Annotated in this window: 48 protein-coding genes and 3 tRNA genes (1 of these 51 running past the window's edge); 17 read left to right on the forward strand and 34 right to left on the reverse strand. The window is 66.8% G+C overall.

Translation table 11 applies throughout. From position 1 onward, the window contains the following. From V3596_RS18755 to V3596_RS18770, 4 genes are all read right to left on the reverse strand, one after another. On the reverse strand, positions 1-549 hold a 549-nt coding region (locus V3596_RS18755), incomplete at its 3' end, for a GTP-binding protein (protein ID WP_334279348.1). A 50-nt stretch (positions 550-599) separates the two neighbouring features. Continuing rightward, positions 600-674, reverse strand: a tRNA-Thr gene (locus tag V3596_RS18760). 108 nt (positions 675-782) lie between these two features. Beyond that, positions 783-856, reverse strand: a tRNA-Gly gene (locus V3596_RS18765). A 60-nt stretch (positions 857-916) separates the two neighbouring features. After that, positions 917-1002 (reverse strand) — tRNA-Tyr (locus tag V3596_RS18770). A 496-nt stretch (positions 1003-1498) separates the two neighbouring features. Here V3596_RS18770 and V3596_RS18775 point away from each other — a divergent pair. After that, positions 1499-4138, forward strand: a complete 2640-nt coding sequence (locus V3596_RS18775; protein WP_334279349.1) for a TonB-dependent receptor — start codon at positions 1499-1501, stop codon at positions 4136-4138. Between the two features lie 62 nt (positions 4139-4200). Here V3596_RS18775 and V3596_RS18780 read toward each other — a convergent pair whose 3' ends face one another. The 15 genes from V3596_RS18780 to trpE form a co-directional block, all read right to left on the reverse strand. Beyond that, a complete protein-coding gene (locus V3596_RS18780; RefSeq protein ID WP_334279350.1) occupies positions 4201-4911 on the reverse strand; it encodes a DUF6445 family protein in 711 nt (236 codons plus the stop codon). A gap of 39 nt (positions 4912-4950) precedes the next feature. Next, complete coding sequence (locus V3596_RS18785) at positions 4951-6012, reverse strand: acyltransferase family protein (protein ID WP_334279351.1); 1062 nt, start codon at positions 6010-6012, stop codon at positions 4951-4953. A gap of 23 nt (positions 6013-6035) precedes the next feature. After that, complete coding sequence (locus tag V3596_RS18790) at positions 6036-6926, reverse strand: glycoside hydrolase family 16 protein (protein ID WP_334279352.1); 891 nt, start codon at positions 6924-6926, stop codon at positions 6036-6038. Continuing rightward, positions 6923-8218: an MFS transporter gene (locus V3596_RS18795; protein WP_334279353.1), complete on the reverse strand. Its 1296-nt coding sequence runs from the start codon at positions 8216-8218 to the stop codon at positions 6923-6925. Before V3596_RS18795 ends, V3596_RS18790 begins: the two co-directional genes overlap by 4 nt. Positions 8219-8268: 50 nt before the next feature. Then, positions 8269-9762: a beta-N-acetylhexosaminidase gene (nagZ, locus tag V3596_RS18800; RefSeq protein WP_334279354.1), complete on the reverse strand. Its 1494-nt coding sequence runs from the start codon at positions 9760-9762 to the stop codon at positions 8269-8271. Positions 9763-9770: 8 nt separating this feature from the next. Then, positions 9771-10781: an SIS domain-containing protein gene (locus V3596_RS18805; RefSeq protein WP_334279355.1), complete on the reverse strand. Its 1011-nt coding sequence runs from the start codon at positions 10779-10781 to the stop codon at positions 9771-9773. Beyond that, positions 10774-11907 (reverse strand): N-acetylglucosamine-6-phosphate deacetylase, encoded by a 1134-nt coding sequence (nagA, locus tag V3596_RS18810; RefSeq protein ID WP_334279356.1) that lies wholly within the window; start codon positions 11905-11907, stop codon positions 10774-10776. The genes V3596_RS18805 and nagA overlap by 8 nt, the downstream gene beginning before the upstream one ends. Then, positions 11904-12650, reverse strand: coding sequence for a GntR family transcriptional regulator (locus tag V3596_RS18815; protein ID WP_334279357.1), 747 nt, complete (start codon positions 12648-12650; stop codon positions 11904-11906). The genes nagA and V3596_RS18815 overlap by 4 nt, the downstream gene beginning before the upstream one ends. Next, positions 12647-13579, reverse strand: coding sequence for a glucosamine kinase nucleotide-binding domain-containing protein (locus V3596_RS18820; protein WP_334279358.1), 933 nt, complete (start codon positions 13577-13579; stop codon positions 12647-12649). Before V3596_RS18820 ends, V3596_RS18815 begins: the two co-directional genes overlap by 4 nt. A 177-nt stretch (positions 13580-13756) precedes the next feature. Continuing rightward, positions 13757-14458, reverse strand: coding sequence for a uracil-DNA glycosylase (locus tag V3596_RS18825; protein ID WP_334279359.1), 702 nt, complete (start codon positions 14456-14458; stop codon positions 13757-13759). Next, entirely contained in the window at positions 14455-15246 is a 792-nt protein-coding gene (gene trpC / locus V3596_RS18830) for an indole-3-glycerol phosphate synthase TrpC (protein ID WP_334279360.1), read from the reverse strand. The genes V3596_RS18825 and trpC overlap by 4 nt, the downstream gene beginning before the upstream one ends. 5 nt (positions 15247-15251) lie before the next feature. After that, complete coding sequence (gene trpD, locus V3596_RS18835) at positions 15252-16286, reverse strand: anthranilate phosphoribosyltransferase (RefSeq protein WP_334279361.1); 1035 nt, start codon at positions 16284-16286, stop codon at positions 15252-15254. Between the two features lie 9 nt (positions 16287-16295). Continuing rightward, positions 16296-17330, reverse strand: a complete 1035-nt coding sequence (ltaE, locus tag V3596_RS18840; RefSeq protein WP_334279362.1) for a low-specificity L-threonine aldolase — start codon at positions 17328-17330, stop codon at positions 16296-16298. A gap of 3 nt (positions 17331-17333) precedes the next feature. Beyond that, positions 17334-17918, reverse strand: a complete 585-nt coding sequence (locus V3596_RS18845; RefSeq protein WP_334279363.1) for an anthranilate synthase component II — start codon at positions 17916-17918, stop codon at positions 17334-17336. Position 17919: 1 nt separating this feature from the next. Continuing rightward, positions 17920-19404 carry an anthranilate synthase component I gene (gene trpE / locus V3596_RS18850; RefSeq protein ID WP_334279364.1) on the reverse strand — a complete coding sequence of 495 codons (1485 nt, stop codon included), beginning with the start codon at positions 19402-19404 and terminating at the stop codon, positions 17920-17922. Between the two features lie 347 nt (positions 19405-19751). Here trpE and V3596_RS18855 point away from each other — a divergent pair, with 347 nt between their 5' ends. After that, positions 19752-20357 carry a chalcone isomerase family protein gene (locus tag V3596_RS18855; RefSeq protein WP_334279365.1) on the forward strand — a complete coding sequence of 202 codons (606 nt, stop codon included), beginning with the start codon at positions 19752-19754 and terminating at the stop codon, positions 20355-20357. A gap of 4 nt (positions 20358-20361) precedes the next feature. Here the strand turns inward: V3596_RS18855 and gph are convergent, their stop codons facing one another. From gph to V3596_RS18890, 7 genes are all read right to left on the reverse strand, one after another. Beyond that, the gene (gene gph / locus V3596_RS18860; RefSeq protein WP_334279366.1) at positions 20362-21030 is read right to left on the reverse strand and encodes a phosphoglycolate phosphatase; all 669 of its coding nucleotides are present in this window, start codon (positions 21028-21030) and stop codon (positions 20362-20364) included. Beyond that, positions 21030-22022 carry an ABC transporter ATP-binding protein gene (locus V3596_RS18865; protein ID WP_334279730.1) on the reverse strand — a complete coding sequence of 331 codons (993 nt, stop codon included), beginning with the start codon at positions 22020-22022 and terminating at the stop codon, positions 21030-21032. Before V3596_RS18865 ends, gph begins: the two co-directional genes overlap by 1 nt. 14 nt (positions 22023-22036) lie before the next feature. Continuing rightward, complete coding sequence (locus V3596_RS18870) at positions 22037-22882, reverse strand: carbohydrate ABC transporter permease (protein WP_334279367.1); 846 nt, start codon at positions 22880-22882, stop codon at positions 22037-22039. Next, entirely contained in the window at positions 22879-23739 is an 861-nt protein-coding gene (locus V3596_RS18875) for a carbohydrate ABC transporter permease (protein WP_334279368.1), read from the reverse strand. The genes V3596_RS18870 and V3596_RS18875 overlap by 4 nt, the downstream gene beginning before the upstream one ends. 10 nt (positions 23740-23749) lie before the next feature. After that, complete coding sequence (locus V3596_RS18880; protein WP_334279369.1) at positions 23750-24997, reverse strand: ABC transporter substrate-binding protein; 1248 nt, start codon at positions 24995-24997, stop codon at positions 23750-23752. Positions 24998-25066: 69 nt separating this feature from the next. Then, positions 25067-26503 carry a sensor histidine kinase gene (locus V3596_RS18885; RefSeq protein ID WP_334279370.1) on the reverse strand — a complete coding sequence of 479 codons (1437 nt, stop codon included), beginning with the start codon at positions 26501-26503 and terminating at the stop codon, positions 25067-25069. Further along, positions 26500-27177, reverse strand: a complete 678-nt coding sequence (locus V3596_RS18890; protein WP_334279371.1) for a response regulator transcription factor — start codon at positions 27175-27177, stop codon at positions 26500-26502. Before V3596_RS18890 ends, V3596_RS18885 begins: the two co-directional genes overlap by 4 nt. A gap of 95 nt (positions 27178-27272) precedes the next feature. Between V3596_RS18890 and V3596_RS18895 the strand changes: the two genes are divergently transcribed. Beyond that, a complete protein-coding gene (locus V3596_RS18895) occupies positions 27273-29738 on the forward strand; it encodes a glycoside hydrolase family 3 protein (protein ID WP_334279372.1) in 2466 nt (821 codons plus the stop codon). Between the two features lie 15 nt (positions 29739-29753). Here V3596_RS18895 and V3596_RS18900 read toward each other — a convergent pair whose 3' ends face one another. Both V3596_RS18900 and V3596_RS18905 read right to left on the reverse strand, forming a co-directional pair. Continuing rightward, positions 29754-30173, reverse strand: a complete 420-nt coding sequence (locus tag V3596_RS18900) for a group I truncated hemoglobin (RefSeq protein ID WP_334279373.1) — start codon at positions 30171-30173, stop codon at positions 29754-29756. A 17-nt stretch (positions 30174-30190) separates the two neighbouring features. After that, positions 30191-31081 carry a DUF3034 family protein gene (locus tag V3596_RS18905; RefSeq protein WP_334279374.1) on the reverse strand — a complete coding sequence of 297 codons (891 nt, stop codon included), beginning with the start codon at positions 31079-31081 and terminating at the stop codon, positions 30191-30193. 78 nt (positions 31082-31159) lie between these two features. On the opposite strand from V3596_RS18905, the gene V3596_RS18910 reads away from it, so the two are divergent. From V3596_RS18910 to V3596_RS18930, 5 genes are all read left to right on the forward strand, one after another. After that, positions 31160-32242: a carbohydrate kinase family protein gene (locus V3596_RS18910; RefSeq protein ID WP_334279375.1), complete on the forward strand. Its 1083-nt coding sequence runs from the start codon at positions 31160-31162 to the stop codon at positions 32240-32242. Positions 32243-32247: 5 nt separating this feature from the next. Beyond that, complete coding sequence (locus V3596_RS18915; protein ID WP_334279376.1) at positions 32248-33174, forward strand: pseudouridine-5'-phosphate glycosidase; 927 nt, start codon at positions 32248-32250, stop codon at positions 33172-33174. A 126-nt stretch (positions 33175-33300) separates the two neighbouring features. Beyond that, the gene (locus V3596_RS18920; RefSeq protein WP_334279377.1) at positions 33301-34539 is read left to right on the forward strand and encodes an efflux RND transporter periplasmic adaptor subunit; all 1239 of its coding nucleotides are present in this window, start codon (positions 33301-33303) and stop codon (positions 34537-34539) included. Continuing rightward, positions 34536-37676 (forward strand): efflux RND transporter permease subunit, encoded by a 3141-nt coding sequence (locus V3596_RS18925; protein ID WP_334279379.1) that lies wholly within the window; start codon positions 34536-34538, stop codon positions 37674-37676. Before V3596_RS18920 ends, V3596_RS18925 begins: the two co-directional genes overlap by 4 nt. Before the next feature lie 152 nt (positions 37677-37828). After that, positions 37829-39301 carry an amino acid permease gene (locus tag V3596_RS18930; RefSeq protein ID WP_334279380.1) on the forward strand — a complete coding sequence of 491 codons (1473 nt, stop codon included), beginning with the start codon at positions 37829-37831 and terminating at the stop codon, positions 39299-39301. Positions 39302-39369: 68 nt separating this feature from the next. On the opposite strand, the gene rpe is transcribed toward V3596_RS18930, so the two are convergent. The 3 genes from rpe to V3596_RS18945 are packed head-to-tail and all read right to left on the reverse strand — an operon-like array spanning position 39370 to position 41470. Beyond that, entirely contained in the window at positions 39370-40047 is a 678-nt protein-coding gene (rpe, locus tag V3596_RS18935) for a ribulose-phosphate 3-epimerase (protein ID WP_334279381.1), read from the reverse strand. Positions 40048-40079: 32 nt separating this feature from the next. Beyond that, a complete protein-coding gene (locus tag V3596_RS18940) occupies positions 40080-40697 on the reverse strand; it encodes a DNA-3-methyladenine glycosylase I (protein ID WP_334279382.1) in 618 nt (205 codons plus the stop codon). Beyond that, positions 40694-41470: a substrate-binding periplasmic protein gene (locus V3596_RS18945; RefSeq protein ID WP_334279384.1), complete on the reverse strand. Its 777-nt coding sequence runs from the start codon at positions 41468-41470 to the stop codon at positions 40694-40696. Before V3596_RS18945 ends, V3596_RS18940 begins: the two co-directional genes overlap by 4 nt. A gap of 37 nt (positions 41471-41507) precedes the next feature. Between V3596_RS18945 and apaG the strand changes: the two genes are divergently transcribed. The 3 genes from apaG to mltA all read left to right on the forward strand — a co-directional run bounded on the left by apaG (position 41508) and on the right by mltA (position 45119). Next, a complete protein-coding gene (gene apaG, locus V3596_RS18950) occupies positions 41508-41882 on the forward strand; it encodes a Co2+/Mg2+ efflux protein ApaG (protein ID WP_334279385.1) in 375 nt (124 codons plus the stop codon). 8 nt (positions 41883-41890) lie between these two features. Continuing rightward, complete coding sequence (locus tag V3596_RS18955) at positions 41891-43882, forward strand: site-specific recombinase (protein WP_334279386.1); 1992 nt, start codon at positions 41891-41893, stop codon at positions 43880-43882. 115 nt (positions 43883-43997) lie between these two features. After that, positions 43998-45119, forward strand: a complete 1122-nt coding sequence (gene mltA, locus V3596_RS18960; protein ID WP_334279387.1) for a murein transglycosylase A — start codon at positions 43998-44000, stop codon at positions 45117-45119. Between the two features lie 12 nt (positions 45120-45131). Here mltA and V3596_RS18965 read toward each other — a convergent pair whose 3' ends face one another. After that, the gene (locus tag V3596_RS18965; protein WP_334279388.1) at positions 45132-45410 is read right to left on the reverse strand and encodes a DUF427 domain-containing protein; all 279 of its coding nucleotides are present in this window, start codon (positions 45408-45410) and stop codon (positions 45132-45134) included. 35 nt (positions 45411-45445) lie between these two features. On the opposite strand from V3596_RS18965, the gene V3596_RS18970 reads away from it, so the two are divergent. Next, entirely contained in the window at positions 45446-45685 is a 240-nt protein-coding gene (locus tag V3596_RS18970; protein WP_334279389.1) for a hypothetical protein, read from the forward strand. Positions 45686-45882: 197 nt separating this feature from the next. Continuing rightward, on the forward strand, positions 45883-46536 hold the full coding sequence (locus V3596_RS18975) for a hemerythrin domain-containing protein (RefSeq protein WP_334279390.1): 654 nt from the start codon (positions 45883-45885) through the stop codon (positions 46534-46536). A gap of 4 nt (positions 46537-46540) precedes the next feature. On the opposite strand, the gene V3596_RS18980 is transcribed toward V3596_RS18975, so the two are convergent. Both V3596_RS18980 and V3596_RS18985 read right to left on the reverse strand, forming a co-directional pair. Then, positions 46541-47878: a GAF domain-containing protein gene (locus V3596_RS18980; RefSeq protein ID WP_334279391.1), complete on the reverse strand. Its 1338-nt coding sequence runs from the start codon at positions 47876-47878 to the stop codon at positions 46541-46543. Then, a complete protein-coding gene (locus V3596_RS18985) occupies positions 47878-48348 on the reverse strand; it encodes a hypothetical protein (RefSeq protein WP_334279392.1) in 471 nt (156 codons plus the stop codon). The genes V3596_RS18980 and V3596_RS18985 overlap by 1 nt, the downstream gene beginning before the upstream one ends. Positions 48349-48458: 110 nt before the next feature. On the opposite strand from V3596_RS18985, the gene V3596_RS18990 reads away from it, so the two are divergent. The 4 genes in view from V3596_RS18990 to V3596_RS19005 are tightly spaced (at most 45 nt apart) and all read left to right on the forward strand, a layout consistent with a single transcriptional unit that may run on beyond the window. Continuing rightward, the gene (locus V3596_RS18990; RefSeq protein ID WP_334279393.1) at positions 48459-49115 is read left to right on the forward strand and encodes a hypothetical protein; all 657 of its coding nucleotides are present in this window, start codon (positions 48459-48461) and stop codon (positions 49113-49115) included. 45 nt (positions 49116-49160) lie between these two features. After that, positions 49161-54947, forward strand: a complete 5787-nt coding sequence (locus V3596_RS18995) for an alpha-2-macroglobulin family protein (RefSeq protein ID WP_334279394.1) — start codon at positions 49161-49163, stop codon at positions 54945-54947. Next, positions 54944-57073 (forward strand): penicillin-binding protein 1C, encoded by a 2130-nt coding sequence (pbpC, locus tag V3596_RS19000; RefSeq protein ID WP_334279395.1) that lies wholly within the window; start codon positions 54944-54946, stop codon positions 57071-57073. Before V3596_RS18995 ends, pbpC begins: the two co-directional genes overlap by 4 nt. Next, positions 57070-57671, forward strand: partial view of a haloacid dehalogenase type II gene (locus V3596_RS19005; protein WP_334279396.1) — the 5' portion only. It continues 115 nt past the right edge of the window; only the first 602 of its 717 coding nucleotides appear in the window; it begins with the start codon at positions 57070-57072; its stop codon lies off the right edge, out of view. Before pbpC ends, V3596_RS19005 begins: the two co-directional genes overlap by 4 nt.

The following is a 57671-nucleotide window of genomic DNA, read 5'->3' on the forward strand; positions in this document are numbered from 1 at the left end:
CGTGTCGCCTTCCAGCGCCAGCTTGGCCGAACCCTTGATGATCGGGGTGTCGTCGCCCGGGAAGTCGTACTTGGACAGCAGCTCGCGCACTTCCATTTCGACCAGCTCCAGCAGCTCGGCGTCGTCCACCATGTCGCACTTGTTCAGGAACACGATGATGTACTTCACGCCCACTTGGCGAGCCAGCAGGATGTGCTCGCGCGTCTGGGGCATCGGGCCGTCAGCGGCCGAGCACACCAGGATCGCGCCGTCCATCTGTGCCGCGCCCGTGATCATGTTCTTCACATAGTCAGCGTGGCCCGGGCAGTCAACGTGAGCGTAGTGGCGGTTGGCCGTTTCGTACTCGACGTGCGCGGTGTTGATCGTGATACCACGGGCCTTTTCTTCAGGAGCCGCGTCGATCTGGTCGTAGGCCTTGGCCTCGCCGCCGAACTTCTTCGACAGCACCGTGGCGATTGCAGCCGTCAGCGTGGTCTTGCCGTGGTCAACGTGACCGATCGTGCCCACATTGACGTGCGGCTTGGTCCGTTCGAATTTACCTTTTGCCATCTTGCGCTCCTGGCGATCAGATCAAAAACAACAAGGGGGAAGAAAAGAGGTGGTGCCCATGACGCGGATCGAACGCGTGACCTCTCCCTTACCAAGGGAGTGCTCTACCACTGAGCCACATGGGCATCGACACAGGTTTGACGGCCACCCTCTTGGTGACCGACCGGCAAACCGGTGCCGACGACTTCTCTTTTTGACGACTTCTTCTACTGCCGCAGAACCTGCCCCATCGCTGGAGCGGGAAACGGGAATCGAACCCGTGTCATTAGCTTGGAAGGCTAAGGTTCTACCATTGAACTACTCCCGCCCGGGAGCAACACCTGCCGCCAAGATCGCACCCTTTCGGGCCGGTTCGAGACGTTCGCTTTGGTGGAGGAGGCTGGATTCGAACCAGCGTACGCGTTAGCGGGCAGATTTACAGTCTGCTGCCTTTAACCACTCGGCCACCCCTCCGAAGCGAGCCCACGACTATAGCACAGCATTTTTGGTCAGCAAAGCAATTTCACCCCAAGGCCAGCAAGACGACCTCCGCGCTCGGACAGCCCACAAGCAGAGATCGCCGGCCAGCACAGGTTCGGTCGCACGAGCACCCTCCCGGAGCGCGGGCCAGCAATACCACCATCACCCGGCATGCAGCAGACCAAAGAAGAACCGGCCATACCAATCTACTACCAAGCACAGGAACCCAGGCTGCGCAAGTCGCGCACCTCCATTTTCAGGGGGATCCTGCCGCCATCTCGCGTCGGGAAAGCAACGCGCAAGGGAAAACGCGAACTCAAAAGTGGTAGCAAAGTGGCACTACTGAACAGTATAGTGGCATGGCATTGGTTGCACTTACACGTCCCCTGGAGGCGCCAGCCCCATGCCACTTGCCTAACTGGTATGCGTTGGTTCCACGTTTCAACAGGCCGAGATTGATCCCTACAGGCCATTTCGAGGAGCAGTTCATATGAAGGTCAAGAAGACCCCAGTCGCCGCAGCGGTGTCCATCACCCTGCTTGCTGCCGCGTTTGCAGCACATGCTCAGCAAGCTGAGCCGGCGAAGAAAGAAGCCGCCCAGCTGGAGCAAGTGGTTGTCACGGGTATCCGTGCATCGCTGCAGACGGCTGCCAACATCAAGAAGAACGCCAACGCCGTGGTGGACGCCGTGTCTGCCGAAGACATCGGCAAGCTGCCGGACTCGGACGTGGGCCAATCGCTGGGCCGCATCCCGGGCATCTCGGTGGGCCGCGCGTTCGGTCAAGGCGCGACGGTGTCGATCCGCGGCTCTGACCCGCAGATGACCTACACGACCCTGAACGGCCAGACCGTCGCTTCGACCGGCTGGTATGACCAGCTGGACATCGACCGCTCGTTCAACTACTCGCTGCTGCCCTCCGAACTGATCGGCGGCATGAAGGTCTACAAGTCCTCGCAAGCCGACCTGACCGAAGGCGGCATCGGCGGCACCGTGATCGTCAACACCCGCAAGCCGCTGGAAATGCCTGCCAACACCGGCTTCGCCAGCATCAAGTACGGCAAGGGCACGATCAGCGACGCCGAGAAGGAAATCTCGGGCCTGTACAGCTTCAAGAATGATGCACGCACCTTCGGCGCCCTGATCGCCGTGGGCCATTCGGACGGCTCCTACATCCGCCGTGGCATCGAGGCCGACAGCCGCTGGTCGTCGGACATCGCTCCGACCGCCTTCGTGCAAGACCGCAAGCGCGATGCCATCAACCTGTCGCTGCAAGCCAAGCCGGTGCAAGGCCTGGAGATGGGCCTGAACATCCTGAAGCTCAAGCTGGCGGCCGACAACTCCAACAGCAGCGACTACATCTTCCACGATGCCAACTGCGACAAGCGCAACACAGCCGTCAAGTCGCCCTGGAATCCCGATGGCATGTGCCTGCACAGCACCACCACGGCCGCCAAGCCGCTGATGAACCAGTTCTTCCAGAACTGGGCTCGTGCTGCTGAAATGACTTCGGACAGCGTGACCTTCGACGGCCACTACCAGACCGAAGGCGCCAAGTTTGACGTCGTCGTCGGCAACACCAAGGCCGACGGCGGCACATCGCTGACGACCAACTACGCCTACGGCTGGTGGGACAAGCCGGCCAAGTGGCAAGGCACGATCGACGCCACCGGCAAGCAGATCGTTCTGAGCCCGACCTCGAACCAGTCCTTCAGCGCCGCCAACCTGCCTGCGACCAGCTCGCCGGAAACCTGGGCAACCTCGCGCGGCCCCAACAAGGACCAGGAAAAGTTCGGCCAACTCGATGCCACCTTCGACCTGGCATGGGGTGCCCTGACCTCGTTCAAGACCGGCGTCCGCCTGGCTGACCACACCTTCGAGAAGCGCTCCTACCGTCCGGTCTGGAACGCCACGATCGCCCCGGTCAACACCGCCAGCCTCTATGAAGGCCAGGTCGGCGTCGCCAGCTGGGAGATCCCGCGTCCGAACATCGGTGCCATGCTGGCCAACACCAGCAAGAACATCTCGGGCTGGATCGAAGACCGCTCGGCCTTCAGCGAGCTGAACGAAAAGAACAAGGCCATTTACGGCATGTTCGAATTCGAAGCCGAGAAGATTCGCGGCAACTTCGGCCTGCGCTACATCTCGACCGATGTGAAGAACACCGGCTTCGCGTTTGACGGCACGCCGCTGGCTGCGGGCGACTACGCCGGCAACGAGAACTGGGGCCGTGGTTTTGCAGTCAAGAAGTCCAGCTACAACGATGTGCTGCCCAGCCTGAACATCGCCTTCGACCTGCGCAGCGACCTGATCCTGCGTGCCGCTGCCTCGCAAGCCATCACCCGCCCGAACTTCGTCAACATGTTTGGCGTGTCGGTGTCGGGCTACAACGATGACCGCGTCGGCAACGAAACCTGGACGCTGGGCAATGTCGGCCTGAAGCCGATGAAGTCGAGCCAGATCGACCTGAGCCTGGAGTACTACTACGGCAAGGGCAACCTGATCTCGGCCACCTACTTCAACAAGGACATCTCGAACTTCATCACCGCCAATGTGCTGACCAACCAGAAGGTCGGCCTGGTCGATCCGAAGTCCAAGGTCGACAACTGGACGGTGCAGAGCTTCGTGAATGCCGGCGGTGGCCGCCTGCAAGGTCTGGAACTGCAGATCAACCATGCCTTGGGCAACGGCTTCGGCGTGTCGGCGAACTACACCTTCACCGAAGGCACCGCACCGGCCAGCAGCTATGCCGACAACCTGGGCATCTTCACCCAGTCGTCCAAGCACAACATCAATGCCGTGGGTTACTACGAAGACCAGAACTACTCCGCTCGCCTGGCCTACAACTGGCGTTCGAAGTACATGATCCGCGAGAACTCGTACTGGTACGGCAACCGCATGCATGACGGCTACGGCACGCTGGACGCGAGCTTCGGCTGGAACATCACCAAGAACCTCAAGCTGAGCCTGGACGTGACGAACCTGTTGAAGAAGGACGACATCCAGTACGGCGCGATGGACGCGAGCCTGCCGGCCGACGTGCTGCACAAGGACCCGCTGAAGGCAGGCTTCCCGGCCTGGTCCTTCTCTGGCGAGCGCACCTACAAGATTGGCCTCAGCGCCAAGTTCTGATCGAGGTCCATTCGATCACTTTCAAAGCCCGGCAGCCGCCGGGCTTTTTTTTGCTCGTGGCCTCAGAAGTCGTAGAAGGTGTTGACCGTCAGGCGACCCCGGCGCGGATCGCTCGTGATGCTGCGCTGCGGATTGATGCAGGCCGTGTGCAGCAGGCTGCCGCGGTAGATCACCAGGCGATTGAAACGCGCGGGCATCATGCCCAGGAACTCGAAGTGCTCGTCGCCCTCATCGAAGTAGCGCGGCTTGGGTGGGCTGGCGTTGAGCTCGGCATAGTAGGTGTCGAGATAGCGCTCGCTGGTGTCCGCCGTGATCTGCTGCAGGCAAGTGGTCTTGTGGCGATAGAAGCCGGTGCCCCCGTGGTTCTCATCGCAGAGAAAGAGCAGCACTGCCATGTGATGCGCCGTACTGGCATCGAAGTGAGGCGTGCGCTGCAAAGGTCCGAGCGCCTCCGGCCTCATCGTGGTGAGCGAGAAAGTGCAATCGCTCTTGCGCATCTTCAGCGACTCATCGACCTGGAAATTGAGCCGTATCAGCGGCTCCATCAGCGCGGTGAGATTGGCTGAGTAGTCTGCGGGCACGCGCGCCCGAATGCCGGGGTAGCCCTTGCCTTCGTTCATGCCCGGGCAAGGCTGGAACTCGCTCTTGCAGGCAGCCTCGAGAAGCGCCTGCGGGTCTTGCAGAAAGTCGTCGATGAAGACCACCTGATGCTCACCCACCTGCACCGACTGGATGTTGGGCGGCATGCGGATCTGGAAGGCATTGAGGCTCATGGTCGCAACTGTAGCGGGCGTCATGTCGCCAGACCTTGGTCAGACCTTGATGTAGATGCGGCGCTTGTCCAGCCCGCGCACGATCACCGCCCAGGCGGCTACGAACACCAGTGCAAAGGCGACTGACTGGCCGTAGGGGCCAACGAGTGGTGCGAGCCAACCGAAGCCCTTGGCATAGATGGGTGTCATCCAGCCGAAGCCTTCAAGCAGCACGGCGCACATCCATGCACCGGCATAAGCGGCAATGGCGTTCAGGCCGAAAGCGCGGCCCCAAGGATGCCCGCCCTTCTGGTCAACCCAGACATGGACCGCGGCCAGTGCAAGCGCGGCCAGGCCACCGGTCCAGAGCACAAAGGAGGATGTCCACAACTGCTTGTTCATCGGCAACGATGCCGACCAGGCAAGTCCCAGGGCGGCAGCCAGCACGCCGGCGCCCAGCAGGTTCACGGTCTGCCCGCGCCGCAGCAGATGGCCGCAAAGCAGGCCGAACACGCAGGTGGCCAGCGCACCGAGCGTGGAGAGCAGCCCTTCCGGATCGAAGGCCACGCCGCTCGCTGCATCCCACTCATAGGCGAAGCGGCCGAGCACGGCAGTGTCGATGCGTTGCGCAAGGCCGCCCAACTTCTCGAGGGTCGCGTCGCCATGCAGCAAGGCGCCATAACCAGCGAGCAGCACCGTGAACAAGGCCCATTGCATGCGCGGGCGCAGGTAGATCGTCACCAGCCCCGCGAAGGCAAAGCAGATGCCGATTCGCTGCAGCACGCCCATCACGCGGAACTCGGGCTTGTTCATCAGCCACCACGCCAGCGCATGCAGCGTGAGGCCGAGGCCGATGATGCGCACGCTGCGAACGAGCACCGCCGTGCGCAGCGGCGCCGTTGCAGCACCGGAGTCAATGCGAGGGCCAAGACTCAGTGCCGAAGAGACGCCAACGATGAACAGGAAGAACGGGAAGATCAGGTCGGTTGGCGTGAAGCCGTGCCAGGCGGCATGCTCCAGCGGCCAGTACACATGGCCCCAGTCGCCCGGGTTGTTGACCAGCAGCATGGCAGCCACGCTCAGGCCGCGCAGGGCATCGACCGAATCGAGACGACGGCTCATCAGGCGCCTTCAGAAGTCAGGGATCAGAAATCGCAGCGGCTCTCGAGCCCGCTGGCCGGCACGGTGTCTTCACGCGACACGCCGCGGCGGCGGTAGTCCTGCACCGCAGCGTCAACTTCGGCCGGACTCAGAAGGGCATTGCGCGCATGGAAAACCCAATCCACCTCCTGCTGCCAGCGGCGCGGCTCTTCGCTCCTGGCCAGCAGGCCGCCGGGCGAGAACCAGAGGTTGAAGCTGATCGCCAGCGGCACAACGGGGTAGTTGCGGCCGCCATGACGTGCCAGCTCGCGGCCATCGAGGAACCAGCGCACCTTGCCCTCGCCCACCTGCATCTGCAGCGTGTGCCAGCCGTTCAGCGAACCGAATTCCTCATGCTGCTGATTGTGGGCATCCCAGGGGTCGATGCGCACCGTCTGCCAGCTGATGCCGTAGAGCCGCGTCTTCTCGCTGCCCCAGCCGCCATTGGCCAGATACTCCCAGTCCAGCTCGCTGAACTGCGGGTCGTAGTCGTGGCGCAGCGGTGCCACGGCATAGAAGGTCTGGATGACAGGGTCGCCGTCGATGCCGCTGAACGGCTGGTCGTTGAAGCGAATGCGCGCGGCGTAGGTGCCTTCAAGGTACTTGCGCTGATGGCAGATCTGCGCCTGCTCGGTGCCCGCTCCAGTGCCATCGGTGCGGCCGCTCAGGCGCAGGAGGCGATTGCCCTTTTGCGCCGGGTCGTCCACCAGGCTCAGGCCAGCAGCCTTCCAGCTTGCGCCTTCGACGCCGGGATGGCCGGCCTTGCTGCGTGCGGTCCAGCCGTGGCTGAACAGCGCGACGACATCGGCTTGCGAAAAATCGTCGAACAAGCGTTCGGGCGCAGCTGCATGTGCGCCCGTCGATGCGAGCAGCAGCACCAGCAATAGGGACCTCATGCGCTGGCCGTTGCTTCGCTCTGCTTCGCAGCCTCCGAGCCCTCGCGACCCGGGATGCGCACGAAGAACATCAGGATGAAGGCCGGCACACCACAGGCAATCGTCCAGAGGAAGAACTGCTGGTAGCCCAGCGCCAGCTGAATGTCGCCGCTGATGGTCTTGGACAGGATGAAGCCCAGCTGCATCACGCCCGAACCCAGCGCGTAATGGGCAGTCTGGAACTTGCCCGGCGCCACGGCCTGCATGATGTAGAGAATCATCCCGACGAAGCCGAAGCCGTAGCCGAACATCTCGACGCTCACCGCAGCGCCGATATGGAACGAGTCCGTCGGCAGCGTCACGCTCAAGTAGTAGAAGACCGCGTTGGGCACCGCCATCGCAATAATCAGGATGGGCATCGCTCGCTTCAGGCTCAGCCACGAGGTGAAGTAGCCACCCAGGATGCTGCCAACCAGGAAGGCTGCCGTGCCGGCCGTGCCGTAGATGGCACCCACCTGCTCGGTGGTCAGGCCGAGCCCGCCTTTGTCGCGAGCCTCGATCAAGAACAGCGGCCCGATCGTCTGCACCTGGCCTTCGGCAAAACGGAACAGCACGATGAAGAGAATGGCCAGCCAGATGCCTGGCTTCTTGAGGAAGTCGACGATCACTTCCTTGAGCGTCTTCACGATGCTGGCCGCGCTCAGCGAGGCATGCTCGGTGTTCAACGCACCCGGCAAGGCCCAGGCGTTGTAGCTCGCCAGCAGCGCCAGCACGACGGCCAGCAGGGAGAAGATCGTCGACCAGGCGTTGAACACGCCGATGGACTTCTCCAGATGCCCGGCCAGCACCAGCAGGCCACCCAGCGTGAGGAACTTCGAGGCGTTGAAGAATGCGCCCTGCCAGCCGGCGTAGGCTGCCTGCGACTTCGCATCGAGCGAGGCCATGTAGAGGCCGTCGCAGGCGATGTCATGCGTGGCTGAGGCGTACGCCAGCAGGAACAGCACCGCAATTGCTGCCTGGAAATACATCGGCAACTGCAGCGCACCGGCCATCAAGGCCAGGCCGGCCGCGCCGGTGAACTGCATCGCCACGACGATCAGCTTCTTGCTGCGCGCCAGCTCCAGGAAGGGGCTCCACAAGGGCTTGATCGCCCAGGCCAGGCCCAGGAGGCCGGTCCAGCGGGCGATCTGGTCGTTGGCCACACCCATGTTCTTGAACATCAGGCCCGCGATCAACATCACGACGAAGAACTGCATGCCCTGCACGAAGTACAGGCTCGGCACCCAGGTGATGGGCGAACGTTGCTGGCTCATGGTTCTTCTCCTCGTCTGTCTTGTTGTCGTGATCGTCGGGAAGGCTCTGTCTAGTTCAGCGTCACCGGCGGCTTGGCCGTCGCCTGCAGCTCGCCGCGCAACCAGCGCTTCAGCGCATCGAGAGCGCCATCGGCATAACCCCAGCTGACCACCGCCGGCGCGGCGATGTCCAGCACCTGGAACGGATTCCAGAGCGCCAGATGCAGGTCCGGGCGGGCCGAGCCGGCACTGGCCTGGTAGCGGCCGCGCTGGTTGGACACCAGCACGTTGACGCGGCCATCGGCCGGAATGTCAGCGGCGGAAATCGCGCGCAGATTGGGCAGATGCTTGAACTCCACATCGGCGAACCAGCCTTCGAACAGCGCAGCCACCTGAGCGACCGAAGCCCCCGCTTCGGACACGCCGTCGCTCGCGACGCTGGCCTGGCAGATCACGCGCAGCGGCGCGGCGCGGTCCGGCGCCATGGCGCCACGCAGTGCCGTCAGGCCGCGGGCCCAGATATCGCGCATCAGCCGGTCGTCTTCGGCGCGCTCGCTGGCCGCGTAGTCTCGGTGGCTCAGCGGGTACTGCGTAGCCAGGCGATCCAGGCGGGCCACCGATTGCGCCAGGCGCTCGGCCGTCAGGTCGCCCGCCGCCAGCGCCGCGCCGATGGCGTCAATCGCTTCCGCCTGCTCGGCCAGCGAGCCCTGCGCCAGTGGCATGTCGGCGCCGGCTTGCAGCGCCAGCACGGAAGCGCGGGCATAGCCGTAGCGCTCGAACACGGCCTTCATCATCAAGGCATCGGTGATCACCACGCCGTCGAAGCCCATGCTCTCGCGAAGGATGCCGGTCAGGATGCGCTTGGACAAGGTGGCCGGATGCTCGCCATCGAGCTGCGGATAGACGATGTGGGCCGTCATGACTGCAGGTGCGGCCTCGGGGCCCGATGCCAGTGCACGGAAAGGCTTGAGCTCCAGGGCCTCCAGCGCAGCGAGAGACTTGTCCACCGTGGGCAACGCGTGATGCGAGTCCACATGGGTGTCGCCATGCCCCGGGAAATGCTTGACGCAGCAGGCCACGCCTTCGCGCAGCGAGCCGCGCATCCAGGCGCGAGCCAGGCGAGTCACCCCTTCAGCGTCTTCGCCAAAGCTGCGCTCGCCGATCACCGGATTGGCCGGATTGTTGTTGATGTCAAGCACCGGCGCGAAGTTCCAGTTGATGCCGAGAAAGCGCAGGCCTCGGGCCACGGCGGCACCGGTGGCCTCGGCCAGGGCTTCATCGCCAATCGCGCCCAGCGCCATGGCGGCCGGCGCCTGCGGCAGGCTGGTGGCGCGGATCACCGAACCGCCCTCCTGGTCGATGCCGATCAGGGCCTTGTCGCCCATCACCGCGCGAAGGTCGGCGGTCAGTTGGCGGATCTCGTCTTCGGTGCCGAGGTTCTTGCGGAACAGGCAGATCGCGCGGATCTTGCGATCACGCAGGAAGGCTGCAGTGTCGGCGTCGAGCGATTTGCCCGGGATATCGACCATGACCAACTGGCCAGGATGAACAGGGAACTGGCTCATCGACAACCTCAGTGTGTCTTCGTGACTTTGGCCAGATGGCGCGGCTGATCCGGGTTCAGGCCACGTGCCCGCGCCAGCGCCTCGACCATGGGATAGAAGCTCTGCACCGCGGCAATCGGGTCCAGGTCTTCATTGCCGGTGCAGCTCAGAGGCAGCTCGGCGCCAGGCGTGCCGGCGGGTGCGGCCAGCAGCACGCGGGCACCACGGCCACGCATTTCTTCGGCAAGGGCCAAGAGGCCAGCTTGCGCCGGGCCGCGCGGTGCGAACACCAGGAGCGGATAGCCTTCCTCGACCAAGGCCATCGGACCATGCTTCACTTCGGCGCCCGAGAAGGCTTCGGCCTGGATGCCGCAGGTTTCCTTGAACTTCAGGGCCGCTTCCAGCGCGATGGGCAGCGAAGTGCCACGGCCGATCACGAACAGGCGATCAGCGTCCTTCAGCGCATCGACAGCCACGCTCCAGTCCTGACGCGCCGCTTCTTCCAGCGCCGCAGGCAGTTGCTGCAGCGCGGCCGACAGGTCTTCATCACCTTGCCAGGCAGCCACCACGCGCGCGCCGGCAACCAGCTGGGCGATGTAGCTCTTGGTGGCAGCCACGCTCTGCTCCGGACCGGCATGCAGGCCGAACACATGCTCGCTGGCCTCGGCCAACGGCGAACCTGCCGCATTGACGAATGCCACCGTGCGCGCACCGCCTTCGCGGAAGAACTTCTGCGGTGCAACCAGGTCGGGGCTCTGGCCCGACTGCGAGAACGCGAAGGACACCAGACCCTTGCACTCGATCTTGCTCTGGTAGAGCGTCACCAGCGACATTGGCAGCGAGGTGACCAGGCGGCCGAGACGCGCCATCATGAGGTAAGCCATGTAGTGGGCAGCGTGGTCAGAACTGCCGCGAGCCACCGTCAGGAGCGAGCCGGGCGGCAGCTCGCGCAGCGACTCACCGAGGGCTGCGTAGGCATTCTGGTCAGCGGCCAGCTGGCGCGCCACGGCGGCAGGTGCGCTCAGGCACTCTTCAAGCATTCGCGTAGTCAATTTCTTCTCCTTCAACGACCACGCGCTGCATCTGCAATTCACGGTCCATCACCACCAGATCCGCCCAGGCGCCCACGACCAGTTGGCCGCGGTCATCCAGACCCATGTATTCCGCCGCGTTCGCCGACACGCGGCGCGAAGCGTCTTCAATTTCCAGGCCCAACTGGAACACGAGATTGCGCAGCGCCTGGTCCATCGTCAGCGTGCTGCCGGCCAAGGTGCCGTCGGGCAGGCGAACGCCGCCCATGCACTTGGTGACCGTGTGGCGGCCGAGCCTGTACTCGCCATCAGGCATGCCCGCGGCCGCCGTCGAGTCGGTGACGCAGAACATGCAGGGGATGGAGCGCATCGCCACGCGGATCGCACCCGGATGCACATGCAGCAGGTCCGGAATGATCTCGGCATAGCGCGCATGCGCCAACGCCGCGCCGACCATGCCGGGCTCGCGGTGATGCAGGCCGCTCATCGCGTTGAACAGGTGCGTGAAGCCGCGTGCGCCCTTGTGCAAGGCGGCCACGCCGTCTTCATAGGTGCCGGCCGTGTGGCCGATCTGCACGCGAAAGCCCGCCTCGACCAGCTTGGGGATCAGCTCCACCATGCCGGGCAGTTCGGGCGCCAGCGTGATCAGCTTGATCGGTGCCAGCTCGTTCAGTGCGCGCACTTCGGTGAGGCTGGCGTCCTTGGCGAAGTCGGGCTGTGCGCCCAGCTTGCCGGGATTGATGTACGGGCCTTCCAGGTGCACGCCGAGCACGCGCGCGCCTTGCGGGTCGCGCGCCTTGCACAGGGGCCCGAGCGCCGTGAGCGCATTGCGGATGTCTTCCAGCGGCGCGGTCATCGTGGTGGCCAGCATCGAGGTCGTGCCGTGGCGCACATGGCGACGCGACATCTCGCGTGCCGCGTCGCCGCCCTCCATCGTGTCGCGGCCACCGCCGCCATGCACATGGATGTCGATGAAGCCGGGCAGCACGATGGGCAGGCTGCTGGCGCGCACCTCGGCCTCGCTCACTGCTTGGCCAGCGATGCGGCTGATACGGCCGTCCTGCTGCTCCAGGGTGCCGCGCACAAAGCCTTGCGGCGTCAGGATGTGACCATCAATCGCCTGCATCACGCTCATCCTTCGCGCCTCATTTCTGCGACGAAGTCGTAGTAGTCACTGCGGCAGTAGCTGTGCGTCAGCTCCACCGCCTGGCCACCATCGAGATAGCCCACGCGGGTGATGAAGAGCACGGCCTGGCCCACCGGCACCTGCAGGAGGCCCGCCAGCTTGGGGTCGGCATTGATGGCGCGAATGTGCTGCAAGGCACGCACCGGTGCGCCGCCATGCTTGGAGAGATACGTGTAGAGCGAGGCGTCGACCTTCTGCGGATCGGGCAAGACGGAGGCCGGCAGCACGCTGACCTCGTAGGCCATCACCACTTCATCGGCAAGGCGCAGGCGCTCCAGTCGCGCGACGCGCTCGCCGGTGGTCAGGCCGAGCGACAGTTGTTCGTCCGGCGCGGCCAGCGAGAAGCCGCGAGTCAGCCAGCGCGAGCTGGGCTTGAAGCCGCGCTGATGCAGTTCTTCCGAGAAGCTGGTCAGGCGCGACAGCGGCTGCTCCAGCTTCGGCGCGATGTAGTTGCCCGAGCCGCGCTTGCGCACGATCAGCCCCTGCTCCACCAGGCGGTCAATCGCCTTGCGGGCGGTGACGCGCGACAGGTCCAGCGATTCCGACAGGACGCGCTCGGAAGGCAGGGCTTCGTCGGCGTGGTACTGGCCTTCGCGGATTGCCTGCGCCAACTTGTGCGCCAGCTGCATGTAAAGCGGGGAAGCCGCCTGCGGATCCGGTTTGAACTGGAAGGGCAGTTTGTTGTTGCTCATGGACGACCCATTTCGGAAATAGCGCGACGAATCATCAGCAAGGCACCGGCCGCCGAGTCGCCCTGAGGCGGCACGCAGCGCTGGCGCAAGGAAGGCGAGAACAGCGGCCCCAGGCGCAAGGCAATGCTGCCGCACAGCGCCATAGGCAGGTCGCCGGAGGGGTCCAGCGCGGCGGCAAGCTTTTCGAGCTCAGCCACTGCTTCGTTGACAAAGGTCTGCGCGGCGGGGTCGGTGTCGGCATGCTCGAACACAAGCGGCGCCAGGCCGGCATAGCCGTGCTGGCCAGCGCTGGCGCACCAGGCCAGCAGGGTTTCGCGGTCACGGCCGCATTTGGCCCAGATGGCGCGCGCCAGCGGCCCGCTCTCGGCGCGCCCATCGAGAGCCTGGTGGGCGTGGCGCATGGCCTTCTGGCCCAGCCAGGCACCGCTGCCCTCGTCGCCGATCACCCAGCCCCAACCACCGATGCACACACGGCTGCCATCGCGGCGCACGGCCTCGCCGACCGAGCCGGTGCCCGAAGCAATGACCGCGCCGGGCTGACCTGCGTGAGCACCGAGCACGGTGGTGTAGCCATCGTTGTCGAGCTTGACGTGGGCATAGCCCGGCTGCGTCGCGATGAACTCGGCCACAGCATCGGTCAAGCCCGCGCCAGAGAGGCCCAGGCCGATGGCGCATTCAGATAGATCAAGGCTGGCAATGCCCGCCTGCTGGCAGGCCTGCTGCAGTGCCAGCTGGATATGAACCCAGGCTTGTTCAACGCCCTGACCCAGGGCCGAAGGGCCGCTGTCGCCCTGACCGAGCAGGCGGCCATCGATACCAGTCAGGCGCAGTCGCGTACCGGTGCCACCGCCGTCAACGCCGACAAGGAAGCGCACTGCAGAGACAGCTTGTGCCGCTGCGCTGGACCGGGTGTGGGTGGCGGACGTCATGGTGATACCAGTCTAATACCAAACGCTTTCGAGCGTCAATTGGTATTCCACTGGTTTTGACCCTGAGAAAAGCCGCTGGTCAGAGTGACAAAAGCGGGCCCCAGGTCGACCGGCATGCGCTGCACCATACCAGTTTAGAACCAAGCCGCCGATTGGTGGCAGCCCTAGGGCCACACCCTAGTCGCTCAGCGCCCAGTCAAGGGATTGGCCCTGGCCGGCCAGCCATTGGGCAGCCTGCGAGAAGTGAGCGCAGCCAATGAAGGGCTGGGGCGGCCGGGTGGCCGACAGGGGCGAGGGATGATTGGCCTGCAGCAGCAGATGCTGCGGCCCGGCCGCCTGGATCAGCGCCGCCTTGGCCTGGGCATGAGCGCCCCAGAGCATGAAGACCTTGGGCGCGGCGTCCCTTGCGGCGGCCTCGATCAGCGCATCAGTGAGCGCCTCCCAGCCGCGCTTGGCATGGCTGGCCGGTGCGCCATCCTCCACCGTCAGGCAGGTGTTGAGCAGCAGCACACCGCGCTGCGCCCAGGCCCCGAGATGAGGCGTCATGGGGGGCTGCTGACCCAGGTCGCGCTGCAGCTCCTTGAAGATGTTGCGCAGGCTGGGCGGGACCTTGTTGCCGGATGGCACCGAGAACGCCAGGCCCTCAGCCTGTCCGGGGCCGTGGTACGGGTCCTGGCCCAGGATGACGACGCGGACCCGCTCCAGCGGCGTCAGTCGCAGCGCGCGCAAGGGATCGGGCGGATAGATGACAGCGCCCGCTGTCTCACGTTGGGACAGGTGATTCAGCAGGCCCTGACCGGCCGGGCTTTCGCGCCAGGCCTCCAGCACCGGCCGCCAGCCGGCGTCGACCTGCCAGTCGAGCGGCAACTGCAGCTTCACGAGAAAAACAGCTCGGCCAGCGCCTGGCCCGGCACCGGCGCGCGCATGAAGGCCTCGCCGACCAGGAAGGCATTCACCTGCGCGGCGCGCATGGTCTGCACATCGGCCGGGCCGAGGATGCCGGACTCGGTCACCAGCAGGCGATCCGCCGGCACGTTCTTCAGGAGGCCCAGCGTCGTATCCAGCGTCACTTCAAACGTGCGCAGATTGCGGTTGTTGATGCCAACCAGCGGCGTCTTCAGCTTCAAGGCGCGGTCCAGCTCGCGGCCGTCGTGCACCTCGACCAGCACGTCCAGGTTGAGGCTCATGGCGCAGGCCTCGAGGTCGGCCATCAGGGCGTCTTCGAGGCTGGCGGCGATCAGGAGGATGCAGTCCGCACCCATCGCGCGGGCCTCGAAGACCTGGTACTCGTCGACCATGAAGTCCTTGCGCAGCACCGGCAGCTCGCAGGCCGCGCGCGCAGCCTGCAGAAAGGCCACCGAGCCCTGGAAGAAGGGCTCGTCAGTCAAGACGCTCAAACAGGCCGCGCCATGGGATGCATAGCTCTCGGCAATCTCGGCCGGACGGAAGTCTTCGCGGATCACGCCCTTGCTGGGGCTGGCCTTCTTGATCTCGGCGATCACGCCGCTCTTGCCACTAGCGATCTTGGCGCGCAGCGCCTTCTCGAAACCGCGCAGATCGCGTCGGCCTTCGGCCTCCTCGCGAACACTGGCCAGCGAGCGGCGGCGCCTGGCAGCCGCCACTTCCTCATGCTTGACCGCATTGATCTTGTTCAGGATGTCGGACATGGGTATCAGGCCTTCGCAAGAGCCTGCGTCGCGGCGACGAACTTGTCCAGCTTGGCACGCGCCGCGCCGCTGGCAATCGCCTCGCGCGCCTTGGCTATGCCGGCGGCAATTGAATCGACCACATTGGCTGCATACAGCGTCGCACCGGCGTTGAGCAGCACGATGTCGCGCGCCGCGCCGTCTTCATTGGAAAGCGCACCCAGCAGCATCACGCGCGACTCTTCCGGGCCGGCCACCTTGAGGCTTCGGTTGCTGACCATGGAGAGGCCGAAGTCTTCCGGATGGATCTCGTACTCGCGCACCTCGCCATCCTTCAGCTCGCCCACCAGCGTGGCAGCGCCGAGCGAGATCTCGTCCATGCCGTCCTTGCCGTAGACCACCACCGCATGCTCGGCGCCCAGGCGCTGCATCACGCGCACCTGGATGCCGACGAGGTCGGGGTGGAACACGCCCATCAGGATGTTGGGCGCGCCGGCCGGGTTGGTCAGCGGTCCGAGGATGTTGAAGATGGTGCGAACGCCCAGCTCCTTGCGCACCGGGGCGATGTTCTTCATCGCCGGGTGGTGGTTGGGCGCAAACATGAAACCGATGCCGGTTTCGGCCACGCTCTGCGCCACCTGTTCGGGCTTGAGCATGATGTTGGCGCCGAGCGCTTCCAGCACGTCGGCGCTGCCGGTCTTGCTGGAAACGCTGCGGTTGCCGTGCTTGGCGACTTGCGCGCCCGCAGCGGCAGCCACGAACATCGAGCAGGTCGAGATATTGAAGGTGTGGGCGCCATCACCGCCCGTGCCCACCACGTCGACCAGATGCTTGCTCGGCGGCACCGGCACCTTGTTGGACAGCTCGCGCATCACCTGCGCAGCGGCGGTGATCTCGCCGATGGTTTCCTTCTTGACGCGCAGGCCGATCAGGAGGGCCGAGGCGATCACCGGCGACATCTCGCCGGCCATGATGCGGCGCATCAGCGAGAGCATCTCATCGTGGAAGATCTCGCGGTGCTCGATGACGCGGGTCAGGGCTTCGTTGTCTGAAATGGGCATCGCAAATCCTCAAAGGCCAAAGTATTCGCGCATCGCGGCGACGGCACGGTCGACGCCAGCAGCGTCAACATCGAGATGAGTCACAAAGCGCAGGCGGTACAGGCCGGTGGCCAGCACGCCGCGCGATTTCAGGAAGGGGACGACGCCCGCGGCCTTTTCCTTGTCCGGGCCGGACACGTCGACAAACACGATGTTCGTCTGCGGCTGTTCCACGGTCACGCCGGGCAGGCCTTGCAGGCCGGCGGCCAGGCGCTGAGCCAAGGCATGGTCTTCGGCAAGGCGGGCCACATGGTGGTCCAGCGCGTAGTGCGCCGCCGCGGCCAGCAGACCCGCCTGGCGCATGCCGCCACCGCACATCTTGCGCCAGCGGTGCGCCTGCTTGATCAGCTCGCGGCTGCCGCAAAGCACCGAGCCGACCGGCGCGCCCAGACCCTTGGAGAAGCAGACCGAGACGCTGTCGAAATGCCGGCAGATCTCGCGGGCCGCTTCGTACGGGTCGCCACCTGCAGCCACCGCGGCATTGAATAGCCGCGCACCGTCGAGGTGGCGCGACAAGCCCTTGCTCAGCGCGAGATGCGAAGCGTCTGAGAGATACGCCAGCGGCAGCACCTTGCCGCCAATCGTGTTCTCCAGCGTCAGCAAGCGAGTGCGCGCGAAGTGCGCGTCGTCCGGCTTGATCTGCGCCTCGATCTCGCTCAGGGGCAGGGAGCCATCGGCCGCATGCGCAATCGGCTGCGGCTGGATCGAACCCAGCACCGCTGCACCGCCGCCTTCCCAGCGGTAGGTGTGGGCGTACTGGCCGACCAGGTATTCATCGCCGCGCTGGCAATGGCTCAAAAGCGCGCAGAGATTGCTCTGCGTGCCGGTGGGCATGAAGAGCCCGGCCTCGAAGCCCAGGCGCTCGGCCGTGGCGGCCTGCAAGGCATTGACGCTGGGGTCGTCGCCAAACACATCGTCGCCCAGCGGCGCCGCCTGCATGGCCGCACGCATCGCAGCGGTCGGCTGCGTGACGGTGTCGCTGCGAAGATCAATGACGGTGCTCATGACTCACAGCGCCAGTTGCAGAAAGTTCTTCAGCATCGCGTGCCCATGCTCGGACAGGATGGACTCGGGATGAAACTGCACGCCCTCCAGCGGCGTGGCCGTGCCGGCCAATTCGCGGTGGCGCACACCCATGATCTCGCCGTCTTCGCTGCGCGCGCTGATCTCCAGCACCGCCGGCATCGTGGCTTCCTCGATCACCAGCGAGTGGTAGCGGATCACGCTGAAATCCTTGGGCAAGCCCTTGAACACGCCCTTCTGGTCGGTCGTGATGGTGCTGGCCTTGCCGTGCATCTGCGTCTGCGCGCGGATGATCCTGCCACCCAGCGCCGCGCCGATGCTCTGATGGCCCAGGCAGACACCCAGGATGGGCAGCTTGCCCGTGAAGGCCTGGATGGCTTCCACACAAACGCCCGCTTCGGCCGGAGAGCAGGGGCCGGGCGAGAAGACCAGGTGATCAGGCTTCAGGGCGCCGATTTCCTCGACCGTGATCTGGTCATTGCGCACCACCTTCACGTCGGCCCCGAGTTCGCCGAAGTACTGCACCAGGTTGAAGGTGAAGCTGTCGTAGTTGTCGATCATCAACAGCATGTCAGAACCCCTCTTCCACAAGTTCAGCGGCACGGAGCAAAGCGCGCGCCTTGGCTTCCGTCTCTTTCCATTCCAGTTCAGGCACCGAGTCGGCCACGATGCCCGCTGCCGCCTGCACGTACAGCGTCTGATCCTGGATCACGCCGGTGCGGATCGCAATCGCCAGGTCCATGTCGCCGGCAAAGCTCAGGTAGCCGCAGGCGCCGCCGTAGATGCCGCGCTTGACCGGCTCCAGCTCGTCGATGATCTGCATCGCCCGAATCTTGGGCGCGCCGCTCAAGGTGCCGGCCGGGAAGGCGGCGCGGAACACATCCATATTCGTCAGGCCCTGCTTCAGCGTGCCTTCGACGTTGGAAACGATGTGCATCACATGCGAGTAGCGCTCCACCGCAAAGGCATCGCTCAGCTTCACCGAACCGGTTTCGGCAATGCGGCCCACGTCGTTGCGGGCCAGGTCGATCAGCATCAGGTGCTCGGCGCGCTCCTTGGGGTCGGCCTTCAGCTCGGCTTCCATGGCCACGTCCTTCTCGGCCGTGCCGCCACGGGGTCGCGTGCCGGCCAGCGGGCGGATCGTGACCTGCGTGCCGGCCGCTGTCTTCTCCTGGCGCACCAGGATCTCGGGCGAAGCGCCCACGATCTGGAAGTCGCCCATGTCGTAGAAGTACATGTAGGGGCTGGGGTTCAAGGACCGCAGCGCGCGGTACAGGCTCAGCGGTGAGCCGGTGTAGCGCTTGCGCAGGCGCTGGCCGAAGACGATCTGCATGCAGTCGCCGGCGGCGATGTAGTCCTTGGCCTTGAGCACGCCGGCCTCGAAATCAGCACGCGCGAACTCGCGCTCCACCGGATGTGCCTCGCTGCGCGTGACCCGCGGCGCGCTGACGCTGTAGGCCAGCTTGTCGCGCAATTCGGTCAGGCGCTTCTTGCCCTTGTGGAAGGCCTCGGGCTGGCCGGGGTCGGCGTAGACGATCAGGTAGAGGCGGCCGCTCAGGTTGTCGATGACCGCCAGCTCCTCGCACTGCAGGAGCATCACGTCCGGCGTATTGAGGCCGCCGGACTTTTCGGTCTTCGCGAGCTTGGGTTCGACGTAGCGCACCGCGTCGTAGCCGAAGTAGCCGGCCAGGCCGCCGCAGAAGCGCGGCAGGCCAGGGCGCAGCGCCACCTTGAAGCGCTTCTGGTAGGCCTCGATGAACTCGAGCGGGTTGCCCTCATTCGTCTCGATCAGACGGCCGTCCTGCAGCACCTCGGTGCGAAAGCCGCTGCTCTTGAGCACCGTGCGCGCGGGCAGGCCGATGAAGGAATAGCGGCCGAAGCGCTCGCCGCCCACCACCGATTCCAGCAGGAAGCTGTGCTTGCCCTGGCCGGCGCCGGCGCAGAGCTTCAGGTAAAGCGAGAGGGGGGTTTCCAGGTCAGCGAAGGCCTCGCTGATCAGGGGGATGCGGTTGTAGCCTTCCGCGGCCAGGCTCTGGAATTCAAGTTCTGTGATCACGTCAACACACCTTCGGTACAGGCGTGCCATCAGGCGGGCACGCGTCCGTTACACGGTCGCTGCGCTGGCCGGATCAGTCAAGAAAAGGGGCCCTTTGCGGGCAAGCGGCAAGCAGCAGCGGCTTCAAGAGAAGTCGGTTGGGCAACGCCAGGGCCAGGCTCCCCGGTCGTTCGACCCCTTGATGTGCTTGCGCGTGATGAACATGCGGCCGAGTGTACCGGCTAAATCATCCAGCGAACGAGCGTGAATTCAGGCGCGGACAAGCGCCATGGCCTTGGCACATACTCCAGGCTCAGTACCAAGCCTGCCGTTCGAGCGGGTCCACAACAACGGAGTGGGACATCAAGATGCATCGTCGTTCCCTGATCACGCTGGCGCTGGCCGCCTGCGCTCTCTCCCTGCCGCTGGCCGCCCAGGCCGATACGGTTGAAGTGGCCGGCGTCAAGTACGACACCGCGGCCGACGTGGGCGGCAAGAAGCTGGTGCTCAATGGCGCCGGCATCCGCTACAGGGTGGTGATCAAGGTCTACACGGCCGGTCTCTATCTTGCCGAAAAGACCACCGACCCGGACACCTTGCTGCACATGGCCGGCCCCAAGCGCCTGCACATCGTGGCGCTGCGCGACATCGACGGCAACGACCTCGGCAAGCTCTTCACCAAGGGCATGGAAGCCAATGCGCCGCGCGAGGAATTCGTCAAGTCCATCAACGGCGTCTTGAAGATCGCTGAACTCTTTGCGGCGAAGAAGGAGTTGTCCAAGGGCGAAAGCTTCTCGGTCGACTATGTTCCCGGCGTCGGCTCTCAAGTGCTGATCAACGGCAAGGTGGCGGGCGACCCGATCAAGGAACCCGAGTTCTTCACCGCCCTGATGCGCATCTGGCTGGGCAAGTCGCCCGCGGACGATTCGCTCAAGGAAGCGCTGCTCGGCGTCGAGCGCAAGCGCCGCCGCTGAGGCCTCAGGCCAGCAGCTCCTCCAGAGAATCGATGAAGCGGTCGGCATCGACCGCCTCGATCGGCTCACCATGGTTGTAGCCATAGCGCACCAGCACGACAGGACAGCCGGCCGCACGCGCGGCCTTCGCGTCATTGCTGGAGTCGCCAATCATCCAGCTGGCCGCCGGCGGCGTGCCCAGCGCCTCGCAGGTCTTCAGCAACGGCATCGGGTCGGGCTTCTTGCGCTCGAAATCATCGCCGCCAAAGACCTGATCAAAGAATCCATCCAGCCCCTTGCGGCGCAGTAACTCGCGGGCAAAGCGCGCCGGCTTGTTGGTCAGGCAGGCCATCGGCAAGCCTTTCGCGCGCAAGCCCTGAAGGCCGGCCAACACACCCGGAAAGACATCCGAGTGCTCGCCATTGGCGGCCTCGTAGTGACGCTGGTAGCGGGCCCAGGCGTCCTCATACAAGGCCGCATCGGCGCCCACCTCGGCCAGTGTGCTGCGGATCAGGTGCTCGCTGCCCTGGCCGACCGTCCGCTCGACAAACTCGCGTGTGACACCGCGCTGGCCCAGCTCGGCCAGCACCTGGTTCAGCACGAAGACGAAGTCGCCGAGGGTGTCGACCAGGGTGCCATCCAGGTCGATCAGGAAGGCTTGCGGCGATGGAAGGTCGTTCAAGGAAAGAGTCATCAGGCCACTCGCATTCCGCTTGCAGCCTCGAAGCGATGCGCCCGTTCCGGCGCCCACCTGATGCCGACGGCATCGCCCACCTGATGCGGTGTCCGGCCGGCCACGCGCGCGGTCAAGGTGCCCAGCGGCGTCTCCAGCTTCAGATAGGTCTCCGGCCCGGTCGGCTCCAGCATCAGGACCTTGCCATTCAAGCCATCACCCGGCGCACCCAGCTCCACATGCTCGGGCCGCAAGCCGATCTGCAGGCCGGGCTGCTCCGCCATCGCGAAGAAGTTCATCGCCGGTGAGCCGACGAACTCGGCGACGAAGCGGTTTGCCGGGCGCTCGTAGATGGCCTCGGGGGTGCCGAATTGCTGGACCTGGCCGTCCTTCATCACGGCGATGCGATCGCCCAAGGTCATCGCCTCGACCTGGTCGTGGGTCACGTAGACGGTGGTGGTGCGGGTGCGCTGATGCAGGAGCTTGATCTCGGCACGCATCTCGACGCGCAGCTTGGCGTCGAGGTTGGACAGCGGCTCGTCGAACAGGAAGAGCTTGGGGTTGCGCGCCAGGGCCCGGCCCATGGCCACGCGCTGGCGCTGGCCGCCGCTGAGCTGGGCCGGGCGGCGGTCCAGCAGATGCTCGATCTGCAGCATCGCGGCCACGCGCTTCACGGCGGCCTCGCGCTCGGCCTTCGGCACCTTGCGCATCTCCAGCGCGAAGGCAATGTTCTGCGCCACATTCATGTTCGGATAGAGCGCATAGCTCTGGAACACCATGGCGATGTCGCGGTCCTTGCTGGCCACGTCGGTCACGTCGCGCTCGCCAATCTCGATGCGGCCACTCGTCGGCTGCTCCAGGCCGGCGATCATGTTGAGCAGCGTGCTCTTGCCACAGCCCGAGGGGCCCACGAGGATGAGGAACTCGCCGGCCTCGATCTCGATGTCGATCCCCTTGAGGATCTCGGTCTCGCCAAAGGTCTTGCGGATCTCTTTGATTGCCAGCGCGCCCATCGTCTTGAACCTCATCAACCTTTCACGGCGCCGGCAGTGAGCCCGCGCACGAAGTACTTGCCCGCCAGCACGTAGACGATCAGGGTGGGCAACGCGGCGATCAGCGCGGCGGCCATGTCGACGTTGTATTCCTTGACCGAGCTGGAGGTGTTGGCCAGGTTGTTCAGCCCCACGGTGATGGGCTTGCTGTCGGCACCGGAGAACACCACGCCATAGAGAAAATCGTTCCAGATATTGGTGAACTGCCAGATCAGGGTGACGACCAGGATGGGCGTGGACAGCGGCAGCACGATGCGCCAGAAGATCTGCCAGAAGCCGGCGCCATCGAGCTTGGCCGCACGCACCAGTTCATCGGGCAGGCCGGCGTAGTAGTTGCGGAAGAACAGCGTGGTGCCCGGCAGGCCGGCAATCACATGCACCAGGATCAAGCCGCCGATGGAACTGGCCATGCCCAGCCAGCCCAGCACCTGGCTCATTGGCAGCAGCACCACCTGCATCGGCATGAAGACGCCGAACAGCATCAAGGCAAACAAGAGCTCGCTGCCGCGGAAGCGCCACTTGCTCAGCACATAGCCGTTCAGCGCGCCCAGCGCCGTCGAGATCACCACCGCCGGCACCACCATCAGCATCGAGTTGGCGAAGAAGGGCTGCAGGCCGCCGCAATCGGTGCCGGTGCAGGCGCTGCTCCAGGCCTTGGCCCAGGCCGCAAAGCCCGGCGCCTGCGGCAGCGCAAGCAGGCTGCCTTCGCGCAGCTCGTCCATGCTCTTCAAGGAAGTGGCCAGCATCACGTAGAGCGGCGTCAGGAAGAACAGGGCCAGAAGCCCGAGCGCCACGAACAGGAGGATGCGAGAGGCTCTCATCGCCTGGCCCTCAGCTCGGAATAGAGATAGGGCACGACGATGGCCGCCACCGTGGCCAGCATCATCATGGCGCTCGCCGCACCCAGGCCGATCTGGCCGCGCGAGAAAGCCATGGTGTACATGAAGGTGGCCGGCAGGTCGGTGGCATAGCCGGGGCCGCCGCTGGTCAGGGCCATCACGAGGTCAAAGCTCTTGATCGCCAGGTGGCTGACCACCAGCAGCGTCGAGAAGAACACGGGCCGCAGGCTCGGAATGATGATGCGCCAGTAGATGCGCGGCAGGCTGGCGCCGTCGATCTGCGCGGCCTTGATGATGCTGTCGTCGATGCCGCGCAAACCCGCCAGGAACAAGGCCATCACGAAGCCGGCGCTCTGCCAGACGCCGGCAATCGCCACGCAGTAGATGGCCATCTCGGAGTCGATCAGCCAGTCGAACGAGAAATTCTCGAAGCCCCAGTCGCGCACGATCTGCTCGAGGCCGGTGCCCGGATTGAGCATCCACTTCCAGGCCGTGCCGGTGACGATGAAGGACAGCGCCATCGGATAGAGATAGATGGTGCGCAGCGCCCCTTCCGCCCTGACCTTCTGGTCCAGCAGGATGGCCATCAGGAGGCCCAGCGCCATGGCGCCGCCGATGAAAAGCCCGCCGAAGACGGCCAGGTTGCGCAGTGCCAGCCACCAGCGCTCCATTTCGAACAGCGCTTCGTAATTGGCCAGGCCGGCCCATTCGTAGTTCGGCAGGAGCCGCGAGGCGGAAACGCTCAACCAGCCGTTCCAGGCCATCAGGCCGTAGATGAACAGCAGGGAGACGATGAAGGAGGGCGCGACGACGAGGCGTGGCAGCCAGGGCTGCTTCATGGGCGGGGCTTCAGCGCGTCTTGGCAGCCGACACCAGGCGCTTCATCGCGTCGGCCGAATTCATCTTGTCGCTGTTCCAGAAATTGCTGATCACGTCCTTGATCGCGCCTTCGGCAGCCGACGGAACGGCCATGCCATGCGCCAGCGAGGGCAGCAAGGTTCCGCCCTTGGCCGCAGCGGCAAAGTCGGTCGCCGATGCCTTGGCGCAGTCGTCGAACTTGTCGAGCTTCATGCCCGAGCGCACGGGAATGGAGCCCTTGGCCAGGTTGAACGTCTCCTGGAAGGCCGGCGACATGATGGCCGCGGCCAGGTCCTTCTGCGCGCGCGCGTTCGCCTCGCTCTTCAGCTTGAACATGGCGAAGGAGTCGATGTTGTAGCTGAAGCTCTTGGCCGAGCCCGGCGAAGGCAGGCACAGGAAGTCCTTGCCCGGCTGCTTGCCGGCGGCCAGGAACTCGCCCTTGGCCCAGTCGCCCATGATCTGCATCGCCGCCTCGCCCTTGATCACCATCGCGGTGGCCAGGTTCCAGTCGCGGCCGGGGGCGTTCTTGTCGGTATAGGGCTTGATGCGCTTGTACGTGCTCAGCACCTTCTCCATCGTCGGGCTGGCCAGTGTCGCCGGGTCCAGCTGCACCAGCGCCTTGGTGTAGAACTCCGGGCCGCCCATGCCGATGGCCACGGTCTCGAACAGGGTCAGGTCTTGCCAGTTTTGGCCGCCATGCGCCAGCGGCAGGATGCCGGCCTTCTTCAAGGCCTCGGCCGCGACGAAGAACTCATCCCAGCTGGTCGGCGGCTGGATCTTGGCGCGCTTGAAGACCTCGGGGTTGGCCCAGAGCCAGTTGATGCGGTGCACATTGACCGGCGCGGCGATGTAGCTGCCGCGGTACTTCATCTGCTCGGCCACGGTCTTGGGCAGGAGCTCGTCCCAACGCTCAGCCTTGGCCACGTCGTCGATGGAGGCCAGCACGCCTTCCTTCGCCCAGTCCTGCAGCGAAGGGCCCTTGATCTGCGCCGCGGCCGGTGCATTGCCGGACACCACGCGCGACTTCAAGACCGTCATCGCCGAGTCGCCGCCGCCGCCGGCCACGGCAAAGTCCTTCCAGCTGTGGCCCTTGGCCTGCAGGCTGGCCTTCAAGGCCTGGGCCGCCTTGGCTTCGCCGCCGCTGGTCCACCAGTGCAGCACCTCGACCTCGCCCGCGAAGGCAATGGAGCCGATCAGGGCCAGGCTGGCCGCCAGGATTCTTGGCAGGGGGCGTTTCATACGGCGGTCTCCTGAGGTCTTGTCGTTCGGTAAATTATTAATGAAACATTAACGAGCCAGAAGAAAGGACTAACCCTCGGCCGGCAGGCTGATGCGAGCCAGCAGGCCGCGCGGCGCCAACGAGACCAGCACGACGCCGCCCTCATGGCGCTCGACGATCTCCCGCACGATGGCCAGGCCCAGGCCGCAACCGCTGCCCTCGGCGGTTGCGCGAACGAATCGCTGGAAAACACGCTCCAGCTCGTTCTCGGCCAGACCGGGGCCGTTGTCTTCAACCTCCAGCAGCACACGGCCTTGCTCGCTGCGCACGCGCACCGTGACAGAGGCGCCGCGGCCGGCATAGCGAATCGCGTTGTCGATCAGGTTGCTCAAGGCCTCGCGCAAGAGCAAGGCGATGCCTCGCACCAGCAGCGGCGGCGCGCCTTCTTCGGTGTCGTCCAGGCCCAGGTCGACACCGGCCTGCAATGCGCGCGGCACCAGCTCGGCAGTCAGCTCGCGCGCCAGTTGGCGCAGGTCCAGCGGCAGGCGGTCCTGGGCTTTCGCAGATTCGGGCTCGGCGCGCGCCAGCGTCAGGAGCTGGTTGATCAGATGGGCGCTGCGCACCGCGCTTTCATGCACGCGCTGCAGGCGCTGCACCAGCTCGGGTTCGCTCGCATCGCGCAGGGCCAGTTCGGTCTGGCTCTTGAGCCCGGCCAGCGGCGTGCGCAGCTGGTGCGCCGCATCGCTGATGAAGCGCTTCTGCACCGCCACGCTGTGCTGCACCTCGGTCAGCAAGCTGTTGATGGCACGCGCCAGCGCGCGCACCTCGGGCGGCGCGGCGCTGATCTGGATCGGCGCGAGGTCGTTGGCCGCGCGGCCCTCCACCTGGCGCTGCAAGGCCGTGAGCGGCGCGAGGCCTGCGCGGATGCCGGCGCCGACGATCATCGTCATCAAGAGCATCAGGCCGGAGAGCGGCAGCACCATGTCCAGCAGGATCTGCCGCGCCAGCTCTTCGCGGTTGGCGCTGGAGCGAGCCACCTGCACCAGCAGAGTCTGGCCCGGGCTGCCCGGCTCGCCATAGCGCAAGTGCAGAGCGGCCACGCGCACGCGCAACTCGCCCTGCTGCGGGTCGCGCAAAACACCGTCGTAAGACAAGGGCTCGCCGATCTGCGACGCCGCACCCGCCGGCAGCGGCGGCAGGTTCTTGTTGCCAAGGATGAAGCGGCCGGGCGGCGTGCTGACCATGTAGAGCACGCGGTCGCTGGGGTCGGATTCGAGGATGTCCTGCGCGGCACGCGGGAAATCGATCAAGAGGCCGTTGTCCTGCGGCTTGACCTGGCGGGCCAGCGCACGCGCGGCCTGCGAGAGGCCGGCATCAATCGCGCGGTTCGCGTAGCCGGCGGCGAGTTGATAGGTGAAGAAGCCGGCGGCGATCCACAGCACCAGTTGCGGAACCAGCAGCCAGACAAAGAGCTGGCGGCGCAGCGAGCGCGCGCCGGGTACTGCGACAAGCCAGCGACGGCTCATGCCACAGCTGACTCGTTCTCGAGCAGATACCCGAGCCCACGCACGGTGCGAATCGACAAGCCTGAGTGCTCCAGCTTGCGGCGCAGCCGGTGGATGTACACCTCGATGGAACCGCCGCCGGCATCACCCCCGTCCTGCGCCCAGGCCTGCGTGATCCTCTGCTTGCCGACGACGCGGTCCTGCTCGGTCAGAAGCAGGTCCAGCAGCAGCCATTCGCGCGGGCTCAGCTCCAGCGTCGCCCCGCGCACGCTGGCACGCCTGGCCGCGCGATCAAAGGTCAGTTGGCCCATCGTCGCGCTGGCAGGCGCTTGCGGCCGGCCGCGGCGCATCAAGGCATGGAGCCGCGCTTCCAGTTCAGGGAAGTCGAAGGGCTTGGTCAGGTAGTCGTCGGCACCGGCATTGAGGCCAGCGACGCGGTCGTCCAGCCCGTCCAGTGCGGTGAGCACAAGCACGGGGGTCAGGCATTGCGCGGCGCGGGCGCGCTTCAAGACGGTCAGCCCGTCGACCAGCGGCAAACCCAGATCCAGGATCACCACGTCGAACTTCTGCTTCAGGAGCAGGTACTCGGCCACCGCGCCATTGGGCGCGTGCTCCACCTCGAAGCCGGCACGGTGCAACTGGGCCGACAAGGCATCGGCCAGCAGCGCATCGTCTTCGGCAAGCAGCAGGTTCATGGGAGCAGGACTGTAGCCGCCCGATGTTGAGGTCGCCGCCGATGCTAGGGTTAACGTTTCTTTAATGCAATCGGTGGATCGTTAAGAATTCTGGCATGCTGCCCTCTCGCCTTGCGCTCGCCTTGCTCGCATCTGCCTTGCCCGCCCTTGCCGCCGAGCCTGTGCGCTGGCCCGCCGCGCCCAGCCCGATCAAGCGCGACGCAGCGCAGGAGGCGCGCATCGAGCAGATCCTCGCCAGCATGACCTTGCCGCAAAAGGTCGGCCAGATGACGCAGCCCGAGATCAAGTTCATCACGCCAGAGCAGGTCAAGCGCTTCTACATTGGCTCGGTGCTGAACGGCGGCGGCGCCTGGCCCGGCGGCAACAAGTACGCCGCGCTGGCGGATTGGGTGAAGCTTTCCGAGGCCTATCACCAGGCCTCGCTGGCGACCGACATGAAGCTGCCGGTGCCGGTGATCTGGGGCACCGACGCGGTCCACGGCCACAACAATGTGCTGGGCACGACGCTGTTCCCGCACAACATGGCGCTGGGCGCCACGCGCAACCCGGCCCTGGTGGCCGAAATCGGTACGGCAGTCGCGCGCCAGGTGCGGGCCAGCGGCATCCCCTGGACCTTTGCGCCGACGCTGGCCGTCTCGCAAGACATGCGTTGGGGCCGCGCCTACGAGAGCTACTCGGCCGACCCGGCTGTCGTGGAGCAGCTCGGCGCCGCCTTCGTGCGCGGCCTGCAGGGTCAGCTCGGCACGGACGAAAGCGCGCTGGCCACGGCCAAGCATTTCATTGGTGACGGCGGCACGCACCTGGGCCGCGACCAGGGCCAGACGCGAGCGAGCGAGAAGATGCTGCGCGACACCCACGGCCGCGGCTACTACGGCGCGCTCGGTGCCGGCGCGCAAACCGTGATGGCCTCGTTCAACAGCTGGTTCGACACCCGAGCCAACAAGGACGAAGGCAAGCTGCATGGCCAGCGCCACCTGATGACGACGGTGCTGAAGGAGCAGATGGGCTTCGACGGCCTGATCGTCTCCGACTGGAACGGCATCGGCCAGGTGTCTGGCTGCAGCGACACCCGCTGCGCCCAGGCGATCAATGCCGGTATCGACATGGTCATGGTGCCCGAGCACTGGCAGGAATTCATCCTCGAGACCATCGCCCAGGTGGAGCGCGGCGAGATCCCGATGGCCCGCATCGACGACGCGGTGCGCCGCATCCTGCGGGTCAAGCTGCGCGCTGGCCTGTTCGACAAGAGCCCGGCGCAGAACCGGCTGGCCGGGCAGGCCGATGCGCTGCTGGCCCGCGAGCTGGCGCGCCGCGCCGTGCGCGAGTCGCTGGTGCTGCTGAAGAACGAGGGCCAGGTCTTGCCTTTGCGCCGCGAAGCGCGCGTGCTGGTCGTCGGCAAGAGTGCCGACAGCATGGAGAACCAGACCGGCGGCTGGACGCTCAGCTGGCAAGGCACCGGCAACAAGAACAGCGATTTCGCTGCCGGCCAGACCGTGCTGGCCGGCCTGCGCGAGACGCTCGGCGAGCAGCGGGTGAGCTTCAGCATCGACGGGCGCGGCGTGCGCCTGGCCGACTACGACGCGGTGATCGCGGTCATCGGTGAAACGCCCTATGCCGAGGGCAATGGCGACATTCCGCCCTGGGGCACCTTGCGCCACGCGGATCGTCATCCGGAAGACCTGGCCGCGTTGCAAGCGGTGGCCGGACAGGGCAAGCCGGTCATCACCGTCTTCATCTCGGGCCGGCCACTCCATGTCAACGATTTGATCAACGCATCCGACGCCTTCGTCGCCGCCTGGCTGCCGGGCACCGAGGGCGGCGGCGTGGCCGACCTGCTTGTGCAAGGCGGCGCGGCCTTCAAGGGCAAGCTGCCTTTCGACTGGCCGCGGGAAGCCTGCCCGCGCGGCGGCAAGCCCTTGTTCGCCCTGGGCTACGGTCTGCAAAACGGCCAGAAGGCCAGCGTCGCAAAGCTGAGCACCAAGCACACGCAAGGCGGCTGCGCAGCGAGCAAGGAGCTGATGATCTTCGAGCGCGCGGCGCAGGCGCCCTATGCGTTGATCCTGAACAGCCCCGCCAACGCATGGCCCGAGCTGCGCATCGGCGACGACCTGAACGGCGCCTGGACCCGCCCCGACATCGTGCTGACCACGACCGACATGCACCAGCAGCAAGACGCCAAGCGCCTGCGCTGGACCGGCCCGGCCAAGGTCCTGGCCTATGCGGCGCAGCGGGTCGACCTGCAGAAGAACTACCGCGATGGGGCGCTGGTGTTCGACCTGCGCGTCGAACAGGCCGCAAGCCAAGCAGTGAAGCTGGCCATGGGCCATCGCGAGGAGCTGGACCTCTCGGCGGTGATCGCGCAGGCGCCCCTGAACAAGCCCCGCCGCTTTGTCGTGCCCTTGAGCTGCTTCGCGGCGGCCGGTGCGGACCTCGGCAAGATCGAGATTCCATTCGCGCTCTCGACGACCGGGCCGTTCACCGCGAGCCTGGCACGCATACGCATCGAGACCGGCGCCGCCAAGCGGCCCGAGGCCATTGCCTGCAGCGCCTTGAAAAGCTGATGCTGCCGAAGACGATCAGCGGGTAACGATATCGCGATGCATCGGGGCCAGCAGGGCCAGCAAGCGGTTCTGCGTGGTGAACGGAATGCTCGCGTCGTCCATGCTCTGCTGCAGCACTTCCACGAGGATGTTGAAGTCCTTCTTGGCGATGCCCAGGTCGGCGTGCGAGTTCTTCATCGTCGCGCCCTCGTACTTGCAGGGGCCGCCGCTGAGCACGCAGACCTGATCGGTCAGCTGCTCGGCCAAGGCCTTGGGATTTGTCTCCTTGAAGAACGTGCCGATGCGCTCATCGCGCTTCAGGCGGCCGCTGAAGTCGTTCATCAGCCTGGCGATGCCAGCTTTCTCGCCGAGCTCGCGGTAGAGGCTGTCGTCGCCGGCCCAGGCCGATGCGCTCAGGAGCAGGGACAGTGCAATCAGGGTGTTGCGTATCGACATGGTTCGCTTCCTCTCGATCAGAACGCCAGCTGGGCCGACAGATAGCTGCCGGTCTGGCGCTTCGGGATGACCGCCGGCACGATGCGGCCGAGGTCCACGTAGGCGGCGGTCAGGGAGAAGTGCTTGCTCGGGGCCCAGGCGATGAAGAGGTCTTTCCAGTCTTCTTCACGCAGGCCGGCACCCAGGGCGCTGGGGTTGAGCTTGTCGGGCTTGGCGCGGTATTCAACGCCGACGGCCAACTGCTTGCTGAGCAGCCAGGCCAGCGAGAACTCGGGCTGCAGGCTGTAGCCGCTGCTGGCGGTGCCGCCAAAGCCCAGGAGGCCGATCTGGTTGGCCTTGGTGGCGCGCAGCGTGGCGTTCACGAGGATGCCCTGCGCCAGGAAGAGCTTGGTGGCGCTGACGTAGAGGTCGGTGCCGTTCTTGCTTGCGCCGAGCGCGGCAAGCGTGGCTTGCAGGCCGCCCGCGTCGCCGCGCTTGTGCTCGATGCCGATGGCAATCTGCGGCATCAGGCTGTCGCTGTCGAGCACCGCGTCACCCGCCACGCGCAGCTTCACGCCGAAGATGTCCTGCTTGAGCTGGAGGCCAGGCAGGCCCAGCGCCGTGCCGGTGGCGCCGGTATCGAAGCGCTGCCTGGCCAGCGAGAGTTCGACCCGCTCGTTCCAGCTCACCAGCGCGCCGTGGGTGTTCAGGCTGTAGTCCTGGGTCTTGATCCGGGTGGCATGCGCCGTGGCGCCCCATTCGCCCACCGTGGCATAGCTGCCGGTCACGGCCCAGGGCGTGAGCCCGCCGCCGGCCGCGCCCTCGACGCTGGAGACGCCACCGGTCAGCAGCAGCTTGCCGTCGCCGGCCAAGGCCGAGCTGGCCAGCAGCAGGGCAGCCGTAGCCGCCCAGAGATTCTTGATGCGCATGCGCGGTACTCCCTTCCAAGTCAAGGGACAAATGTCCCAAGACACAAACAAATGTTCAAACCGCGTCACAATCCGCCGATGCCAAGCAAGAAAGAACAGTTGCTGGACCTGATCCGCAACAACCCCTTCGTCAGCCAGCAGGACCTGGCGGAAAGCCTGGGCCTGTCGCGCTCGGCGGTGGCCGGCCATATTGCCGCGCTGACGCGCGAGCGGCAACTGCTGGGCCGGGCCTACATCCTGCCCCAGCGTTCTCCGCTGCTCTGTATCGGCGGCGCCAATATCGACCGCAAGCTGAGCAGCTTGTCACCCATTCGGCCTGGAACTTCGAACCCGGCACGGCTGGTGAAGGAGAGCCCGGGTGGCGTGGCCCGAAATATTGCCGAGAACCTGGCGCGCCTGGGCCTGCCGGTGCAATTGCTCACCGCCGTGGGCATGGACGCCACCGGCCAGGGCCTGCTCGCCCAGGCCCAGAGCCTCGGCGTGGACACCAGCGGCTCCCTGCAAGTACCCGATGCCGCCACGGGGAGCTACACGGCCGTGCTCGATGCCAACGGCCAGATGCTGGTCGCCCTGGCCCATATGGAACTGGCCGAGCGCCTGAGCCCGGAGTTCCTGCGCAGCACCGCAGCGCAGCGAGCCCAGGCGCGGATGCTGGTGGCCGACCTGAACCTGCCGGCCGACAGCATCTCGCTTCTGCTCGAAGAAGCCCATGCCGCCGGCCTGCCCACGGTGCTGGTGGCCGTGTCCGAGCCCAAGATGGCACGGCTGCCGCAAGACCTGCGCGGCCTGCGATGCTTGGTGCTCAACCTCGGCGAACTGGAAGCGCTCTGCGGCGAAAAGCTCAAGAGTGCCGCCGCCAAGCAGCGCGCACTCATCGGCCTGCGCGAACGCGGCCTGCAAGACCTTGTGATCACCGAAGGTCGCAAAGGCGTGCTCTGCAGCCGCCCCGACGGCCGCTTCACCGCGCTGGCCGCGCCCGCCACAGACGTGCTGGACGTGACCGGCGCAGGCGACGCCTTCGCGGCCGGCCTCTGCCATGGCCTGGACCGCAAGCCTGAAGACCTCGAATCCGCCTGCCGGCAAGGCCTGACCCTTGCCGCCCTGACGCTGCAAACCACGGCGACGGTCCATCCCGACCTCTCGCCTGCCACCCTGGAATGAAGAAGATGACCGCAAAAACCGACTGCACCGCCTACATCGAATACTCCGCCGAAGTGGCTGCCGCGCGCGCCGCCGGCAAGCCCCTGGTCGCCCTGGAGTCCACCATCATTTCCCACGGCATGCCCTATCCGCAGAACGTGGAGACGGCGCGCGAGGTCGAGGACATCATCCGCGCAGCCGGCGCCGTGCCGGCCACCATCGCAGTGATGGGCGGCAAGATCCGCATCGGCCTCTCGAGCGATGAGCTGGAGCTGCTCGGCCGCAGCAGCGACGCGCTGAAGCTGAGCCGCCGCGACCTGCCCTTCGCCATCACCAGTGGCAAGGTCGGCGCCACCACGGTGGCCGCCACGATGATCTGCGCCGAGCTGGCCGGCATCCGCGTCTTCGTCACCGGCGGCATCGGCGGCGTGCACCGCGGCGCGCCGGAGAGTTTCGACATCTCGGCCGACCTGCAGGAGCTGGCCAAGACCTCGGTCGCCGTGGTCTGCGCCGGCGCCAAGAGCATCCTCGACATCGCCCTGACCCTGGAATACCTGGAGACGCAGGGCGTGCCGGTGGTGTCGGTCGGCCAGGACAACTTCGCCGCCTTCTACACGCCGGACAGCGGCTTCAAGGCCGACTTCAGGCTCGACACGCCGGCCGAGCAGGCCACCTTCCTCAAGGCCAAATGGGCCCTGGGCCTCAAGGGTGGCGTGGTGGTGAGCAACCCGGTACCGGCAGACGAAGCGATGCCGCGCGAAGAGATTGACACAATCACGGCACAGGCGCTGCAGGAAGCAGCGGCACAAGGTGTCACCGGCAAGTCCGTCACGCCCTTCCTGCTGGCCCGCATCAAGGCCTTGACGGGCGGCCGCAGCCTCTCGACCAATATCGCGCTGGTGAAGAACAATGCGCGGGTCGGGGCGCAGCTCGCCCTGGCGCTGGGGGGCTGAAGCAAAGCTGTCGTCAAATGCGGCCCCGAATGTCCCCGCGCTTCACCGGCGCGCAACATTCGGCCAGGCGGGCACGCATAAGCTCTCGGGCCGACCCAAAGCCACCGTAGAGAAGAAAGTTCCCGCATGCGCAGCAAGCCTCTTGCCCTGACCCTGATCGTGATTGCGCTGGCCGGCGCTGGCTGGTGGTGGAAAGGGCGGAGCATCAGCGATGGGGCGGCGGCCGCAGCCAGCGCGCCGGCCTCCGGCGCTTCGGGTACTGCCAAGGGCGCTCCGCAACTGGTGGGCGTCTGGAGGGCGCAGAAGCAGGACGTGCCGGTGAGCATCGAGGCCAGCGGCACCGTCGTCGCCCTCGCCACCGTGGACCTGCGGGCGCAGACCACCAGCACCGTTCGCGAACTGCTGATCAAGGACGGCGACATGGTGCGCCGGGGCCAGCCGCTGTTCCGGTTTGATGATCGCGCCGACCGTGCCAACCTGGACAAGGCCCGCGCCCAACTGGCCCGCGACCGAGCCAGCCTGAATGACCTGGAGCGCCAGCTCAAGCGTGCCGAAGGACTGAAGTCGCAAGGCTTCGTGGCCCAGAACGCCGTGGACACCGCGCTGAGCAATGTCGAAGCGGCCCGCGCGCTGATCCAGTCGGATGAAGCCGCCGTGCAGGCCGCGCAGGTCTCGCTCTCTTACAACGAAGTCCGAGCGCCCTTCGCCGGCCGGGCAGGCCAGCTCAACGTGGTGCCCGGCACGCTGGTGCAGGCCAATGCCGCGGCCCTGCCGCTGGTCAGCATCGCCCAGCTTCATCCCATCGGTGTCGGCTTCGTGGTGCCCGAGACCCAACTCAGTGCCGTGCTCGCCGCCACCCGCGGCAGCAAGGCCGAGGGCCTCGAAGCGCAGGTCCTCATGCCTGGTGCGCGTGGCGCCAAGGCAGCCGACGAGGCGATCAAGGGCCGCGTCACCTTCGTGGACAACCTGGTGGACGCCAACACCGGCACCTTGAGGCTCAAGGCCGAGTTCGGCAACGACAAGCAGGCCTTGTGGCCCGGCCAGTATGTGCGCGTGCGCATGGTGCTGCGCACTCTGAAAGACGCGGTGGTCGTGCCGCAGGCGGCCATCATCCAGCGCGGCAATGAGCGCTCGGTCTACATCGTCGGCCCGGACAAGACCGCGGTGCAGAAGGTCGTCCAGACCCGCTACCCCTTTGGCGAGCTGATCGTGGTCGAGGGCGTGGAAGCCGGCGACCAGATCGTGCTGGACGGCAAGCAGAACCTGCGGCCCGGCGTGCCCTTGAAGACGCAGCCGGCATCGCTGAACCCGGCTGCCGCGTCCGCTCGTGCAGCATCGGCGACTGCCTCGGGTGCCTCCAAATGAACTGGACCGAGCTTTTCATCCGGCGGCCGGTGATGACCGTGCTGCTGAACGTGTCGGTGGTGATCGCCGGCCTGGCAGCCTGGAGCAAGATCCCGGTCGCTGCCCTGCCCAGCTACAACACGCCGGTCATCAATGTGCAGGCCAGCTTGCCCGGCGCCTCACCCGAGACCATGGCTTCATCGGTCGCGCTGCCGCTGGAAAAGCAGTTCTCCACCATCGCCGGCCTGACGACGATCTCGTCCAGCTCCGGCCTCGGCGGCACTTCGCTCACGCTGGAGTTCGACCCGTCACGAAACATCGACGCGGCCGCTGTGGACGTGCAGGCCGCGCTGTTCCGGTCCTTGCGCGCCCTGCCGGTCGAGATGACTTCGCCGCCCAGCTACCGCAAGGTCAATCCGGCCGATGCGCCGGTGCTGCTGGTGGCGCTGACCTCGCCCTCGATCAACATCACCGAGCTGAATGATTTCGCCGAAAACCTGATCACGCCGGCACTCTCCACCATCGACGGTGTGGCCCAGGTCTCCATCTTTGGCCAGAAGCGCTACGCCGTTCGCATCAAGGTGCGCAACGACCTGCTGGCCCAGCGCAACATGACGCTGGAGGAGCTGCAGGCGGCGATCCGTACCGCCAATGCGAACACGCCGGTCGGCGTGCTGGACGGCAACCGCCAGACGCTGACCATCCAGGCCAACAAGCAGTTGAAGAACGCGCGCGAGTTCGGCGCGCTGGTGGTTGCCACGCGCAATGGCGCGCCGGTCTTCCTGCGCGACGTGGCCGATGTGCAGGACAGCTTCGAGACCACCAAGTCCTTCAGCAACTTCAATGGCGAGCGCTCCATCGTGCTGGCCGTGCAGCGCCAGCCGGATGCCAACACCGTCAAGGTCGTCGATGCGGTGAAGACCATGCTGCCGCGCTTCAAGGAGCAGCTGCCCGACTCGGTGCAGATGAACACCTTGAACGACCGCTCGATCTCGGTGCGCGAATCGCTGCACGACGTGTATCTCACGCTGGCGCTGACCGTGGGCCTGGTGGTGATGGTGATCTTCATCTTCCTGCGCCGCGCGGCCGCGACTCTGATCCCTGCGCTCTCGCTACCGATCTCGCTGATCGGCGCCCTGACCTTGCTGTTCGCGCTGGGCTACAGCCTGGACAACATCTCGCTGCTGGGCATCACGCTGGCCGTGGGCCTGGTAGTGGACGACGCCATCGTGATGCTGGAAAACATCTACCGCCATATCGAAGATGGCGCCAAGCCCTTCGAGGCCGCGATCCGTGGTGCGCGCGAGATGACCTTCACCATCCTCTCGATCTCGATCTCGCTGGTGGCGGTGCTGATCCCGATCTTCTTCATGCCGGGCGTGATCGGCCTGCTGTTCCACGAGTTCGCCGTGGTGGTGTCGCTGTCCATCCTCGTGTCGGCCATGGTCTCGCTCACGCTCGTGCCCATGCTTTGCAGCCGCTACCTGAAGCCGCATCACGACACCGAGGAAGGCAGGCTCGGCCAGCTGTTCGAGCGCGGCTTCAAGGCCACGCAGGACGCCTATGCCAACTCGCTCGACTGGGCCCTGCGCCGGCGCGGCTGGATCTACGGCCTCGCCCTGGCCAGCTTCATCGCCACGATCTGGCTCTACATCGCCATTCCCAAGGGCTTCTTCCCTGAGGAAGACATCGGCCAGATCCAGGCCAGCACCGAAGCCAGCGAAGACACCTCCTTCAACACGATGACGGTGCTGCAGGAGCAGGCGGCGGCCATCGTCAAGAACAACCCGGCGGTGCTGAGCGTCTCGGCTGCCGTGGGCGGCGGCCAGAACGCCACTGGCGCGACCAACACCGGCCGCATGTTCATCAACCTGAAGCCCCGCAAGGAGCGGCCGCCGATGGTGAAGGTGGTGGAGAGCCTGCGCAAGGACCTGCGTGCAGTGCCCGGCCTGCAGGTCTTCCTGCGCCCGGTGCAGAACCTGCAACTGGGCGGGCGCCAAAGCAAGAGCCGCTACCAGTTCACTCTGCAGTCGGTGGCGGCGGGCGAGCTGAGCACCTGGGCGCAGAAGCTGCAAGCAAAGCTGCGCGACGACAGCAAGATGTTCCGCGACGTCACCAGCGACTCGCAACTGCGCGGCCTGCAGGCCAACCTCGTCATCGACCGCGAGCGCGCCAACCTCTTGGGCGTGCAGATGCAGGACGTGCGCACCATGCTTTACGGCGCCTTCGGCGAGCGCCAGGTGTCCAGCATCTATGCCGAGAGCAACACCTACCAGGTGATCATGGAGGCCGGCGACGCCGACCGCATGGGCGAAGACGCCTTCGACAAGATCCATCTGCGCAGCAAGAACGGCTCGCTGGTGCCGCTCACCGCCTTTGCCTCGGTGCAGCGCGGCCTGGGCCCGACGTCCGTCAACCACCAGGGGCAGCTGCAGGCCATCACGCTCTCCTTCAACCTGGCGCCCGGCGTGCCGCTGGGCGAAGCGACGAAGGCGATCTCCGCCTATACCAAGGAAATCGCGCTGCCCGCATCCATCATCACCAGCTACGGCGGTGATGCCGCGGTGTTCCAGGATTCGCAGTCCGGCCAGCTGCTGCTGATCGGCCTGGCGCTGGCGGTGATCTATGTGCTGCTGGGCGTGCTGTACGAGAGCTACATCCACCCGATCACCATCCTGGCCGGCCTGCCCTCGGCGGCCGTGGGCGCGCTGATCACCTTGCAGGTTTTCGGCATGGACCTGACCATCATCGCAACCATCGGCATCGTGATGCTGATCGGCATCGTCAAGAAGAACGCGATCATGATGATCGACTTCGCGCTGGATGCGCAGCGCAACGGTGGCATGACGCCGCAAGCCGCGATCCGCGAGGCCTGCATCCTGCGCTTTCGCCCGATCATGATGACGACGCTGGCGGCCTTGATGGGCGCCCTGCCCATCGCCCTGGGCCTCGGCGCTGGCGCCGAGCTGCGCCAGCCGTTGGGCCTGGCGGTGGTGGGCGGCCTGATCCTGTCGCAGGCGGTGACGCTCTACATCACGCCGGTGATCTACCTGGCACTGGACCGCTGGAGCGGCCATGGGCCGGACACGCGCGAAGTGGCGCATGTGGTGATGACCAGCCACTCCGAGCCGCGACCGAGCTCAGTCCCTGCGGACTGAGCGACGCGTGCCGAGGGCCGGCCCATGTCCCGCATGTGCCGGCGGCAGCAGACTAGGGATCCAGCGGGAAACAACCCATGCGGGCCGGGCCGCCACTTCGTTACAGTGGCGGCCCGGCCCGCATTGGGCGAAAGACAAGCAGAAGGCCCTCGATGGACGCCATTCCCCACCAAGATCTGAAGCGCGGCATCGGCGCGCGGCAGCTGAGCATGATTGCCATCGGCGGCGCCATCGGCACCGGGCTGTTCCTGGCCAGCGGCGGCGCCATCGCCAATGCCGGCCCCGGCGGCGCGATGCTGGCCTACGCCATCATGGGCATGGCCGTGTTCTGCATGATGCAGTCGCTGGGTGAGATGGCCACGCAACTGCCGATCGCCGGCTCCTTCGAAGCCTATGCCGAGCGCTTCGTCGACCCGTCGCTCGGCTTTGCCTTCGGATGGAACTACTGGTTCAGCTGGTCGATCACGCTGGCGGCCGAGTTCGTGGCCGGCGCGCTGATCGTCAAGTTCTGGTTCCCCGACAGCAACCCGACCTACTGGGCCATGGGCTTCTTCGTGCTGCTGATGGGGCTGAACCTGCTGTCGGTGAAGGCCTATGCCGAGGCCGAATACTGGTTCGCCAGCATCAAGGTGACGACGGTCATCATCTTCCTGTTCGTCGGCGCGCTGATGGTGTTCGGCATGCTGGGCGAGGGCAAGGCGGTGGGCTTCCACAACTGGGGCATCTCGGACGCGGCCAGCGGCAAGAGTGCGCCCTTCGTGGGTGGCCTGGCGGCCATCCTGGGCGTGTTCCTGGTGGCGGGCTTCTCCTTCCAGGGCACGGAAGGCGTGGGCCTGGCCGCGGCCGAAACCGAGGACCCGAGCAAGAACGTGCCCAAGGCCATCCACTCGGTGTTCTGGCGCATCCTGCTTTTCTATATCGGCGCCATCCTGATCATCGGCCTCTTGATCCCGTTCAACGACCCCAACCTGCTGCGCAACGACGAAGGCAGCGTGGCCTATTCGCCCTTCACCATCGTCTTCTCGCACATCCCGAAGGTCGGCTACTACGCGGCCAACCTGATGAATTTCGTGATCCTGTCGGCCGTGCTGTCGGCGGGCAATTCCTCGCTCTACGTGTCTTCGCGCATGCTGTACGCGATGGCCCACAGCCGCAAGGCGCCGCGCATCTTCGGCAAGGTCAATACGCGCGGCGTGCCGGTTGCCGCCGTCTGGGCCACCGGCCTCGTGGGCGCGCTGGCCTTCCTGGCCAGCGAGATCGGTGCCACCAAGATCTACCAGTTGCTCTACAACGCCTCGGGCCTGACGGGCTTCATGATCTGGCTGGGCATCGCCATCTGCCACCTGCGCTTCCGCAAGGCCTGGGTGGCGCAGGGCCGCCCCTTGAGCGAGCTGAAGTTCAAGGCGATGTTCTACCCCTGGGGCCCCTGGGCGGCGCTGGTGCTGTTCCTGATCGTGCTGTTCGGCGCCAATGCCTGGGTGTTCCAGGCCGAGCAGTTCAGCTGGTTCGATTTCATCAGCAACTACATGCTGATCCCGATCTTCGTGCTGCTGTACCTTGGGCACAAACTGATCAACAAGACCCGGGTCGTGCCGCTGAAGGACTGCAACTTCAAGATGGACTGATCGGTCCGACCATGAAAGAGGGGCGCCGCGGCGCCCCTCTTTTCATTGGCTCTTCGCCGCAGCCGCCATCAGCGCGCCAGTTCGGCCCGCATCTGGTCGATCACGGCCTTGTAGTCGCCCTTGCCGAAGATGGCCGAGCCAGCCACGAAGGTGTCGGCGCCGGCGTCGGCGATTCTCCGGATGTTGTCGACCTTGACGCCACCGTCGATCTCGAGGCGGATGTCGCGGCCGCTCTTGTCGATGATCTTGCGGGCCGCTTCCAGCTTCTTCAGTGCGGACGGGATGAAGCTCTGGCCGCCGAAGCCGGGGTTGACGCTCATGATCAGCACCAGGTCGACCTTGTCGATCACCCACTCAAGCACATCCAGCGGCGTGCCCGGGTTGAACACCAGGCCTGCCTGCTTGCCCTCGGCCTTGATCAGCTGCAGCGTGCGGTCCACATGGGCGCTGGCCTCAGGGTGGAAGCTCACCAGGTCGGCGCCGGCCTTGCAGAAGGCCTGTGCCAGGCTGTCCACCGGCTGCACCATCAGGTGCACGTCGATGGGCGCGGGCGTGCCGTCGGGCTTGACCGAGTGCTTGCGCAAAGCCTCGCAAATCATCGGCCCGAAGGTCAGGTTGGGCACGTAATGGTTGTCCATCACGTCGAAGTGAATCCAGTCGGCGCCGGCCGCCAGCACGTTGCGGACCTCCTCGCCCAGGCGGGCGAAGTCGGCGGAGAGGATGCTGGGGGCGATGCGGTGGCTCATGGCTGCTTCAAAGGGGAAGTGAGCCCGCGATTTTAGGGGCGCTTGAATTTGCGCAAAGCCGCGTCGACCTTGGCGCGGGCATGGCAGCCCTCGGCGTGGTCGTTGACCATGCCCATCGACTGCATGAAGGCATGCATGGTCGTCGGCCCGACGAACTTCCAGCCGCGTTTCTTCAGGTCCTTGGACAAGGCCTTGGACGCGGCCGTCTCGGTCTGGCCCAGCACATCGGGCGTGGCCGCCGGCTCGAAGCGCCAGAGGTAGCGCGCCAATGAGCCCTCCTCCTCGATCAACTCCAAGGCCCGCTGCGCGTTGTTGATCGCCGCCTCGATCTTGCCGCGGTGGCGCACGATGCCGGCGTCCTGCAGGAGCCGCTCCACGTCTGCCGCGGTGAAGCGCGCCACCTTCTTGAAATCAAAACCGGCGAAAGCCTGGCGGAAGGCCACGCGCTTGGCCAGGATGGTGCGCCACGAGAGGCCCGACTGGAAGCCTTCCAGGCACAGCTTCTCGAAGAGGCGCTTGTCCTCGTCGACCGGGAATCCCCATTCCTGGTCGTGATAGTCGACATAGGGCGGCCAGTCGGCGCCGGCAGCGCACCAGCGGCAGCGCGGCGGGCCGCCGGCGGCGAGGTAGAGATTGGTTTGGTCGTTCATCGGTATTTGTCGCTGATGGCCTTGAGTTGCCCTTCGCGCTCGAGCTTCTGCAGTGCGCGCAGCAGAAGCCGCTCGACTGCGGCAGGCACCTTGCGCCCGACGGCCAGGAACTGTAGATCGGTCTGGAACACGGTCGCTGCGATGCGCAGCTTCTCACCCGAACGGAACTCGCGCAGATGGCGTTGCAGGTTGAGGTCCTGGCCGTAGACATGATCGGTGCGGCCCATGGCCAGCATCTGCAAGGCCTCGAAGTCGGAGGCGACTTCGGTCACCGCCACACCGGCCTCGCGCAGCGTGGCGGCCAGCACGGTGCCGCGGGTCACGACAACAGGCTTGTCCCGGCTGGCCGCCACCAGCTCGGCCAGGTCCCGGGGCTCGTCGCCGCCGTCCTGCCGCATGGCCACCATGTGCTGGATCCGGTACAGCGGCACGGGCAGGTAGCGCCACTGCTTTTCACGCTCAGCCGAACGGAGCAGGCAGAAGAACACATCGATCTCGCCCTGGGCGAGCATGATCTCGACCCGGCGCAGCGGCGCCTGCTGGTCCAGGCCGCTGAAGCGCAAGCCGGGCTCGGCCTGCTCCACCGCGCGCAGCATCTCCATGCAGATGCCCGGCCGGTTGGCATCGCCCGGCGCGTACTTGGCCCTCGAATTGCTCTGTTGAACCGTGCGCAAGGTCGTGCCCTGCGCCGGCAAGGAACCCAGCAACGGGCCCAGCAAGGCGAGAGCGAAAAGCGCGAAGGCGATGGAGCGGTAGGACACGACCACCAGCATAACGGGCCAGCCATGTCCTCGCCCTAGAATGGGGCGCATGTCCTCCCCCCACTTCAAGTGCACGGTGCAGGTGCAGCCCCTGGCCGAGCAGACCGATGTCGAGCAAGGCCGCTGGGCCTACACCTATACGATCACGATTGCCAACGACGGCGACATCGCCGCACAGCTGGTGGCGCGTGAGTGGGAAATCATCGACAGCGAAGGCCGGCGCCAGCAGGTGCGCGGCCTGGCCGTCGTCGGCCATCAGCCCTTTCTGCAGCCGGGTGAGCAGTTCCAGTACAGCAGCTGGGCACATATCGCCACGCCTCACGGCAGCATGAAGGGCCGCTACCTCGGCGTGACCGAGAGCGCAGACGTGTTCTGGTCCGAGGTGCCCGAGTTCCTGCTGGCCGACAGCGCCAGCCTGCATTGACGGCCTAGATGGCAAGCCAAGGCGCCTGGGACCTCACCGCCCTGCTCAATGCGGCCGACCCGTCGGCCGCGCTGCCGCTGCGCAATCTGTGGCTGGCCCGGCTGCTGGAATGGCTGCGCCATGCGCCGCTTGAAAAGTCCGAGCCGCTCGAGCGCGGCGCGCGCCCGCTGCCGCTGTCGCGGCTGATCCACCTGCTCAATGTGCTGGAGCGCCACCCGGACCATGCCGCCAACGTGACTGGCGTGCTGGCCGGGGCCTGGCGCGACCTGGATGCCGTCGGCCTGTTTGCCGACGTGGGCTTTGCCTCGCGCATGGCGATGTGGAGCGAGGTGGGCCACCGCCTGCGCCTGCGCCTGCTGCCCGGCACCGTGGAAACCAAGGACCTCGGCGAACTCTTCGGGCTCCTGTTCCCGGATGCCGAGGACGAGGCCTGGCTGCGGGCGATGGACGACAAGCTGCTGCAGCGCCTGTCAGCGCTGTTCGTAGGCGCACTGCCCGATGTGGACTGGCGTGCCGCCCTGGTGGACGCCCTGACGATGCTGGTCAGCGCCATTCGTGCCGCCGGCTTCTCAGGCCCCTTGCGCCAGCGCATGGGCCCCGAGCTGCTGGCCAACAACCCCTTCGGCCAGCTGTCGCGTGCGGCCGAAGACCTGATCGACACGCTGAAGCGTGGCGACGCCGCCGAGCTGCGCCGCGCGCTGCAATACCTGCGCGCCCTGCTCGATGCCTGCCACGCCGCTGCGGCCTCGGTGCCCGAGCATCTGGAGGCCTGGGGCGTGTCGGTGGACATCATGTTCGAGGTCGAGCAATTGCTGGAGCGCGCGGCACGTGCCGAAGCGCTGCTCGATGTATTGGTGGCCGAGCAGCCGGCACGCGAGCTCTTGCAGCTGCTGGCCGGGCTGGTGCGCGTGGTGCATGAGCGGCGCAGCCTGCGCACGCTGTTCGCGCGCCACTACGCGCTGCTGGCCCGCAAGGTGGCCGAACGCAGTGCCCAGACCGGCGAGCACTACATCACCCGCAATGCCGCCGACTACCGGGACATGCTCTGGCGAGCAGCCGGCGGCGGCGCCATGATCGGCGGCACGACGCTGATCAAGTTCGCCCTGGCGGCGATGACGTTCTCGGCCTTCTGGGCCGGCTTCGCGGCGGGCGTCAATTACTCGCTGTGCTTCGTCCTGATCCATCTCCTGCACTGGACGGTGGCCACCAAGCAGCCGGCGATGACCGCGCCGGCCATGGCCCACAAGCTGCGCGACATCACCTCCGAAGAAGGATTGGAGGGCTTTGTCGACGAGGTCGCGAATCTGCTGCGCTCGCAGTTCGCCGGAATTGTCGGCAACCTGATTGCGGTGATACCGGTGGTGCTGGGCGTGCAATTGCTGGCCTGGCTGGCCTTCGGCGGACCGGCCGTCGGGCCCAAGGAGGCCGACTATGTGCTGCATTCGCTCAACTTGCTGGGTCCGTCGGTCTTCTTCGCCGCCTTCACCGGCGTGCTGCTCTTCCTCTCCAGCCTGATCGCCGGCTGGGTCGAGAACTGGTTTGTGTTCTACCGCCTGGACAGCGCAATTGCCTGGAACCCGCGCCTGATAGCGCGCCTGGGTGCAGCGCGGGCGCAGCGCTGGTCAAGCTGGTGGCGGGCCAATATCTCGGGCCTGGCGGCCAACACCTCGCTGGGCCTGATGCTGGGCCTGGTGCCGGTGGTCCTGGCCTTTTTCGGGCTGCCCATCGAGGTCCGGCACGTGACGCTCTCGACCGGCCAATTGGCGGCTGCCGTGGGTGCCTTGGGCGTGGAGATCTTCAAGCAGCCAGCGTTCTGGTGGTGCGTGCCGACGATCGTCTTGATCGGCATCCTGAACCTCGGCGTCAGCTTTGCGCTGGCATTCCTCGTGGCGCTGCGGGCCCGTGGCATTCAGGTGGCAGACCGTGCCCGGCTTCGCTCGGCCATATGGCGGCGCCTGCGCAGCCAGCCGCGCAGCTTTGTACTGCCGCCCAAGGAATGACGATGCTTATTCGTCGTCCGGCCGCTCGCCGCCCTTGCGGCCCGAGAACATGGTCCACCAGACGATGAACACCAGGACGAGCAGCGCGCACAGCGCTTCCAGCAAGATCAGACCCATGACGCATTTCCCCAAGAAGGCGGCGGCGATTCTAGGCCTCGTGCTGGCCGGCTGTGCCGCGCCGCCGGTGAGCTTGCCACCGCCCGTACCGGCCAAGCCAGCGCAGGTCGAGCCGCAGAAGCCGGCCGCCGCCGTGATGCAGCGCGAACGCTCGCGCTGGGTGGCCACCGAGTGGAGCGAGCTGCCCGGCTGGGGCAGCGACAAGGCGGCCGAGCTGTGGCCCGCGCTGGTGCGCGGCTGCGAGAAGCCGGCTGCCAGCTGGGCGGCACTCTGTGCTCAGGCGGCGCTGACCGAGCCGGGCGACGATCTCGCCACCGCCATGTGGCTGATGGAGCGGCTGCAGCCCTGGCGCATTGAAAGCCATGAGGGCGAGCAGCAAGGCCTGCTGACCGGCTACTTCGAGCCCGAGCTCGAGGCCCGCCGGCAACGCAGCGACAACTTCCAGGTCGCCGTGCTGGCCGCGCCGCCGGACCTGCAGCAGCGTCGCCCCTATTTCACCCGCCAGCAGATCGACAGCGAGCCGCTGCGCAGCCGCATGCAGCCGCTGGTCTTCATCGAAGACGCCATCGACCTGCAAGTCTTGCAGTTGCAGGGCTCGGGTCGGGTCCGGGTGACCGAGACCAACGGCGAGCGGCGCTGGGTTCGCGTCGGCTTTGCCGGCCACAACGACCATCCCCTGACGCCCCTGGGCCGCTCGCTCGCCGTGATCGGCGAGTGGAGCGATGGCCCGGCTGCGCCGCGCCCGGCGGTGCGCGAGTGGGTCAAACGCAATCCGCAGCGGCTCAACGAGCTGATGTGGGCCAATGCCCGCTACGTGTTCTTTCGCGAGGAGCCGCTGCGCGACCCGCAGGCCGGTCCCCGGGGGGCGCAGGGCGTGCCCTTGACGCCCGGCCGCTCGGTGGCGGTAGACCGGCTTTCCATCCCTTACGGCACGGCCTTGTGGATGGACGGCGGCGATGCCGGCACGCGCCGCCTGGTGATGGCCCAGGACACCGGCGGCTCCATCATCGGCGCGGTGCGGGCCGACTACTTCACCGGCTGGGGTGCGGAGGCCGAGGCCGCAGCGATGAAGATCAAGCAGCCCTTGAAGCTCTGGGCACTGTGGCCAAGAGAGCGCTAGCCAGCCGGTCGTTCAGTCGACGACCTGCACGCCTTTCCAGAACGCCACCCGGCCCTTGAGCTCGGCGGCCTGCTCGGTGGGCTCGGGGTAGCTCCAGACCGAATCGGGATTGAACTCGCCGTTGACGAACAGGCTCTGATAATGCGCCTGCCCCTTCCAGCTGCTGCTGCGGTGGTTGCTGAAGCTCAGGTACTCCTTCTTCAGCGACTCGGCCGGGAAATAGTGGTCGCCGTCGACCACGACGGTGTCTGCGCTTTCGGCGATGACGACGCCGTTCCAGATTGCCTTCATCTTCAACACTCTCCTGCCTGCGGATTCTCCAAGACGTGAAACGTTACCACTGCCACCAGGGCAAAGACATCTTCGTCACCGCCGGCACCGCCCGCGAGCTGGCGCCCGGCGCCTTCGGCATCCTGGCCATCGGCGGCGGGGCCGAGGGCTGGTCGGTTGCGCACCGCGGCCCCGGCGGCGACGTGGTCGACCTCGGCGGCGAGTACTACTTCGGCACGCCGGAAGAGGCGCTGGAGTTCGTCAAGGAGTTGATCGATCTGATGCTGGGCGGCTGAGCAGCCCGTCCTGGAAGCGGTCGCCCTCCGCGGACAGCGAATCATGACTTTGCTCACCGTGCCGTTCGGCGGCTTAGGAAATTCTTAAGCTAGGGCGAGCCAAGATTTAGGAATGCGGCAAGGCCCTGCTGCCTATCGTTGAGGCGTCGAAAACACCGACCCCTTCCGTCTCATCGATCCACCCCAGGAGCCCTTTCATGAACACCCCCCGCCACGACATCTACGCCTTCATCCACAAGGGCCTGCGCGCCTTCATGGCCCACACCTTGCTGCATGCCGGCCGCGTCGATGCCGGCGATCCGGCCGACGTGGCCGAGCTGCGCGAGCAGTGCGACGCGCTGCTGGACATCTGCGCCAGCCACCTGCACCACGAGAACGAAGTGATACACACGGCCATCGAGGCGCGCAGCCCGGGTGCCAGCGGCCGCATCGCCGACGAGCATGTGGAGCACCAGGAGGCGATCGCCCGGCTGCGTGCTCTGCTGCACCTGATCCCCGGCGATGCCGACGCGGCCCGGCAGCTCTACGTCGAGCTGGCCGCGTTCGTGGCCCACAACTACGAGCACATGGCCTACGAGGAAGGCACCCACAACGCCGCGCTCTGGGCCACGCACAGCGACGACGAGATCCGTTCGCTCGAGCACCGCATCGTGTCCAGCCACCCGCCCGAGAAGATGCAGGTCGCGTTGCGCTGGATGCTGCCGCACATGAATCCAGCCGAGCGCGCCCAGATGCTGGGCGGCATGCGGGCCGGCGCGCCGCGCGAGGCCTTCGAGGGCGTGCTGGCACTGGTGCGCCCGCTGCTGGGCGGCCGCGACTGGCGCAAGCTGGCCGACGCGCTGGCGCTCTGAGCCCTCAGCCCTCGGCCTCGACCAGCCGCAGCGGCCGCGCCACGCAGAGGCGGAACTGGCCGCGCCCGGTCTTCTCGAAGGCCAGCGACGGGCAGCGCTCGGCGAGCCGCCGCTGCAGAAGGATCAGCCGAGCTTCCAGGTTGTCGCTGACATCGGGCAGGCGCAGCTCGGGCGCCATGCGCAGCTCGCGGTTGGTGAACTCGCAGCGGCCGGCCTGGTACTCGCGCACGAGCTTCCACAGGATGGCGCCGGCCACGCCCTTGATCAGGTAGTCGCCGGCGACGAAGACACTGTCGTTGCCGGCGTAGTGGCGCAGCTCCAGCGGCTGGCCGGACGAGGGCGGCACGGGGCCGCCGGCCGGCAGCAGCACGGCCGTGGCCGCGCCGCATTCCGCCTGCTGCTGCAGCAGCGCGATCTGCAGGCCCAGCTGCGTGGCCAGCGCGACCAGGGCGTCCTCGTCGTCATAGCCGAAGCGCAAGTCCTGCGCGCTCTCCACGCACAGCACGCCCAGCAGCCGGTCGGCCAGCAGGATGGGCACGGCCAGCTGGCTGTGCGGCTCGGCCAAGCCGGGGAACGGGATCTCGGCCTCGGGCGCCGCATCGCCGCGGCCGGCCGAGCCGTAGAGGTATTCCGAGGTCATGTGGTTGATGCGTATGGCCGTGCGGTATTGCGCCGCCACGCCGATCACGCCCTCGCCGAGCTGGATCTCGCTGCCGATGCCACTGCTGGCGTAGCCGCGGCTGCCGACCAGGAACAGCCGGCGGCCGTCCTCGTCCGCCATCAGCAGCAGGGCCTGCTCGATGCCGAACTCGCCGGCCAACTGGACCAGCAGCTGATCGAACAGCGCGTCCAGGTCGGTGCAGGCCGCCAGGCGCTCGCCGGACTGGCGCAAGGCGTTGAGCAGGTTGCGCTCCGGCGGCGGCCGCTTGAGCTCGGGCCCCGGCACGCGCTCGACCCGCAGCACGCGGTAGACGTCGGCACCCTGCAGCTTGAACACGCCCACCATGCCGACGTGCGAGGCGATCCCGGCCAGCTTGGCCTTGAGGCTCTGGAACAGCGCGCCGGCCGTCTCGGTGCGAAGGTACAGCAGCTCCAGCCGGTAGGCGGCCGCCGTCACGGGATCGATCACCAGGGCCGTGACCTGCGGATTGGCCAGCACGTTCTGGCGCGTCTTGCTGAAGAACTGGAAGGACAGGGCCACGTGGCGTGCATCCACGTACTGCATCTGCGACACGTAGGTGGCATTGGGAACGCCCTCGGCCGAGCAGGTGGCCACGGCCGCCGGAATCACCCCCTCCAGGCAACTGCGGATCGCGTCGAGCTGGACGGTCTCCATGCCCATCAGCCCTCCAGCGGCGCGCCGGCCTGAGGCCCGGGCGTCTGGTTGAAGGCCGCCTCGGGCGTGAAGCGCACCGCCATCAGGTCGGCGGGCGCGCGCCAGAACAGCGTGTCGACGAAGCGCTGGTCCCAGCCCATCGGGCCGAGGTCCTCGGCAAACAGGTCCAGGCTGCGGCGCACGGTGGCCAGGTCCTGGGCGGTGGCCGGCGCCATGCGGGCATCGTGGCCCTTGACCTGCACGGTCTGGTCGGTGCTGGGCTTGCTGAAGCAGACGGCGATGCGGCCGTTGCGGGCCAGGTCACGCGTCACCTGATCGGCGCCGTCGGCGAACAGCAGCACGGTGAGTTGGCCGCTGGCGGCATCAACCGTGCAGCCGGCCCCCTTGGCGATCGACGGCACCAGGCGCTCGCCACAGCCCACCACGGTGATGGACAGCCCGGACTGGATGAAGGCGGCGGTGGCTTCGGACAACATGATGGGCCGGGATTGTGGAGCCGGGCCCGGGCCGGCCGCAAGCCGGGTGTGACCATCGGTTGTTGCGCCGCTGCGGTCCAGAATCACCATTTCTCCCCAGCTGAGCGCCCATGAAATCTTCACCCTTCCTGATCGCCCTGGCCGCCGTCCTGCTGGCCGGCTGCGCCTCCATCCCGCCGGCCCGCCTGCAGTTGCCCGACGGTCTCGACGCCCGCAGCGAGGCGATGAACCTGGGACCATTCGGCCCTGGCCGCAAGGGTCAGGCCCAGATTGACGGCCGCGAACTGCGCTACGAGCGCAGCGCCAGCCGGCTCGATCTGTTCAAGGTCTACGCCAGCGACAAGGCCGCGCTGCGTTTCCAGCTGGCGGGCGTCGAGGCCGACTGCGGCGTGCGTCGCCGCGAACTGAGCGTGGCCGGCATCACGGCCAGCCAGCCCACGCAGGTGCACTGCCAGCTGAGCCCCTTGGTCGGCCTCGTCCTGAGGGCGGCGAGCTCCCCCGGCCGCGGCCTGGAGCCCCGGCCGGCCGGCGAGCTGGTGCTGACCGACGGCCGCAGGCTGCAGGTGCTGGCCTCGTTCCAGATCCAGGGCACGCCCCTGCCCAGCGGCGAGCCCATGGGCTACCTGTTCGCCGAGCAGGGCCGCGTGGTCGGCGCCATCGACACCAACAATCGCACGGCCTACCTGCCCAGGGGCGATGCCGCGCTGCGCGAGGCCTGCCTGCGCGCCGGCCTGGCGCTGTCGCTGCTCTGGATGCCTGACGATTGAGGCTCGAATGAGGCCTAGACTCTCCCGCTTCCAAGGGAGAGTTGGATGCACCAAGCAAGAGGCGACAAGCAGGCCGGCATCAAGCGCTGGCAAGACCTGGCACGCGGCCTGCTGGCGGCGGCAGCCTTCATGGCGGCGGGCGCGGCCCAGGCCGTGTCGGTCACCAGCGCCAGCCCCAGTGGCGAGGTCGCCCAGGCGACGCAGCTGCGCCTGCAGTTCAGCGAAGCGGTCGTACCGTTGGGCGACCTGCGCCAGGCCGACCCGGCTTCTCTGCGCTGTGAAGGCAAGGTCGACACCAGCGGCTCCGGCCACTGGGCCAGCGAACGCGAATGGCTGTTCGAGCTGAACCAGCCACTGCCCCCCGGCGCCGCCTGCCGCGTGTCACTCAAGCCCGAGTTCAAGCCCGGCGCTGAATGGACGGGTGCCCGCGAATTCCGCTTCCAGCTCGGCGCGCCATTTCTGCTCGATGCACGCCCCTGGAATTCCGCGCAGATCGCCGAGGACCAGCAGTTCCTGCTGCACTTCAACGGCGCGCCCGACCTGGCCAGCCTGGCTGGGCGGATCTGGTGCGAGGTTGAAGGCCTGGGTGAGCGCATGCCCGCCCAGCTGCAGCCGCTCGCCGCCCGCGATGCGGCGCTCAAGACGCAAAGCATCTGGGGCAACGAGCGCAAGGGCGAATGGCTGCTGCTGGCCTGCCAGCGGCCCTTGCCACCGGGCGCGCGCGTTCGCATCGTCTGGGGACGGGGCATCGCTGCCGCGCTGAACCCGGCCGTGCAAAGCCGCGCTGACCAGCACCTGCAATACAAGGTCCGCCAGCCGCTGACCGCCGAGTTCCATTGCACGCGCGAGCGGGCCGAGGAACCCTGCATGCCCATCCTGCCGATGCGGCTGGATTTCAGCGAGCAGGTGCCTGCCGCGCTGGCACAGAAGGCCCGGCTCAAGCCGATCGGCGGCGGCCCGGAGATCGCACCCGTCACCTCGAAAGGCGACGGCGCTGACAAAGACGTGAGGCAGATCAGCTTCCCGACGCCGCTGCCGGAGAACCAGAGCTTCCAGCTGGTCCTGCCGCCCGGCATGAAGGACGACGCGGGCCGGCCGCTTTCCAACGCCACGATGTTCCCGCTGACGGTGCGCACCGGCATCGCGCCGCCGATCGCCAAGTTCGCGGTCGCCAGCTTCGGCATCGTCGAGCGCGAGCCCGAAGGCCCGGCACTTGTGCCACTGACGCTGCGCCATGTGCAGGGCGAGCTGCGGCCAGGCAGCAGTGCCGGCCAGATGCTGCGGCAGCGCTTCGACGGCAGCGACCTCGAGCTGCTGAAGGCCTATGCCCGCGTGCGCGAGCTGGGCAATGACGAATACAAGAGCCGCAAGGCGCCCATGCTCGACGCCAGGACGGCCAAGCGCATGGACCTGCCGGTGCTGCAGGGCGGCGACCCGCGGCCCTTCGAGGTGATCGGCGTGCCGATCAGCGAACCCGGCTTCCATGTGCTGGAACTGCGCTCGCAACGCTTGGGCCAGGCGCTGCTCGAACCGGTGGCGCCCATGTATGTGCGCACCAGCGTGCTGGTCACCAACCTGGGCCTGCATTTCAAGCTGGGTCGCGAGAGCAGCCTGGCCTGGGTGACGACGCTGGACCGCGCCCAGCCGGTGGCCAATGCCGACATCTCGGTGATGGACTGCCACGGCAAGCCGATCTGGCAGGGCCGCAGCAATGCGCAGGGTCTGGCACGCATTGACCGCCCGCTGAGCGAACGCATCTCGGGCGAACGATGCCCGGCCGACACCGGACTGTTCGTCACGGCCCGTGCCGGCGGCGAGCTGGCCTTCCTGTTCACGAGCTGGCAGCGTGGCATCGAGAGCTGGCGCTTCAACCTGCCGGTCAGCGACTACGAATGGTCGCCGGTGCGCACGCACACGGTGCTGGACCGCACGCTGTTCCGCGCTGGCGAAACCGTCTCGATGAAGCACTTCATCCGGATGGAGAACGGCCAGGGCCTGGCCATGATCAAGCCTGAAGACCTGCCCAGCGAGGTCGTGGTGAGCCACCAGGGCAGCGGGCAGGAGTTCAGGCTGCCGCTGACCTGGCAGGGCAATGGCCGCTCCGCCAGCAGCCAATGGGCGATACCGCCGGCCGCCAAGCTGGGCGCCTACTCGATCTCGCTGACCGGCAAGAGCCATGGCGGCTTCGGCGGCACGTTCCGCGTCGAGGAGTTCCGCGTGCCCCTGGTCGATGCACGCATCAACGTGCCAGCCACACTGCCGGCCGCGCCCCGGGAAATCAAGCTGGGCGCGCAACTGAACTACATGGCCGGTGGCGGCATGGCGCGCGCGCCATTGAAACTCAGCGCCCTCCTGCAACCGCGCGAAAGCGGCTTTGCCGGCTTCGAGGACTTCAGCTTCGCGCCGCCCCGCAGCGAGCAACGCGCCAACGATGAAGGCGACGAGCAGGACGCCAGCCAGCGCGCCGCCAGGCTGGTGGCCGACAAGCAGCCGGCCGTGACCGACGCCCAAGGCGCGGCCCAGCTGAACATTGCCAAGCTGCCGCCCCTGCAACAGCCCAGCGATCTGCTGGTCGAGCTGGCCTACGACGACCCCAATGGCGAGCGGCAGACCGTGTCGCGCCGCGTGCCGCTGTGGCCGGCCCGCGTGGTGGCCGGCATCAAGGCCAGCCACTGGGTGGGCAATGGCCAGCAATTGCGCTTCCAGGCGCTGGCGCTGGCCACCGATGGCAAGCCGCTGGCAGGTCAGAAGATTGTCGTGCGGGCCCGGCTGCAGCAATGGTTGTCGAGCCGCAAGCGCATGGTCGGCGGCTTCTACGCCTATGACAACAAGCTGGAGCGCAAGGAGCTTGGCGAGGTCTGCAGCGGCACGACCGACGCGAAGGGGCTGCTCACCTGTGAAGCCTCGCTCACCACGCCGGGCCAGGTCGAGCTGATCGCTCGCGCGCAAGACGCCGATGGCCATGCCAGCGAAGCCGCGGCACCGGTCTGGGTGACGCGCCAGGGCGAGTTCTGGTTCGCGCAGAACAACGACGATCGCATCGAAGTCATCACCGAGAAGCGGCGCTACGAGCCGGGCGAGACCGCCCGACTGCAGGTGCGCATGCCTTTCCGCGAGGCCACGGCCCTGGTGGCCATCGAACGCGAGGGCGTCATCGAGACCAGGCTGATGCAGCTGCGCGGCCGCGACCCGGTGATCGAACTGCCGGTGGCGCGCGACTGGTCGCCCAATGTCTACGTGAGCGTGCTGGCCGTGCGCGGCCGCATCCGTGAGGTGCCCTGGTATTCGTTCTTCAGCTGGGGCTGGCGCAGCCCCTTGCAGTGGTGGCGAGACTGGCGCGCTTCCGGCGACTACCAGCCGCCCACGGCCATGGTCGACCTGGGCAAGCCGGCCTACAAGCTGGGCATTGCGGCATTCGAGGTGGGCCTGGCCCGCCATGAGCTGAAGGTCGAGGTGACGAGCGACAAGCCACAGTACGGCGTCCGCCAGAAGGCCTTGGCGAAAGTACGCGTGACGCAGGATGGCAAGCCGGTGCCCGAGGCCGAGCTGGCCTTTGCGGCAGTGGACGAGGGCTTGCTGGCCTTGTCTGACAACGCCAGCTGGGACCTGCTGCACGCCATGCTGCCCAACCGGCCGCTGGCCGTCGAAACATCGACGGCCCAGGGCGAAATCGTCGGGCGGCGTCACTACGGCCGCAAGGCCATCGCGGCGGGCGGCGGCGGCGGCAAGGCCACCCGCGAACTGTTCGACACCCTCTTGCTGTGGAAGCCGCTGGTCAAGCTGGATGCCAAGGGCGAAGCGCAGATCGAGGTGCCGATGAATGATTCGCTGACCAGCTTCCGCCTCGTCGCCGTGGCCGATGCCGGCAGCCACCGCTTCGGCAGCGGCCATGCGGTCGTGCGCGTCAGCCAGGACCTGCAGATGCTGTCCGGCCTGCCGCCGCTGCTGCGCGAAGGCGACAAGCTGCAGGCGCAGATCACGGTGCGCAATGCCAGCTCCCGCGAGATGAAGCTGAAGGTCGCGCTGAAAGGCCAGGTCAACAGCAATGCCTTGAACGGCGAGATCGCACGCAGCGCGCTGAACCTGCCCGCACAGGAGCTGACCCTGGCCGCCGGCAGCGCCCGCGAGCTGGGCTGGCCGCTCGAAGTGCCGATGGGCGCCTTCAGCATCGCCTGGGAGGGCGAGGCCGTCGAGCTCGGCGGTGCGGCCCAGGACCGGGTCAAGCTGTCGCAGCTCGTCCAGCCCGCCGTGCCGGTGCGGGTCTTGCAAAGCACGCTGCAGCAATTGGACGCGCCCTTGAGCATCCCGGTGGCCTCGCCGGCCGATGCGCTGGCTTCCAACGGCGTCAAGCGCGGCGGCCTGCAGATCGGGCTGCAGCCACGGCTGACAGGCGCCTTGCCGGGCCTGAAGCGATTCTTCGAGACCTATCCGTACAGCTGCCTGGAACAACTCAGCTCCAAGGCCATGGCACTGCATGACGATGCTCGCTGGAACGCCTTGATGGCCACGCTGCCGACCTATCTGGACCGTGATGGCCTGGCCAGCTATTTCCCGATTGGTGCGGGTGAGCGGCCGATGGGCAGCGACCGCCTGACCGCCCATCTGCTGGCTGCGGCCCATGAGGCGGGCCGTGTGCTGCCGGAAGAGTCCAGGCAACGCATGCTGGACGGCCTGGCCGGCTTCGTCGAAGGTCGGGTGCAGCGCCGCTTCTGGGCGCCGCGGGCAGACGAGGACGCACGCCGTCTCGCCGCGCTGGAGGCACTGTCGCGTTATGGCCGTGCCAAGGCCTCGCTGCTGGCCACGGTCGATTCCGGGCGCATCAACACCTGGCCCACGGCGACGCTGATCGACTGGCTCAATCTGCTGCGCCGCCTGCCCGACCTGGCACAGCGCGACGTCAAGCTGGCCGAGGTCCAGGCCCAATTGCGCAGCCGCATCAGCTATGCCGGATCGACGCTGCGCTTCGTCAACGAGGAGCAGGACAACTGGTGGTGGCTGATGGAGAGCCCCGATGCCAACGCCGCTCGCCTGATCCTGGCCGTGCTCGAGGAACCGGCATGGAAGGCCGAGTTGCCGCGCCTGCTGCAAGGCCACATCTCCCGGCAGCAGCTCGGTGCCTGGCAGACCACGGTGGCCAATCTGTGGAGCGTGCTGGCGCTGGAGAAGTTCTCGGCCCGCTTTGAGTCGGTCAAGCCCACGGGACGCAGCGTCGCCCAACTGGGCACGCAGCAGCGCGTTCTCGAATGGGCCAGGCAGGCCGAGGGCGGCTCCTTGATGCTGGCCTGGCCCGAGCAGGCCGGGCCCTTGCCTTTGCAAGTGAAGCAGGAAGGGGCCGGCAAGCCCTGGCTGACGGTGCAGAGCCTGGCCGCCATCCCGATCAAGGCGCCGCTCAATGCGGGCTACCGCATCACTCGCAGCGTCCAGGCCATCGAGCAGAAGGACAAGGGCCGCTGGAGCCGTGGCGACGTGATGCGGATCCGTCTGGAGATCGATGCCTCGGCCGACATGAGCTGGGTCGTGGTGAACGACCCGGTGCCTGCCGGTGCCAGCCACCTGGGCACCGGCCTCGGCCGTGACTCCGTCATCGCCACGCAAGGCGAGAAGCGCGAGAGCAACGAATACAGCGAGGCCTGGGTGGCCTACGAGGAACGCGGCTTCGAAGCCTGGCGCGCCTATTACGCCTACCTGCCGCGCGGCAAGCACGTGATCGAGTACACCGTGCGGCTCAACAGCGCCGGCCGCTTCCAGATGCCGGTCAGCCGGGTCGAGGCCATGTATGCGCCGGAGCGCTTCGGCGAGTTCCCCAACGCCACGCTGGAGGTCGGTCCTTGAAGCAGCGTTTGCTCGGCCTTGCGCTCCTGATCGCGGCGGGCCTGGCGCAGGCCCTGCCCACGTTCGAGCAGGTGCGGGCCGGCCACAAGACATCCGACAAGGTGCTGCTGGATCGCCGCGGCGAGCCATTGCAGCTGCTCCGTCTGGACAAGCGGCAACGCGCGCTGCCCTGGGTGCCTTTGGCCCAGTATTCGCCGGCCTTGCTGCACGCCTTGTTGCTCAGCGAAGACCGGCGCTTCTATGAGCACAGCGGCGTCGATTGGGGTGCTGTGGCCGCCAGCGCCTGGGGCAATCTCTGGAACCAGCGCACCCGCGGCGCGTCGACGCTGACCATGCAACTGGCCGGACTGATCGATGACGAACTGACCCGGCCGCAGCAAGGCCGCAGCGGCGCGCAGAAGCTGGGCCAGGCCTGGACGGCCCGCAAGCTCGAAGGCACATGGAGCAAGGCGGAGATCCTCGAGGCCTACCTGAACCGCGTGCCCCTGCGTGGCGAGCTGGTGGGCGTGCCGGCCGCCGCACGGCTGCTGTTCGACAAGAGCCCGGCCGCGCTCGATGCCAGCGAATCAGCCTTGCTTGCAGCGCTCTTGCGCGCACCCAATGCGCGCCCCGCCCTGGTCGCCCAGCGCGCCTGCGAGCTCTTGAATCTGCAGCCGGCCCGCAAGCCCGATTGCCCCGGCCTGGAGATGCAGGCAGCGGCAGCCTTCGCGCGCCGGCCCCTGCCCTTGCCCGGCGAGCATCTCGCGCCTCACTATGCCCGCCTGGCGCTGAAGGCCGATGGCCCCAACAGCCAGCGCAGCACGCTCGATGCACGGCTGCAGCGCGTGGCCGTCCAAGTACTGAAGCAGCAATTGATCGAGCTGCAGGGCCGCAATGTCGAGGATGGCGCTGTCATCGTGCTCGACAACGCCACAGGCGAGGTGCTGGCCTGGGTCGGCTCCAGCGGCGCCGAGTTGTCGAGCGCGGCCGAGGTCGACGGCGTGCTCGCCAGGCGCCAGCCGGGCTCGACGCTCAAGCCCTTTGTCTACCAGCTCGCGCTGGAGAAGAAGCTGATCACGGCGGCCAGCCTGCTGGACGATTCGCCGGCCCAGATCAGCACCGATGCCGGGCTCTACCTGCCGCAGAACTACGACCGCGGCTACCGTGGCTGGCTCAGCGCGCGCTCGGCACTGGGCAACAGCCTGAACATTCCGGCCGTCCGCGTTGGCACCATGCTGGGGGCCGACATGCTGGCTGCCCGCCTCAATGATTTCGGCCTGGGGCTGGAACAGGGCGGCAGCTACTACGGCGCCTCGCTGGCGCTGGGCAGCGCCGAGGTGAACCTGCTGTCACTGACGAACGCCTACCGGGCACTCGCCAACGGCGGCGTCTGGAGTGCCGTTCGCCTGCCCGCCAGGGAGCTCAAGCCAGCACGCCGCGTGGCCGATGCCGCCAGCACTTTCATCGTCGCCGACATCCTGGCCGACAACAACGCCCGCGCCCTCACCTTCGGCATGGGCAGCGTGCTGTCCACCAGCGGCTTCGCGGCCGTGAAGACGGGCACCAGCAAGGACATGCGCGACAACTGGTGCCTCGGCTTCAGTGATCGCTACACGGTCGGCGTCTGGGTCGGCAATGCTGGCGGCGAGGCGATGCACGATGTGTCCGGTGTCAGCGGCGCGGCGCCGGTCTGGCATCAGCTGATGCACTACCTGCACCAGGGCCGGCCCTCCAGGCCACCGAAGGCGCCGGCCGGCCTCACGCAACAACTGGCGCGCTTCGACGGCACTCAGGGCGAGCCGCCCCGCCAGGAATGGTTTGTGCGCGGCACCGAGCTGGCGCGCGTGAGCCTCATGGCGAACGCGCCGCGCGGCATCACCAACCCGCGCGACGGCGCCATCTATGCGCTCGACCCGGACATGCCACCGGCCGCGCAACGCATCGTCTTCGAGGGCGAGGCCGGCCAATGGCAGCTCGACGGCAAGCCGCTCGGTCGTGGCACGTCGGTGCGCTGGGCGCCGACGCCGGGCCGCCACCAGCTGGCCCTGCTGGACGCCCGGGGTCAGGTCTTGCAGAAGCTAGGCTTCGAGGTGCGCGGTGCCATCCTGGTGGCGCGCGCCCAGACTGGCAAGGAGAAAGCACGATGAGTTCAGAGATCGCAGTGAAGGCCCTGATCTTCGACGTCTTCGGCACCCTGGTCGACTGGCGCGGCAGCATTGCGCGCGAGGCCCGGCAGGCGCTGGAGCCGCTGGGCCTCACGCTTGACTGGCCGGCCTTCGCCGATGCCTGGCGCGGTGAATACCAAGGGGCGATGGAAGAGGTGCGCAGCGGCCGCCTGCCTTTCAGCAAGCTCGACCGCCTGCATCGCCGCAACCTCGACATCGTGCTCACGCGGCTGGGTGTCGACGGCCAGGTGGACGAGGCCGTTCGCGCCAGGCTCAACCTCGCCTGGCATCGGCTCGATGCCTGGCCTGACGTGGAGGCAGGTTTGCAGGCGCTGCGCCGGCACTACCTGCTGGCACCCTGCTCCAACGGCAATATCTCGCTGATGGTCGATCTGGCCCGGCGCAATGGCTGGCATTGGGATGCCATCCTTGGCGCCGAGCTGGCGCGTGACTACAAGCCCAAGCCCACCGTCTATCTGCATGCCTGCGCCGCGCTCGACCTGAAGCGCGAGCAGGTGCTGATGGTGGCCGCGCATTCATCCGACCTGGCTGCGGCCGCCGCCGCCGGCCTGCGGACCGC

This window comes from Roseateles microcysteis (assembly GCF_036880965.1).
GTDB lineage: Bacteria > Pseudomonadota > Gammaproteobacteria > Burkholderiales > Burkholderiaceae_C > JAUASW01.

Excerpts from the sequence above, each read along its gene's own strand:
- V3596_RS18875 (WP_334279368.1), bottom strand. The coding sequence starts at position 23,739 with ATGAAGCAGCCCTGGCTGCCACGCCTCGTCGTCGCGCCCTCCTTCATC.
- V3596_RS18945 (WP_334279384.1), bottom strand. The coding sequence starts at position 41,470 with ATGCTGGTGGTCGTGTCCTACCGCTCCATCGCCTTCGCGCTTTTCGCT.
- trpC (WP_334279360.1), bottom strand. The coding sequence starts at position 15,246 with ATGTCCGACATCCTGAACAAGATCAATGCGGTCAAGCATGAGGAAGTG.
- V3596_RS18930 (WP_334279380.1), top strand. The coding sequence starts at position 37,829 with ATGGACGCCATTCCCCACCAAGATCTGAAGCGCGGCATCGGCGCGCGG.
- V3596_RS18805 (WP_334279355.1), bottom strand. The coding sequence starts at position 10,781 with ATGCTTGAAGAGTGCCTGAGCGCACCTGCCGCCGTGGCGCGCCAGCTG.
- V3596_RS18845 (WP_334279363.1), bottom strand. The coding sequence starts at position 17,918 with ATGCTGTTGATGATCGACAACTACGACAGCTTCACCTTCAACCTGGTG.
- V3596_RS18890 (WP_334279371.1), bottom strand. The coding sequence starts at position 27,177 with ATGAACCTGCTGCTTGCCGAAGACGATGCGCTGCTGGCCGATGCCTTG.
- trpD (WP_334279361.1), bottom strand. The coding sequence starts at position 16,286 with ATGCCCATTTCAGACAACGAAGCCCTGACCCGCGTCATCGAGCACCGC.
- V3596_RS18915 (WP_334279376.1), top strand. The coding sequence starts at position 32,248 with ATGACCGCAAAAACCGACTGCACCGCCTACATCGAATACTCCGCCGAA.
- V3596_RS18975 (WP_334279390.1), top strand. The coding sequence starts at position 45,883 with ATGAACACCCCCCGCCACGACATCTACGCCTTCATCCACAAGGGCCTG.
- V3596_RS18965 (WP_334279388.1), bottom strand. The coding sequence starts at position 45,410 with ATGAAGGCAATCTGGAACGGCGTCGTCATCGCCGAAAGCGCAGACACC.
- gph (WP_334279366.1), bottom strand. The coding sequence starts at position 21,030 with ATGACTCTTTCCTTGAACGACCTTCCATCGCCGCAAGCCTTCCTGATC.
- V3596_RS18880 (WP_334279369.1), bottom strand. The coding sequence starts at position 24,997 with ATGAAACGCCCCCTGCCAAGAATCCTGGCGGCCAGCCTGGCCCTGATC.
- apaG (WP_334279385.1), top strand. The coding sequence starts at position 41,508 with ATGTCCTCCCCCCACTTCAAGTGCACGGTGCAGGTGCAGCCCCTGGCC.
- V3596_RS18920 (WP_334279377.1), top strand. The coding sequence starts at position 33,301 with ATGCGCAGCAAGCCTCTTGCCCTGACCCTGATCGTGATTGCGCTGGCC.
- V3596_RS18905 (WP_334279374.1), bottom strand. The coding sequence starts at position 31,081 with ATGCGCATCAAGAATCTCTGGGCGGCTACGGCTGCCCTGCTGCTGGCC.
- V3596_RS18815 (WP_334279357.1), bottom strand. The coding sequence starts at position 12,650 with ATGAGCAACAACAAACTGCCCTTCCAGTTCAAACCGGATCCGCAGGCG.
- V3596_RS18820 (WP_334279358.1), bottom strand. The coding sequence starts at position 13,579 with ATGACGTCCGCCACCCACACCCGGTCCAGCGCAGCGGCACAAGCTGTC.
- V3596_RS18995 (WP_334279394.1), top strand. The coding sequence starts at position 49,161 with ATGCACCAAGCAAGAGGCGACAAGCAGGCCGGCATCAAGCGCTGGCAA.
- V3596_RS18940 (WP_334279382.1), bottom strand. The coding sequence starts at position 40,697 with ATGAACGACCAAACCAATCTCTACCTCGCCGCCGGCGGCCCGCCGCGC.
- V3596_RS18885 (WP_334279370.1), bottom strand. The coding sequence starts at position 26,503 with ATGAGCCGTCGCTGGCTTGTCGCAGTACCCGGCGCGCGCTCGCTGCGC.
- V3596_RS18790 (WP_334279352.1), bottom strand. The coding sequence starts at position 6,926 with ATGAGGTCCCTATTGCTGGTGCTGCTGCTCGCATCGACGGGCGCACAT.
- V3596_RS18900 (WP_334279373.1), bottom strand. The coding sequence starts at position 30,173 with ATGTCGATACGCAACACCCTGATTGCACTGTCCCTGCTCCTGAGCGCA.
- V3596_RS18925 (WP_334279379.1), top strand. The coding sequence starts at position 34,536 with ATGAACTGGACCGAGCTTTTCATCCGGCGGCCGGTGATGACCGTGCTG.
- V3596_RS18985 (WP_334279392.1), bottom strand. The coding sequence starts at position 48,348 with ATGTTGTCCGAAGCCACCGCCGCCTTCATCCAGTCCGGGCTGTCCATC.
- V3596_RS18870 (WP_334279367.1), bottom strand. The coding sequence starts at position 22,882 with ATGAGAGCCTCTCGCATCCTCCTGTTCGTGGCGCTCGGGCTTCTGGCC.
- V3596_RS18775 (WP_334279349.1), top strand. The coding sequence starts at position 1,499 with ATGAAGGTCAAGAAGACCCCAGTCGCCGCAGCGGTGTCCATCACCCTG.
- V3596_RS18865 (WP_334279730.1), bottom strand. The coding sequence starts at position 22,022 with ATGGGCGCGCTGGCAATCAAAGAGATCCGCAAGACCTTTGGCGAGACC.
- V3596_RS18955 (WP_334279386.1), top strand. The coding sequence starts at position 41,891 with ATGGCAAGCCAAGGCGCCTGGGACCTCACCGCCCTGCTCAATGCGGCC.
- V3596_RS18990 (WP_334279393.1), top strand. The coding sequence starts at position 48,459 with ATGAAATCTTCACCCTTCCTGATCGCCCTGGCCGCCGTCCTGCTGGCC.
- nagZ (WP_334279354.1), bottom strand. The coding sequence starts at position 9,762 with ATGAGCCAGTTCCCTGTTCATCCTGGCCAGTTGGTCATGGTCGATATC.
- rpe (WP_334279381.1), bottom strand. The coding sequence starts at position 40,047 with ATGAGCCACCGCATCGCCCCCAGCATCCTCTCCGCCGACTTCGCCCGC.
- V3596_RS18895 (WP_334279372.1), top strand. The coding sequence starts at position 27,273 with ATGCTGCCCTCTCGCCTTGCGCTCGCCTTGCTCGCATCTGCCTTGCCC.
- mltA (WP_334279387.1), top strand. The coding sequence starts at position 43,998 with ATGACGCATTTCCCCAAGAAGGCGGCGGCGATTCTAGGCCTCGTGCTG.
- V3596_RS18795 (WP_334279353.1), bottom strand. The coding sequence starts at position 8,218 with ATGAGCCAGCAACGTTCGCCCATCACCTGGGTGCCGAGCCTGTACTTC.
- V3596_RS18980 (WP_334279391.1), bottom strand. The coding sequence starts at position 47,878 with ATGGGCATGGAGACCGTCCAGCTCGACGCGATCCGCAGTTGCCTGGAG.
- nagA (WP_334279356.1), bottom strand. The coding sequence starts at position 11,907 with ATGAGCGTGATGCAGGCGATTGATGGTCACATCCTGACGCCGCAAGGC.
- V3596_RS18855 (WP_334279365.1), top strand. The coding sequence starts at position 19,752 with ATGCATCGTCGTTCCCTGATCACGCTGGCGCTGGCCGCCTGCGCTCTC.
- V3596_RS18780 (WP_334279350.1), bottom strand. The coding sequence starts at position 4,911 with ATGAGCCTCAATGCCTTCCAGATCCGCATGCCGCCCAACATCCAGTCG.
- V3596_RS18910 (WP_334279375.1), top strand. The coding sequence starts at position 31,160 with ATGCCAAGCAAGAAAGAACAGTTGCTGGACCTGATCCGCAACAACCCC.
- V3596_RS18785 (WP_334279351.1), bottom strand. The coding sequence starts at position 6,012 with ATGAGCCGTCGTCTCGATTCGGTCGATGCCCTGCGCGGCCTGAGCGTG.
- ltaE (WP_334279362.1), bottom strand. The coding sequence starts at position 17,330 with ATGAGCACCGTCATTGATCTTCGCAGCGACACCGTCACGCAGCCGACC.